The following is a 57,671-nucleotide window of genomic DNA, read 5'->3' as shown; positions in this document are numbered from 1 at the left end:
GGTGATCCAAGGAGGTGCCAACACCCTCGACGAGGGTGCATTTCGAACGGGTGCGCTCCTGGATGTCCCTGCAGACCTCGTGATCCCGCACGATGACCTGGTCTACTTCGACGGCTTCACCCCACCGGCGGGCAGCATCGTCGAGCTCTGGGGAGACGTGCTCGCGCACGGCCCGGGCGGCCTGGTGACGCCGGAGCAGGTGGACCTCACCTCCGCGGAACTGCCCGGGCTGCGCAGTGACCTGCACACCGTGCCGGGCGAGATCTTGGCCGGCGCGCTGACCGCGGTCGCCGCCGAGCCGACGCCGCGCGCGGACCTGATGCCGCTGGAGGTGCCGGGCGAGCACCAGTTGAGGGCCAACGAGGTTCCGGACCTCGTCGGCCTCCCCCTGCTCAGCGTGTCCAAGACGCCGGGCACCGTGGAGCGCAGCGAGTCCACCGCCGTGACGGCGCCGCTGCCGGTGGTGGGTGACCTCAACGCGTTCGGCGGCGGCCAGACCTCGGTGCCGCAGGTCAGCCGGATCACCTCCGCGCTGGACGGCACCGCGCCGCGCTCCGGTGGCGTGGCGCTGCCGGTGCTCGGCGGCGGTGTCCCGGACTTCACGGCCGTGCAGGGCGCGACGCTGCCGACGCCGGGCCTGAACCCGCGGGGCGCGCTGCGCACCCTGGAGAACGCGGACACGGTGGTCTTCAACCGCATCTGACCCGAAAGCCGAAAACCGGGGCGAGCACCATGCTCGCCCCGGTTTTTTAACGAAGAACCCGTGAGCGTTTTTGGGTGCCAGAACACCGAAAAACACTCACGGCTGCCTTTATGGAACCGGGGCGGTGACCGGCGCGTCGGAGGCCGGATCGTCGTTGACCGGCTTGACGGGCTTGACGGGCTTGACGGGCTTGACGGGCTTGACGGGCTTGATCGGCGTTCGGCGGGAGCGCCACCAGCGCACCGCGTTGTAGAGCAGGAACGCCAGTCCGAAGTAGACGTAGGAGTTGCCGATCAGCTGCTCGAAGAAGTTCCAGCGCAGCTCCAAACCGTGGCCCTGGGGCATCTTCCAGTGCGGGCCCATCATGAAGAACCCGGCCGTCAACGTGGTCGCCAGCAGCAGCGCCCAGTCGCGCTTGGCCTGCGCCGCGCCGATCAGCAGCACCAGCCCCGGGATCGCCCAAACCCAGTGGTGCGACCAGGAGATCGGCGACACCAGCAGCCCGAGGATGCCGTTGATCGTCACCGCCATCGGCAGGTCCCGCTGCCGGATCGCGTGCACCATCCCCAGCACCGCGAGCACCAGCACGATCGCCGCGAGCAGGACGAAGACGATGGTCAGGCTCGGCGCCGACATCTTGCTCAGCAGCGACCGCAGCGACTGGTTGCCCGCGTACGTCGACGCGTCGCCGGTGAACTTCGGGCCGAAGGACACGTTGCTGCTGGCCAGCATCTCGTGCAGCCAGAACCGGCGGGCGTTGTCGAAGGTCAGGGCGAACCCCAGCAGCACGGTGCCCAGGAAGGTCAGCAGCGAGGCCACGATCGTGCGGACGTCCCGGCGCAGCAGCGGCAGCAGCAGGAACACCAGCGGCGTGAGCTTGATGCCGGCGGCCAGGCCGATCAGCAGGCCGCGCGGGTACGGCAGCTTCTTCGCGCCGTCCGTCCGCCACAGGAGGTCCACCGCGACCAGCGCCATCAGCACGACGTTGATCTGGGCGTAGGTGATCGTCTCCAGCACCGGTTCGCTGATCGTGGCCAGCGGCAGCACCGCGGCCGTCACCAGCAGCACCTTCTCCCGGTGCGCGCGCAGGAAGGTCGAGGCGCTGAGCACGACGTACAGCGTGACGATGAGCGCGGCGTGGCTGACCAGCATGATCACCGCGGTCGAGGCGGCCTTCGGGATCAGCGCCAGCGGCGCGAACACGATCGCCGCGAACGGCGGGTAGATGAACGGCAGCAGCAGCCCGGACTCGGTGGCCGGGAGGTTGTTGTAAAGATCGCGTCCGCCGAGCAGCGCTTTCGCGCCGAGCCGGTAGACCTCACCGTCGATGTGGTCGTGCGTGTTGACGGTGGAGACCACCATCACCGCGATCAGCTCCGCGACTGCGATCACGATCAGCAGTGATCGCTGGTCACGCAACCGCTCCTGCAACGGCAGTCGACCCGCGGTCCCGTGCACGGGCATGCACCATCCTTTCGCCTGCGGCACCTCGGCCAGCGTAGATATTCGATCGGGTGAAGTGAGCGCCGCGGGGCGATTTTGAGTCCCGGCAAACGGGCGATGTTTCACCTGCCCGATTCATCAAGCCCCGGCCCGAGGTGACCTGAGAGGGAACGCACCGCAAACAGCTGACTCACCGTTATGTGCGGAGCGTGAATACCACCGATACGGGTAGTCGCCGAGACCTTGAATTTCGCCCTGCCCGAAGGGGAGGCTCAAACGGACTGCTCCGTTCGGTGGAGAGGAGGGGGCCGAATGAGTGTCCTCGAAGTGGCCGTACCAGGTCAGCTGGCGCCAGTCTGGGACGAACTCATCAGCGGGCTCACGGTCGGCGTGCTGCTGACCGACGAACGCGGCCAGGTGCTGGCCACCAACGACGTTGCCGCCGAACTGATGCAGCTGGCCAAGTCCGATCTGCTCACCGGCACCCGGCCCGCCGGCTGGCAGGTGCGCGACGATACCGGTGCACCGATGCCGGACTGGGCAGAGCTGGCCGGGCAGGTGCTGCGGGCCGGCTCGCCGCTGTCCATCCCGATGGTGATCGCCCGCAGCGGCCAACCGCTGAGCCGCATCTGGGCGGATTACCACGCGGTGCGGGTGCAGGGCCGCAGCCGGGTGTTGATGCTGCTGCAGTCGGTGCACACCGACGTCTCGCACAGCCGCGGCCTGCTCGACCCGCTGACCGGGCTGCCGGGCCGCGTGCTCCTGCTGGACCGGCTGGAGCAGTCGCTGGTCCGCGCCCGCAGTCGCGGCACGCTGTCCACGCTGGTGCTGATCGACGTGCAGGGCCTGGCGGCCTTCAACGCCGAGCACGGCTTCGACCGCGGCGACGAACTGCTGACCACGCTGGCCAGCCGGCTCCGGGAAGGGCTCAGCGACGAGCACACCGTCGCCCGCTACGGCGGCGACGAGTTCGCGGTGGTCGCGGAGCACCCGAACGGCACCGGCGAGGAGATCGCCGAGCAGGCGCGGGAGGTTGCGGGCTGGCCGGTGCGCATCGGCCGTAAGCGCGTTCGCCCCGGGTTGCGGGTGTCGTGGGTGACCACCGACGGCCAAGCCTCGGTGCACTCGGTCCTGACCCGGGCCGAGCAGCAGCTCCAACATTGAGAGCCTGTTGGTGAATGGTTGCGCGGGTGGGCAAACGGCTTCGCCGCTTGCGACAATTCCGGCGAACACCTCGTCACGTGTCGCGGTGCGCGCAACGTGCGAGTTTCCTTAGAGCCTGTTGGTGGTCTGGGTGGGTGGTCGCTTAGCGGAACCTGAGAGGTTCCCTGGACTGCGGGTGCCCCTCCTGATGTATGTCCGTCCAATACGCGGCGGAGGGGCCGTCCTCGCCAGAAAACCTCTCAGAACCCGCCGATGGTCGTCTTGGCAAGGTGAATGCAAGCGGCTACGCCGCTTCCAAAGGCGCGGACGGCATTCGCCGACAGGCTCTAACTGCCGCTCGTGCCGTTCGGGGTTGCCGGCCTTGCGACAACCCCGAACAGCCGATCAGCGCTCCAGTTTGCCCGCGATGAAGTCTTCGACCGCTTGGTAGGCGGCGGAGTCGGAGTACTGCTCCGGCGGCGACTTCATGAAGTACGACGACGCCGACAGGATCGGCCCGCCGATGCCCCGGTCCTTGGCGATCTTGGCCGCCCGGATGGCGTCGATGATGATCCCCGCCGAGTTCGGCGAGTCCCACACCTCCAGCTTGTACTCCAGGTTCAGCGGCACGTCGCCGAACGCGCGGCCCTCCAGCCGGATGTAGGCCCACTTCCGGTCGTCCAGCCACGGCACGTAGTCCGACGGCCCGATGTGCACGTTGCGCTTGCCGAGGTCGCGGTCCACCTGCGAGGTCACCGACTGCGTCTTGGAGGTCTTCTTCGACTCCAGCCGCTCCAGTTCCTTCATGTTCAGGAAGTCCATGTTGCCGCCGACGTTCAGCTGCATCGTGCGGTCCAGGTGCACGCCGCGGTCCTCGAACAGCTTGGCCAGCACCCGGTGCGTGATGGTCGCCCCGACCTGCGACTTGATGTCGTCGCCGACGATCGGCACGCCCGCGTCGGTGAACTTCTGCGCCCACTCCGGGTCGGAGGCGATGAACACCGGCAGCGCGTTGACGAAGGCCACCCCGGCATCCAGCGCGCTCTGCGCGTAGAACTTGTCCGCCTCCTCGGAACCCACCGGCAGGTAGGCCACCAGGACGTCGACCTCGGCGTCCTTGAGTGCCTGCACGACGTCCACCGGCTGGTCGTCGGATTCCTCGATGGTCTCGCGGTAGAAGCGGCCGAGGCCGTCGAAGGTGTGGCCGCGCTGCACGGTGACGCCCAGCGGGGGCACGTCCGCGATCTTGATGGTGTTGTTCTCGCTGGCGACGATCGCCTCGGAGAGGTCGCGGCCGACCTTCTTCGCGTCCACGTCGAAGGCTGCGACGAACTTCACGTCGCGCACGTGGTAATCACCGAAGTTGACGTGCATCAGGCCGGGCACCCGGGTGCCCGGGTCCGCGTCGGCGTAGTAGTGGACGCCCTGCACCAGCGACGCCGCGCAGTTCCCGACGCCGACGATCGCCACCCGCACCGCTCGACGATCTCCGCCCATGGCAGGGCCCTCCTTCTTACTCATCTGTCGTGTCCTTGCAGTTCTTGCCCGCCGACGCTGGGTCGGCCCGGCGCCGCAGCAGACTGCTCGGCGCGTTCGTGTTCGATGATTTCGTCGAGCCAGCGGACCTCGTGCTCGCTGTGGTCCAGCCGGAGTCGGTGCAGTTCGCGGGTGTAGCGGTCGAACCGTTCCTCGGAGCGCGCCAGCGCGCTGCGCAGGCCGTCCCGGTGCTCTTCGACGCGGCGCCGACGTCCTTCCAGGATCCGCAGCCGGACCTCGGCGGGGGTGCGGGAGAAGAACACCACGTGCACGCCGAATGCATTGTCGTCGCAGGCCTGCGGCCCACAGTCGCCGACCAGCTCGGCGAACCGCTGCTGCCCGGCGGCTGTGATCCGGTACACGCGGCGCGCTCGCCGACCCCACGCGCGCGAACCGGGCGAGTCGGGTTCCTCCTCGATCAACCCGGCGCGCAGCAGCCTCCGCAACGTCGGGTACAACGTTCCGCAGGACAGCGCGCGGAAGGCACCGACCGTGTCATGCAACCGCTTCCGCAGCTCGTAGCCGTGCATCGGGGCCTCGTGCAGTAGCCCCAGCACGGCGAGTTCGAGCATCCGCACCTCCTCCGCCCGGCGAATTCACCGCCGGATGCCAGTGGCGGTGCTGCGGTGAGGCAGACCACCCTATCGATTATATCGCGCCGATATATCGGAGTGCACGATCACGAGGGGCCTGAGGTGGCGGTCGTCACCGCTGGTAGTGATCGGTCGCGTCGCCTGCCCTGATCGGCGCATGGGGCAGACCTGGTCGCCACGTACCCTGTGGTCGTGCGGACCCAACGGCAAGTGGTCGACTACGCGTTGCAGCGCCGAGCGCTGCTCGCGCAAGTCCACGCTGGCCGGGTCGGGGTGATGGAGGTCTGCGACGCCGATCCGTACCTGCTTCGGGCGGCGAAATTTCATGGCGAGCCGAGCGGGGTGACCTGCCCGGTGTGCCGGAAGGAACCGTTGACCCAGGTGTCCTGGGTCTTCGGCGATGCCCTCAAGCACGCGTCCGGAACGGCGCGGGCTCCCGAGGAGCTCGACCGGATGGCGGCCATGTTCGAGGAGTTCAACGTCTACGTCGTAGAGGTATGCCGCACATGTAACTGGAACCACCTCGTGCTGTCGTACGTGACCGGAACCGGTGGGTTGAACGACAACCGGTCCCGGCGCAAGACTGCAGCGGAGTGACAACGGTCGTGCCCCGAACACGGCCGCGCGCCCGGTGCGGCGCATCCCCGACGTGAACGCATCACACGGCGTCCGACGACGCCTGTCCTGGAGGCCCACTCGTGAACGACGAGCGTGACGACCCCACCCGAGGGCGCCACTCAAGGCATCCGCATCCCGACGGTCGAGGCACGCCACCCCCGCCGCGCCCCGGGCCGCCGCGCCCGGGTGACCAGGCACGGCCTCCGCAGCGTCCGATGCCTGGCCCGCCGCAGGGCCCGCCACCGGGACCGCCCGGTGCGGGCGGCCCGGCGTGGCCCGGCGAAGAGCCGCGCCCGGGCTCGCGGTCGGCGCCGCCGAACCAGCCGAACCCCCGGTGGCCGGGCGGGTCGGACCGCAGCGCGGATGAAACGCAGCAGAACACCCCGGTGCCACCGCCTGGCCAGCCCATGAAGTGGCCGGACACGGAGCCGCCGCAGGAGCAGACCGGCGCGTGGACGCCGTCGTTCGACGACGACGATGGCGACGACTCGGCGCTGGGCAAGCGGCTCAGCGGCGACTCGGGCGAACCGGAGAAGAACGGCGGGCGCAAGCTCGACCTACCCACCAGCTACTCGGCGGTTCCCCCGCCGCCGAACGCGGGACGGCAGGGGCCACCCCCAGCACCGCCCGGCGCGCAGCAGACCAGGCAGGGACCGCCGCCCCCGCCGCAAGGACCGCCGCCCGGGCGTCCGCCGCAGCCGCCCGACGGCGAGCAGCCGACGCAGAACATCCCGCAGACCCCGGCCGACGATCGCGACAGCGATCGCTGGCGAGGTGGAGCCGCCGCAGCCGGCGCCGCCGCAGGCGGGATCGCCGGTGCTGCCGCAGGCGCCGGGATGGCGGGAGCCGCAGGCGCCGCCGGAGCGGGCGCGGCCGGCGGAGCCATGGGAGCCGCAGGCGCAGCGGCGGGAGCCGCAGGTGGAGCTGGTGGCGGTGGGGGCGTAGCCCCCGAGCCGCAGTTGCTCACGCATCAGGAACAGGGCAGTTACAACTACTACGCCGACGACTACGACGACGACCCGTACAACAGCGGGTACGACGGGAATGATCGGGATGGCGACGACCTCGACAGCCGCAATGGCCATGACCGGTACCGGGACGACGACTTCGACGACGGCCCGGACGACTTCGCGGATCTGGACGATGACATGAGCGCCGCCCGAGCAAAACGCAGTCGGCTCTGGCAGCGGATCCGCCGGTCCTGCTACGTCGCCGCGGCCTTAGCCGTAGTGGTTCCGGCCGTCGTGTTCATCTACGGCTACATCTTCTGGGATGCGCCGAACGAGGCCAAGGTCATGAGCATGGACCGGCCGGTCGAGCTGCAGTACTCCGACGGCAGCCCGATGGGCCGCATGGACGTGCAGGGCTCGCGGGAGGTCCTGCACAGCATCAACGACGTGTCGTTGGCGATGCAGAACGCCACGATCGCGGCCGAGGACTCTACTTTCCGCACCAACCCGGGCTTCGACTTCCAGGGCATCCTGCGGTCGGTTTACTACCTGGTATCCGGTTCCGGCGTCGGCGGTGGTTCCACGATCACCCAGCAGTTCCTGAAGCTGGACCAGGACCTCAAGAAGGACCCGACGTACATCCGCAAGATCAAGGAAGTCGTGCTGGCGTTCAAGATCACGAACCAGCAGAGCAAGGACGACATCCTGCTCGCCTACATGAACACGGCGGATTACGGGCGCGGCGCCAACGGCATCAGCGCCGCGGCGCGGGCCTACTTCAACAAGAAGCCCAGCGAGCTCAACGCTGCCGAGGCGGCCGTGCTGGCCGGTGTGGTGCAGAGCCCCTACGGCGGCAACGACCCCGGCCAGAACCCGGAGAAGGGAAAGAAGCGCTGGGAGTACGTCGTCGGGCAGATGGACGAGAACGGCTTCCTGCAGCCGGGCGAGCGGGAGACCATGACGCTTCCCCAGACCCTGCCTCGCGGGGAGTGGAAGAAGAACAGCAGGCTCTCCCCCGAGCAGGACGCCATCTGGGAGGCCATCAAGCGGGAGCTGGAAGCCCAGGGCCTGTCCGAGAGTGACCTGTCCCGCGGTGGCTACACGATCAAGACCACCATCGATCCGGACACGCAGCAGAAGGCCGAGGCCGCTGTGAAGAAGGTGATGGCTTCGGAGCCGGAGACGCTGCGCACTTCGCTGGTCGCGGTCGACCCGAACAACGGCGAGATCCGGGCGTACTACGGGTCCAAGAACCAGATCGGCGACCTGGACTGGGCCAGCACCCCGCAGGAGCCGGGTTCGTCGTTCAAGCCGTTCGCGGTGATCGCCGGGCTCGAGAAGGGCAAGGGCATCGGCGAGTTCTACGACGGCACCGGTCCGCAGGTGATCGCCGGGCACGAGTTCAACAACTCGCCCGGTGTGAAATGCGAGGTCCCGACGCACTGCGGTGTCCGAGAGGCGATGACCAACTCGGTCAACACGGTGTTCGTCAACATGGCCGCCGACTTCGGCCCCAAGAAGGTGGCCGAGGCCGCGCACCAGGCCGGCATCCCGGAATCGACGAAGCTGGAAAGCCCCGACGGCAGCGTGGCCGCTGGTATCGCGCTGGGAATGTACCCGGTGCTCCCGGCGGACATGGCCGCCTCGTACTCCTCGTTCGTCAACGGGGGTAACAAGGTTCCGGCGCACTTCGTACAGCAGGCCGTCAGCCCGGAGCAGGGCGTATTCCCGCTCGCGACCGCGAAGCCGGAGCCAGCCTTCGGTGACGCGTCGACCAGCAAGGACATCGCCTACAACGTCTCGCAATCGATGCTGGACGTCGCCGCGCACTCGAAGGTTTCGTTGGCGGGCAACCGGCCAGTGGTGTCCAAGACCGGTACCCACCAGTGGCTCAACACCACGAAGAACAAGAACGCCTGGATGATCGGTGCCGTGCCGCAGATCTCCACCGCGGTGGCGATGCAGAACGACGACGGCGGCCCGAAACCGTTGGAGAACGCGAACGGCCAGAGCTTCTACGGCGGTGGCCTGCCCGCCAAGGTGTGGAAGGAGTTCATGGACTCCTTCCTCCAGGGCAAGAAGGTCGTGCCGTTCCCCGAGGGTGACAAGATCGGGCAGTTCGCGGACACCCCGCCGCCGCCCCCGCCGACGTCGGCGGCCCCGCCCACGTCCCAGACGTCGCCGCCGCCGACGTCGGAGCCGAGCGACACCGGCAAACCGGACAGGCCGACCACCAGCAAGGAGAAGCCGGGCCGCTGCAGCTGGCTGGACCCGAACTGCAACACCGACGGCGGCGGAGGCAGCGACCCCGGCGACGCATCGGCGAACAACGTGGCGCCGACCCCGACGAGGCAACAGTCCGGCTGAGCACCTGTTGAACAACGCCAGGGGCACCCGCGAGTCGGCGGGTGCCCCTCCGCGTTGTTGGGCCCAAGTAGCATCCGGTCGTGTCCACCTCGACCGAGCCCGCCAGCACCGAACCGCCGCCGTCCCCCGGCGGCAGTGTGAGCTCGGCGGTGGACAGCGATTCCCTCGGGCCGGCCGATCGCGTCTCGCCGACCTGGACCGAGCCGCTGGCGCAGAAGCTCAGCCTCCCCTTCGGCGGCCGGCTCGGGCGGCATGCGCAGGTCGGGCGGCAGTGGTTCTGGACGCCGCTGCGGGTGATCCTGCTGCTCGCGGTGCTGGTGCTGGCCGCCGCGTGGCTGTTCAAGGCGCCCTGCCAGGTCACCTACGAGACCGACCGCGGACCGCAGCTGGACTGGCGGAACAGCAAGCAGTACACCGCGATGTGCTACACCGACATCATCCCGCGCTACGGCCTGGGTGATCTCGCGCCGGACACCGCTTTCCCGTACAAGACCTCGTGGTTGGAGAACCCCGGCACGCCGCAGCAGCAGGTCCGGTACATGGAGTACCCGGTGCTGACCGGGTTGTTCCAGTGGATCAATGCGCGGGCCGCGGACGGTTGGGCGACCCTGGCGAGCTTCGGCTGGTTGCCCCCCGCCCTGACGAGCGTGCTGTACTTCAACATCTCGACGTTCTGGCTGGCCGCGGCCTGGTTGGTGACGATCTGGGCGCTGGTGCTGCTGTGCCGGCGACGTGTTTGGGACGCCGCGCTGGCGGCGGTGTCGCCGCTGGTCTTCGTGCACGTATTCACCAACTTCGACGCCCTGGCCACGGCTTTCGGCACTGCTGGGCTGCTCGCGTGGGCGCGGCGCAGGCCAGTGCTGGCCGGGGTGCTGATCGGGATCGGCGGCGCGGCGAAGCTCTACCCGCTGTTCTTCCTAGGCCCGCTGCTGGTGCTGGCCTGGCGGGCCGGGAAGCTGGCGGACGCGCTGCGCTCGGTGCTGGCCGCCGCGGTGGCCTGGCTGGTGATCAATGTGCCGATCCTCGTTCTCTTCCCCGTGGGGTGGCGGGAGTTCTTCCGGCTCAACAACGAACGACAGGCCGATCCGGACTCGCTCTACAACGTGCTGATGCACTTCACCGGCTGGGCTGGCTTCGACGGCCCGCTGCGCGACGGCGCCACGCCGACGGTGCTGAATTCGGTCAGCCTCGCCCTGTTCCTGGTCGCGTGCCTCGGCATCGGGTGGTTGGCGCTGGCCGCGCCGACCCGGCCGCGGCTGGCACAGCTGTGCTTCCTGGTGGTGGCGGCGTTCCTGCTGACCAACAAGGTGTGGAGCCCGCAGTACTCGCTGTGGCTGGTGCCGCTGGCGGTGCTGGCGATCCCGCGCTGGCGGCTGCTGCTGAGCTGGATGATCATCGACGCCGCGGTGTGGGCGCCGCGGATGTACTACTACCTCGGCACCGGCAACAAGGGGCTGCCGGAGGGCTGGTTCCTCGGCGCGGTGGTGATCCGCGACGCGATGGTGGTCGCGCTGTGCGTGCTGATCATCTTCGAGATCGTTCGGCCGGAGCGGGACAAGGTCCGCGCGGCCCTCGCGATGCGGGGCGGGCGCGAACCGGGTGCCTTCGATGACCCGAGCGGCGGCATCCTGGACGGAACACGCGACCGGTTCGTGTTACCCGGCATCGCCCGTTGGGGCAAGGAACGGTCCACATCCGGGGAGCAGAACCTAGCTTCGAGGCGGTGATCTTCTTCCACCCTGGAGGCGCTCCGCCGATGCACTGCGAGGTGCCCGCTCGGTCCCCGGCCGAGCGGGCACCGGCACGTTCGGGGTGCGCCGTGGGACTACGTCTGCGGGATGATCTGGGTCAGGGGAATCTCGGGGTCGCTCCCTGACGCGTCGCGCCGCCGTAGCGGCGAACATGAAGACATGACGACGTACCGAATGCCCCTGTCCCGGCCGAGCGAGAAGGCGATGATCGCGGGCGTGTGCGCCGGTCTGGCCGATCGGTTCGGCACGAAGCCGTTCACCATGCGCCTGCTGTTCCTGCTGTCCTGCCTGCTGCCGGGACCGCAGTTCATCGTCTACATCGTGCTCTGGATCCTGATCCCGAAGCGCTGAACTGGCTGCGTGGGGCCGGAACCGGCCACTTGCCGCTAGGAACGGCGGACGTACCAGGTCGTGACCAGGAGCGTGCTGGCGATCAGGATGCCTGCGGCGACGAGCGCGGAGCGGATGAGCAGCGCCGCGCTCACCGCCCCCGAGCTCAGCGCTTGGAGCAGCGGGAAGGCAAGCGGAACCCACTTCGCCAGCAACGCGATCGCGAACAGCGCCGCCGCCGCGATCACCGTGTAGCCGATGCGCCGGACGACCAGCCCGGAGCACGGCAGGGCGACGGCGATGCCGAACGACGCGCACACGACGTGCGCCAGCAGCCTTACGCCGAGATCACTCGGCGAGTAGCCGAGACCGTACGAGATCTCAGCCCAGGCGACGGTGAGCAAGGCGAGCCCGACCGAGCACAGCAACACCGCGAGCACTGTGCCGAGCAGCATCCGGGTCGTCGAGCCGACGTGAGTTTGAGTGACCGTGCGCTGCACGGCGTCCTCCACGTCGACGAGCGCGATCGTCAACCAACCCGCCAGGATCAGCAGCCCGGCCGCGGTAACCGCGAAACCGGGCAGCGCGGGGCCGTCGTTGTTGCTGTAGAAGATCGCGAGCAGCCCGACGTAGAGCAGCACCGGCGGCAGGTAGCGCTGCGAGTGGCCCAGCACGGCCAGCTGGTAGCGGACCAGCGGGATCATCGGCTGCCCTCCCGCACCCGCGAATCCACCGCGAGCACCGCGCAGCCCTGCTGGATCGCCTCGAGCAGCAAGGATTCCCGCACGGACACGACCACCACCAGTTCGTGCTCCGACCGTCGTGATTGGACTGCCTGCACGCCGGGCCGGATCGAGGAGTTCGAGCCGCCCGTCGGCGAGCCGGTGCGAGCGCGTGGCGAGCGCGTGGACCACTTCCGGCCGGTGATCGGTGAACACGACGACGGCGCCGGCCGCCGAGACCTCGCGGATCACCTCGGTGAGCACGGTGTGGGCATCGGGGTCCAGGCCAGACCACGGTTCGTCCAGCACCAGGAGCTCCGGCTCGCACAGCAGCGCCTGCGCGAGCCCGACCTTCTGCGCGTTGCCCTTCGAGAGCTCGCGCAGCGGCGTACCCGGGCCACCGGCGAGCGCAAACCGTTCGAGCCACCGGTCGGCCCGAGCCGAAGCCTCCGCAGTGGACAGTCCGCCGATCCGGCCGAGGTGGCGGAGGTAGGCGCGGGCGCTCATCCGCTGCCGGGCGGGAAACCGGTCCGGCACGTACCCGGTGCGCGGCCGCCCGGTGACGGTTCCGCCGGACGGCCGGGAAACCCCGGCGAGGATCCGCAGCAGCGTGGACTTCCCGGACCCGTTGGAGCCCAGGATCCCGACGGACTCACCGTCCTGCACGGCAAGATCAACGCCCCGGAGCACCGACCGGGCCCCGTGGTGCTTGGTAACCCCCGAAAGCTCCCGAACGGCCACCCCAACCCCCATCGCAGTCCGATTTCAATGGAAATCAGAGGTTCAATTTCCATTGAAATTGCACGAGTTGTCCACAACCTGCGGCGTGTCGTGATCCGACACGCCGCAGGGGTTCGATTTCAATGGAAATCGAGGGTTCGATTTCCATGGAAATTGCGGCGGTCAGCGGCGGGCGTGGGCGTCGAGGACGTAGGCCACGGCCGAGGTGACCTTTGCCGCGAACGCGAGGTGCAGCGACTCGTCCGGCACGTGCGCGTTGCTGTCCGGCCCGAGCGCCCCGGTCACCAGGAACTGCGCGTCCGGGTAGGCGTTGTGCAGCAGGCCCATGAACGGGATCGAGCCGCCGAGCCCCATCGTCCGCCAGCCGGCGTCGAACACCTCGTCGCTCGCCTGGTCCAGCGCCGCCACCAGCCACGGCGCGGGGTCCGGCGCGTTCCAGCCCAGCCCGGCCTCGGAGTGCCCGAAGGTCACCTTCGCGCCGTACGGCACGTCGGTGGTCAGCCGCTCCTGGACCGCGCGCACCGCCGCCTCCGGGTCGGCCGTCGGCGGCAGCCGGAAGCTCAGCACCAACGTCGTGAAGGGCCGCAGCACGTTGCCCGCGTCCGCAGGCTTGGGCAGTCCGTCGGCGCCGATCACGGACAGCGTCGGCCGCCAGGTGCTGTTCAAGGCGAGCTCGACCTCGTCCTCGTCGACCGGCCGCAAACCCTCCGGCCACGGCACGACGTTGCGCACCAGGCCGGGCGCGGCCTCGATCGCCGCCCGCGCCTCGGCGACCCGGTTCTCCGGGATCTGCACGTTCAGCTCGGGCACCAGGATCTCGCCGGTCGCGGCGTCCTCCAGCCGATCGAGCAGCTGCCGCAGCACCCGGAACGAACTGGGCGCGATGCCGCTGGCGATGCCGGAGTGCAGGCCGCTCTCGAGCACCTGCACCTTGACCTCCAGCGACACCATGCCGCGCAGCGAGTTTGTCAGCCACATCCGCTCGTAGTCGCCCGCGCCGGAGTCCAGGCACACCACCAGCGACACGTTGCCGAGCCGGCCGGACAGGTGCGAAAGGTAGGCGGGCAGGTCGGGGCTGCCGGACTCCTCGCCGGTCTCCAGCAGCACCACGCAGCGCGCGTGCGCGCCGCCGTGCGCTCGGACCGCCTCGATCGCGGTGATCGCCGCATACCCGGCGTAGCCGTCATCGGCGGCGCCGCGCCCGTACAGCCGGCCGTCGCGGACCACCGGGGTCCACGGCCCGAGCCCTTCGGACCAGCCGCCCAGCGGCGGCTGCTTGTCGAGGTGGCCGTAGAGCAGCACCGTCTCGTCCGGGGCGCCCTCGCTGGCTGGGATGTCCACCACCAGCAGCGGGGTGCGTTCCGGCAGCCGCACGATCTCGATGTTCGCGCCGGCGATGTCCCGCGCCGCGATCCACGCCCGCAGGTGCTCGATGGCGGCGTCGAGGTGCCCGGCGGCGGCCCACCCGGCGTCGAAGGCGGGCGAGATCGCCGGGATCTTCACCAGCTCGGAGAGGCTCGGCAGGACGGATTCGTCCCACGCCTTGTCAACGTTCTTCGCTACGGCTGCACGATCCACGCCGCGATCCTATGCCCGCTCCGACCTGGTCGTCGTGGATGGCCGGAACTGCTCAGCAGCCCCCGAGAGGCGTGCAGCTCGCTGGGGTAGCGGGCATGGACACGACCATGAAGGGCATGCCCGCCGCGGCGGACCGGGCTTCGATGTGGACCGCCCCGATCGCCTGCCCGATCGGGTCCCGCTGTCCGAAGCCCGCCAGCGTCGCCCGGTCCGCCGGGAACGGGATCAGGTCGTCGCCGAGCTCGCTGCCGTGCACGATCCCGGCGAGCGCGACGGTGCGCGGATCCTGCTTCGCCCAGCCGTTCAGCAGGTACCAAAGTCGCGAGAGCACCGAATTGCGGACCTTCGGGGCCGGCACGTAGCGCGTGCTGGCGAACGACCCGCTGGCCGCTTCGGGCCGGAGGAGCCCGCCAGCCACGAGGTGGTTCAGCCACATCTCGTACAGGCGAGCCTGCTCCCTCAAGAAGCTGGTCAGCCGGATCGCCGTGCGCCGCTGGACCAGCTCGCCGAACAGCTGGTCCAGGAGCGGGTGCCGCGTCGCGGTCGGATCGGTGACGAAGGCGTAGCTGCCGTCGATCATGATGCGGCGTTGCAGGGCCAGCTCGCCGATCACACCTGCGGCGACGGCGAGTCTGGTCGACGAGCCGCCGTACTCGTGTCCGGCGGCGGTGCGGCCGATCAACATCAGTTCCTCGGGCAGGATCAGTTCCACGATCGAGTCCTCAGCTGCCGGCCGTCGTGGCGGCGGTGGTCGCGGCCGCAGCTCCGGCGGCGATCGCGACCGTCGCGGCGGCGACCACGGCCTCAACGGCCTTGCCGAGCTGCTCGCCCTTGCTGATCTCCCTCAACCGCTTACGCTCGGCCCGCTCCAGGCCGAGCGATCGGACCAGGCCGGTCGCGTGCACCATCGCCGCGAGCAGCGCCTGCCGGTTGTCGAGTTCGACCTCGTCGCGGGCGACCTTGCGGATCTCCCCGATCAACGCCTGCCGCGCCGCGGGGTTCGGGAAGTACTTGTTGTACGGGATGAACAGCGCCGACTTCTGCTCGCAGCGCATCAAGCCCCGCTCAGCCAGCGCGGCGCAGTGCACCTTGCGCACGCCGCGCCGGTGCTGGATGAAGCTCGTCGCGGCCACCGGCTTGTTCGCCGCGCCGGCCTTCCGCGTCAGGAACGCCACGCATTCGTCGAGCCAGCCGATGCCGCTCGGACTGGCGTCGACCACCTGCACCTTCTTGCCGGCGAACTCGACCCGGTGCCGGAGCACGAGCTCGCCGAGCTCCGCCGCCCCGGTGTGATCGGACGTCGAGTAGTGCGAGCCGTTGTCCTTCTGGAGCAGCAGTACGAACTCTTCGGGCAGGGTAAGCGCGGTCATGCGCCCATTCTCCCAGTGAAACCGGCTTCACGTGGCTGAATGCCGCAGTCGTCAGCCCATCGCTGCGAGGAAGCGCGGCGTGGAGCGCCTCATCCGCCGGCAACCACGATCACCGCCGGAACCGCCGTGATGGCCACCAGCGCCGCAGTGACCGCGGTGCCGACGGTGTTGCCCAGGTCCTCGGCCTCGGCGATGGTCTTCAGCCGGGTCCGCTGGGCCCGGTCGAAACCGAGCAGGTAGAGCAGCCCACTGCGGTAGACCAGCGCGCTGAGCAGCGCCAACCGCCCGTCCACCGGCCGCTCGTCGACAGCGACCTCGCGCAGCTCGGTAAGCAGCGCCCCGCGAACGGCACGTTCCGGGTAGTAGCGGTCGTCGGGCAGCACGCCCAGGAACTTCCGGTGCTCGCGCCGCAGCAACCCGTGCTCGACCAGCACCATCCGATGCGTCGCGAACGCGCCGGTGCGGCCCTGCAACCACCCACTCAGCTCGACCGGGCGGTTCGCCCGTCCCGCCCGCTGCTGGAGGTCCGCGAGCGACCGGTCCATCCACGGCAGCCCGCTCGAAGCGGTGTCGACCAGGCGCACCGCCCTGCCCTCCAGCTCGACGCGGTCCCGCAGGGCCAGCTCGCCGATCTCGGCGGCGGCGGTCGCCGTGTTCGGGTTCGCGCTGACGTAGTACGTCCCGTTGTCCTTGCACATCAGCAGGGCCAACTCGTCGGGCAGCGCAAGCGGATTGGCGAACTCGGCCACGAGTCCAGTCTGTCCCATTTCCGCGCGGGCGGCTGCGGAGATCTCGGCTCACCTGCTGGTCGATCTCGCGACCGACGCGGGGTGAAACAGTGCAATCGGGTAAATAGGACTATCGCGGCGGCAGGAGGAACGCCTTCGCAATATCGGTACCGCGATGGTCCACAAAGCATTAGTCGGACCTCCATTACTTCGATGACCTGCGGTTTTCGCTTGATCGACGGCGAACTACGGTGATCTCACGGGAAGACGCCGGCCGTGCCGCGGCCGTGCCGAATCCCGGTGGCAGGGCTCACGGAAGCGGCCGGTTTCGTGCCAGGATGGCGGGGAGCGATCCAATCGCTCCGGCTGGAGCAACAGGTGACCCACCAGGTCACCGGCGCTCCGGTCGGGGCTGTCGGGCCACACCGCCACAAGCGGGTGGACCGGCGCGACACGAGGAGATCACGCATGTCCCCCGAGCAATGGACGCGACCCGAAGCCGAAGGCGCCGACGGCCCCCCTGCCGCTATCGCAGCGAAACCCACACGGGAGCAGGTGATCGCCGGTTTGCGCGCCACGAGCGAAGGTGGAGCTGACCTGGTTCAGCTACTCACCCCGGAAGGCCAACGGGTAACACACCCCGACTTCGACATCGACGTCTCCGACGCGCAGCTGCGCGACCTGTACCGGGACATGGTGCTGGTCCGCCGCGCCGACCGGGAGGGCAACGCCCTGCAGCGGCAGGGCCAGCTGGGCATCTGGGTCCCGCTGCTCGGCCAGGAAGCCGCCCAGATCGGCGCCGGCCGGGCGATGCAGCCGCAGGACATGGCGTTCCCCAGCTACCGGGAGCACGGCGTCGCCTGGTGCCGCGGCATCGACCCGACCGAGCTGCTGGGCATCTTCCGCGGTACCGACCACGGCAGCTGGGACCCGAACAGCACGCGGTTCCACCTCTACACGATCGTCATCGGCAACCAGTGCCTGAACGCCACCGGTTATGCGATGGGCCAGCGCTTCGACGGCAAGGTCGGCGACCCGGACGGCGAGGCCACCATGGTCTTCTTCGGCGACGGCGCCACCAGCCAGGGCGACGTGCACGAGGCCATGGTGTGGTCGGCGGTCTACGACGCCCCGGTGGTGTTCTTTTGCCAGAACAACCAGTGGGCGATCTCCGAGCCGATCGAGCGCCAGACTCGCGTGCCGCTCTACCGCCGCGCCAGCGGGTACGGCTTCCCCGGCATCCGGGTGGACGGCAACGACGTGCTGGCCAGCCTCGCGGTCACCAAGTGGGCGCTGGACGAGTGCCGCCAGGGCAACGGGCCGGTGCTGATCGAGGCGTTCACCTACCGGATGGACGCGCACACCACCTCCGACGACCCGACCCGCTACCGGCTGGCCGACGAGCAGGAGGCCTGGAAGCTCAAGGATCCGATCGAACGACTGCGGGTGCACCTGGTCCGCGAGCAGATCGCCGACCAGGGCTTCTTCGACGGCGTCGACGCCGGAGCCGACGAGCTCGCCGCCCGGCTGCGCGACTTCTGCTTCAACATGCCCGAACCACCACCGGAGCGAATGTTCTCCGAGGTTTACGCGGAGGACACCCCGCAGCTGGCCGCCCAGCGCGAGGATTACCTCAAGTACCTGGCCGGTTTCGCCGACGACGCGATGGCAGGAGGTGTGCGCTGATGGCCGCGCCCGCATTGGAGCGCCCGACCACAACGGCCGGCGCCCAGACCGTCACGATCGCCAAGGCGCTGAACATGGGCCTGCGCGCGTCGCTGGAACGGGACCCGAAGGTCCTGGTGATGGGCGAGGACGTAGGCAAGCTCGGCGGCGTCTTCCGGATCACCGACGGCCTGCAGAAGGACTTCGGCGAGCACCGCGTGCTGGACACCCCCCTGGCGGAGTCCGGCATCATCGGCACCGCGATCGGACTGGCCATCCGCGGCTACCGGCCGGTGTGCGAGATCCAGTTCGACGGGTTCATCTTCCCCGGCTTCGACCAGATCGTCTCCCAGCTGGCCAAGCTGCACTTCCGCAGCCAGGGCAAGCTGAAGATGCCGGTCGTGGTGCGGGTGCCCTTCGGCGGCGGCATCGGCGCCGTGGAGCACCACTCGGAGTCGCCGGAATCGCTGTTCGCGCACGTCGGCGGCCTGAAGGTGGTCTCCTGCTCGAACCCGGTGGACGCCTACTGGATGCTGCAGCAGGCCATCGAGTGCGACGATCCGGTGCTGTTCTTCGAGCCGAAGCGCCGCTACTACGAGAAGGCCGAACTCGACCCGAGCACGCCGCCGGTCCCGCTGTTCACCTCGCGTGTGGTGCGCGCGGGTTCGGCGGTGACCGTCGCCGCGTACGGGCCGATGGTGCGCACCTGCCTCGACGCGGCGACCGCCGCCGCCGAGGACGGCCTGGAGCTGGAGGTCATCGACCTGCGCACGCTGTCCCCGCTGGACCTGGACCCGGTGTTCGACTCGGTGCGCCGCACCGGTCGGCTGGTGCTGGTCAGCGAGGCGCCCGCGGAGGCTTCCGTCACCTCGGAGATCGCCACCCGGGTGCAGCAGGAGTGCTTCTACTCGCTGGAAGCGCCTGTGCTGCGCGCGACGGGCTTCGACACGCCCTACCCGCCCAGCAAGCTGGAGGAGGGCTACCTGCCCGACCTCGACCGGGTGCTGGACGCGGTCGACCGCTCGCTGACGTACTGAATGGCCCGTCTCCGAAACCGTGTTGCATCGCGGTGCGGGTAGCGGCCCCCTGCGGGAATTACAGACGCCGCCTGGACTGCGAAACCCCCGATTCGCGTATGCCCGATACGCGGCTTCGGGGCTGGCCTCGCCAAGGACCCCGACCGGGTTTGGGCACAGTCTGAGAACCCGCGGGGGTGCAGGTTGCGAGGGTGGGCTAAGCGGCTTCGCCGCTTCAAAGACAAAATCGAGACCGAGTTCGCCAACAGGCTCTGAGGGAGTCGTTCGATGGCACTGAAGCATTTCCCGCTGCCCGACGTCGGCGAGGGGCTGACCGAAGCGGAAATCCTCGGCTGGCGCGTCCGGCCCGGTGACACGGTCACCGTCAACCAGGTGATCGTCGAGATCGAGACGGCCAAGGCGTCCGTCGAGCTGCCCTGCCCGTGGGCCGGCACGGTCCGCGAGCTGCTCGCCGAGCCGGGGCAGACCGTCGAGGTCGGGTCGCCGATCATCGCGATCGACCTCGAAGGCTCGGCCGGCGAAGCGGCCCCTGCCGCAGCGTCCGGCAAGATCGGCGAGGAGTCCAACGGCCGCATCGCCACGCTGGTCGGCTACGGCCCGCGAACGGCGAGCGCGAAGCGCCGCCCGCGCAAGGGCCGGGCCGGGGAGCAGCCCGTCGCGGCGCAGGTCGCGAAGGTTCCGGCGCTGGCTCCCGAACCCGTAGCGGCAGCTTCCCAAGCGTCGCAGCAGGGCGGCTACGTGCCGCTGGCGAAGCCGCCGGTGCGCAAGCTGGCCAAGGACCTCGGGGTGGACCTGCACGCGCTGACCGGGTCCGGATCCGGCGGCGTGATCACCCGCGCGGACGTGCAGTCCGCCGCGGGTGGCGCGGCCGTGCTCACCAACGGAGCACCGGCCGGGCGGGAGCGGCGGGTGCCGGTCAAGGGCGTCCGCAAGGCGACCGCGCAGGCCATGGTGGACAGCGCGTTCACCGCGCCGCACGTCACCGAGTTCCTCACTATCGACGTCACGCCGATGATGGAGCTGCGGGAGCGCCTGAAGTCGCACCCGGTGTTCCGCGGCGTCAAGATCACGCCGCTGGCGTTCGCGGCGAAGGCCGTGTGCCTCGCCGCCCGCCGCACCCCGGACGTGAACGCCACCTGGGACGAGGCGGCCGGCGACATCGTCTACAAGGACTACGTGCACCTGGGCATCGCGGCGGCCACGCCGCGCGGCCTGGTGGTGCCCAAGGTCCGCGACGCCGACCAGCTGTGCCTGAAGGAGCTGGCGGAAGCGCTGGAGCGGCTCGCCACGACCGCGCGGGAGGGCAAGACGACCCCGGCGGAGATGGTGGGCGGCACGATCACGATCACCAACGTCGGCGTGTTCGGCGTCGACACGGGGACGCCGATCCTCAACCCGGGCGAGTCGGCGATCCTCGCGCTCGGCGCGATCCGCGACATGCCGTGGGTGGTGGACGGCCAGGTGGTGCCCCGCAAGGTGTGCCAGCTGGCGCTGAGCTTCGACCATCGGGTCGTGGACGGCCAGCAGGGCTCCCAGTTCCTGGCGGACGTCGGCGCCATCCTGTCGGACCCCAGCATGGCCATCACGTACTGACCGAGCCGAAGGGCACCTCCGACCGGCTAAGCCGTCGGAGGGCCCTCGGTCGTTCACCGGCGTTTGAAGGTGCGGGCGCCTTCGGCGGGCGTCCAGTGCTGGATGACCAGATGGGTCTGGTCGTCGGAGACACCCGTCGTCGTCACCTCGGTGATTTCCAGGCGGAAGAGGTGCGAGTCCTCGCTCGGCGGCTTGACCTCTTCGACCCAAGCGCGCAGCTCATCACCGGTGACCTCGACCGCCCGGCCGGCGATCTTCACGTCCGGGCCCGCCATCGAGCCGTCGCCGGGGTTGGCGTGCAGCGCGAACCGGGGGTCGCGGCGCAGGTCCAGGGCCTTCCTGGAGCCCGGCATCGAACCCAGGGTCAGGTCCGGGCCGCGCCAGCCGACCTCAGTGCCGCTGACCCGCGGCGAACCGTCCCGACGCAGGGTGGCCAGCACGTGGTGCTTGGCGGCCTCCAGCTGCGCCCGGGTGGTCTTCGCCAGTTCGGGAGCCTGTTCAGCGAATTCCTGCCACGTCGTCATGCGCGCCATCGTGACAGGCGGCACCGACGGCGCGGGGAATGAAGCGAACAGGCCGTTCGCCTCAAGTACAAGTCGGGTCAGCCGCCCTTGCGCCGCCGCCCGCCGCGTCGGGAACCGCTGCCGGTCGATGCCACGACCGGCTCGGCCGCCTCCGCGGATTCGTCCGCCGCCGACGACTTCTGCTCGTCGTACTCGCGGAGGAAGTCGAACGCGTGCTGGTCGAAGTCGTGGATGTCGAGCTCGGGCAGCTCGCCGAGCTCCTTGTTCAGTTCCCGGAAGATCGGTGTCTCCAGGTCAGGGGTGGTCTTCTTCACCGCTTCGCCCTCCCGTTCACTCTCGAAGCTGTGGCCGGGCCGCCGCGAGCGGCGTCGTCGCCCACCGCGTCACGTTCCGAGCCCTCCCCGCGGATCTCGCCTGGAGTGGCCAGGCACCGCAAGGCGCTAGTCCCACGCTGGCGTGACGCGTGCCGGAGCGGATGATGACTCCGCGCCGACGACGTTCATTCGTTCGGACCAACGTCAATGGTGCACCTGCCGAGTCGTGCTGGTGCAAGGGACCCACGAAATCGTGCACCTTCGAACACCAACCCGAGCGTGGTTTGTGCAATTCCGCACCGTGGCGAGCACCACTGTCGCGAATCCGGGCAAAACATGGTCAACCGCGCATCCCGGACGGTCCGGCGGAGGGTGAATTCGGGACCATCCCGGCGGCTGGGCGGCAGGCACGACGTGCGGAAATCGGCGTCCACGCGGGTGGGCCGGTACCACGGTTCGCCTGGCCTGAACCCTCCGATCGAGTCCCGTTGCGAGGTCCGCGGCCACGGCCCGCGACGGCTGCCACGCGATACGCATCGAGGAACCCTTCGGACATCCCGCGGTGCTGTCACCGGCTGACGGCGCGACTTTCGAAAGATCCCCGGAATCGGGCCGCCGCGGAAACCCGCGACGGCCCGGCTCAGGTCAAGCGATGTGCCGGCCGGAGATGGCCCTGGCTACGACCAATTGCTGGATCTGTTCGGTGCCCTCGAAGATGTCGTAGATCTTGGCGTCCCGGTGCATCCGTTCCACCGGGAACTCCCGGGTGTAGCCGTTGCCGCCGAGGATCTGGATCGCCCGCTCGGTCGCCCAGGTCGCCACCCGGCCCGCCTTGAGCTTCGCCATCGAGCCCTCGCCCGCGGTGAAGCCGCCGTTGCTGCCCAGCCACGCCGCCCGCCACACCAGCAGCCGCGCGGCGTCGATCTCCATCCGCATGTCGGCCAGGGTGAACGCGATCGACTGGTTGTCGATGATCGGCCGCCCGAAGGTCTCCCGCTGCTGCGCGTACTCCAGGGCGGTCTCGTAGGCAGCCCGCGCGATGCCGATGGCCTGCGCGCCGACGGTCGGGCGGGACAGCTCGAAGGTCTTCATCGCCGCCTGCGCGCTGGCCTTGCCGCCCTCGCGGGTGCGGGCCAGCCGCTCGTCCAGCTTCTCCTTGCCGCCCAGCAGGCAGTTGCCGGGCACCCGCACGTCGTCCAGAAACACATCGGCGGTGTGCGAGGCGCGCAGCCCGTGCTTGCGGATCTTGCTCGGCGACTCCAGGCCTTTGGTGTCCGGTGGCACCACGAACGCGGCCTGGCCGCGGGAGCCCAGCACGGGGTCGACGACCGCCTGCACGACGTGCACGTTCGCGATCCCGCCGTTGGTCGCCCACGCCTTCTGGCCGTTGAGCACCCACTCGTCGGTGGCCTCGTCGTACACCGCGCGGGTGCGCATCGCCGCGACGTCGGAACCGGCGCCTGGCTCCGACGAGCAGAACGCCGCGACCTTCGGGTCGTCCGCGTCCCCGTAGCACTGCGGCACCCACTCGGCCAGCTGGTCGGGCGTGCCTGCAGCGAAGATCCCGGCGACGGCGAGTGTGGTGCCGAAGATCGCCATGCCGATGCCGCCGTCGCCCCAGAACAGCTCCTCGTTGGCGATCGGCAGCGACAGACCGGTGTCGTCGGCCCAGAACGTGGCCAGCGTTTCGAAGCCGTAGAGCCCGATCTTCGCCGCCTCTTGGATGATCGGCCAGGGGGTTTCCTCGCGCTCGTCCCATTCGCGCGCGGCGGGGCGGATGGTCTGCTCAGCGAAACCGTGCACCCAGTCGCGCAGCTCCTGCTGCTCCTCGCTCAGTTCCAGGGAGAAAGTCATCGCCGTCCTGTCAGTCGTCTTCGTTGAAGCGCGCCGCCGCGCGAAACCGGTTCGGGGAAAAGCACTCAGGCTTTGGGGATTTGGAACAGTTTGGTCAGCCCGGCTGCGAAACCGAGGTCGCCGGCGACCTTCAGCTTGCCCTTCATGAACAGCATGGGTGCCGAGGCGTTGCCGGCGGCCAGCTTCAGGAATTCGGCCGGGGGCGTCGTGATCGTCACCCTGGGCTCGTGCTGCGGGTCCTTGCTGACGGTGCACTTGCCGCCGGCCAACACGCACTCGTAGCGCAGCAGGTCGTCGTCGCTGCCGATGCGCCACCGCACCACGGCATCGGTCGAGCCCGCCTTCTCGGACTTGTAGTGCTCACCCATCCGCCGGAACACCTCGTCGAGGATGCGTTCGCGCAGTTCGGGGTGGTCCATAACGGCTTCGAGCTGCTCGTCGGAGGCGCGTGTGATCAGCCGCGCGAACTGCTCCGGTCGCAGCGCGCTCAGGTCCACCGGGGCGACGCTGCCTGCGAACTCGGAGGCGGCCGCGAGCAGCGCGACGAACTCCGCCTTGCCGACCTTCTTGGGGTCGACCTCTCCGAGAGCCGCGATCGGGTCGACCTCGGGTTGGGGCATCAATGCAACCTCCATTACCTACTCGTAAGTAAGACTATGTTCGAGTAGGTTCGAAGGCAAGTGGGCGCGACCGATCTGATCTGATCTAGCCTGGCCGGAAAGGACCAGAGTAAGAGGTGAGATGGTCGATCGTCAGGACAATGGCCGCCCCCGGTCGCGGCGCCTGCCGCGGGCGGTTCGCGAGCGGCAGATCCTGGACGCCGCGGTCGAGGTGTTCGCCACGCGCGGTTTCCACACCGCGTCGATGGACGAGATCTCCGAGGTCGCGGGCATCTCCAAGCCAATGCTCTACGCCTACCTGGGGGCCAAGGACGAGCTGTTCGTCGCCTGCATCCGGCGCGAGGCCGCCCGGCTGATCGACGCGATCAGCGTGGCGGTGGAAGCCGGGTTGAGCCCGGCCGAGCAGCTGTGGCGCGGCCTGCGGGTGTTCTTCGAGTACGTCAGCCGCAACCAGGCGGGCTGGGCGGTGCTGCACCGGCAGGTCAACCAGGGCGAACCGTTCGTCTCGGAGCTGGTGGAGTGGCGGGAGCGAGCGACGAGCGTGATCGCCGCGCTGCTGGCGCAGGCGACCGAGGAGTCGGCGCAGCCGATGCAGCCGGAGCAGGCCGAGCCGTTCGCGGTGGCCCTGGTCGGGGCCGGCGAGTCGCTGGTGGGGTGGTGGTTACAGCACCCCGAGCACACCGCCGACGGGATGGCGATGCGCCTGATGAACATGGTCTGGATGGGCTTCAGTGATCTAGTCGAAGGCCGCTCCTGGACACCCGACCAATGACCGTCCGCAATTTCAATGGAAATCAGTGCACTGATTTCCATTGAAATTGCGGAAGTTGTCCACAGCCATCGGCGTGTCGGGGTCCGACACGCCGATGGGCCGCAATTTCCATTGAAATTGCGGTGACCTCGGGTCAGCGCACGGAGCCCAGCAGGTGGGGCTTGCCGGAGTGCCGGAGTGCCGGAGTGCAGGGCGAATCCCCAGCCGGTGTCCTGTCGGCGCATCGTGAAGTCCACTGTGGACGACAGTTGCACCGGCTTGCGGACGTCCACTTCGTACGCGTCCGGCAGCCGCTCGGCGAACGCCGCCAGGCAGCGGGCCTTCGACCACATGCCGTGCGCGATCGCCCGCGGGAAGCCGAACGCCTTGGCCGTCAACGGGTGCAGGTGCGCGGGATGTCGTGAGTGCAGAAACCGGTTCTTATCGGCATTCGCACTCACGACTGTCAGGCGCCCAGCAGGCTCTGCCCGCAGACCCGGACGACGTTGCCGTTCACCCCGGCCGACGCAGGGTCGGCGAACCAGGCGATGGTCTCCGCGACGTCCACCGGCAGGCCGCCCTGGGGCATGCTGTTCATCCGCCGCCCGGCGTCGCGCACGAACAGCGGGATGGCCGCGGTCATCTTGGTCTCGATGAAGCCCGGCGCGACCGCGTTGATGGTGGCCCCGCGACCTGCGGCTGCCCCGGCGGTGGACTGCACGTGCCCGATCACCCCGGCCTTGGACGCCGCGTAGTTGGCCTGCCCGACGTTGCCCGCGATGCCGCTGATCGAGGCGACGCCGATGATCCGCCCACCGGGCCGCAGCGGGGAGTCCGCGACGAGTAGGCGCTCGTTGACCCGCTCCTGCGCGGTCAGGTTCACCGCGAGCACCGCGTCCCACTGTTGCGGCGTCATCCGGCCGATCGTCTTGTCGCGGGTGATCCCGGCGTTGTGCACAACGATGTCGAGGCCGTCGTGGCGCTGCGCGAAGTGTTCGGCGATCCGGTCGCCGGCGTCTCCGGCGGTGATGTCCTGCTGCAGCGTCGAACCGCCGATGCGGTTGGCGACCTCGGCGAGGTCGCCGCCCTGCGCGGGCACGTCGAGGCACACCACGTGGGCGCCGTCGCGCGCGAGGGTCTCCGCGATGGCTTCGCCGATGCCCCGCGAGGCGCCGGTGACCAGCGCGATCTTGTCGCGCAGCGGGCTTTCCCAGTCGAGCTCGGGGACTTCGGCCGGGCCGACCCGGACCACCTGACCGGACACGTACGCGGACTTCGCGGAGAGCAGGAACCGCAGCGTGCCACCCGACCGCAGCGGTCGGTCTGCCGGATCGTCGGTCCGAAGAACTCGTACAGCTGGCGCAGCTGCTCGCTGCTGCCGGCTGCAGGGCGAGCGGCTCGGCGAGTTCGTCGCCGGTGCGGTGCTCGAGCAGGTCGACCTGAAGGTGACCTAAGACACATGTGGATGCGTGTGTAACGAGAAGCCGTGGGACGTCGATATGCAGGATGACCCCGCGGTGCTGTCGGACCCCCGACCTGGCAGCATCGCGGGGCTTTCCAATTCCGGCACGCCTGCCGGTATCGGGCGCTTCGCCCACCCACCACCTGAAAACCCGACGGCCCGGGCGTTATTCCCGGGTGCGCCGATGATCCGTCGATGCGCGAAAGGAGTCTTGGGTGCAAACCGCCATCGTCCTGATCGGAGCCCTGGTCCCTACCCTGGCGGCGACCGCCTACTACGTCCGAGACCGAGCCAGCCGCTGACCACCCGCACCACGGCTCACGGCCGCGGCAACAGCACCGCGACTTGAGCCATGCCCTCCAGCAGTGCCGGATCGGGGTTGCCGCTCACCGGAGCCGCTTCGGCGCGCACGAAAAGCGTCCCCTTCACGCGCGACTCGTAGTGCTCGCCGGTGAACGACACGCCCTGCGCGGCGAGGACGCTGTGCCCGAGCGCGGTGACGTCGCCGGTGCCGTCGCGGTAGTCGAGGCGGTCCAGCTCGCGCGCCGCGCGTGACGTGCGCATTTGCACCCAGGCGATCGAGACGACCGCGGTGTTGCCGTGCTCGTCGGCGAGCGGCACCAGAGTTCTGGTCATGGAGCGGCAAGGCGTCTGGATGAAGAAGTCCCGCACCTGCCCGAAGGAATGCAGGACGCAGTCGACGTAGTGCTCGGGGGCCCGCTGCCTGGTGACCCGCAGCCGCATCTGCTGCCAAGCCTTGTCGGGCTGGCCGTTGCGAGCCGGCTGCTTGGCATTGCTCGTGCGGATGGAGATGCTCTCCCCGGCGATGGAACCGGCGCCGCCCGTGACGGCCCCGCCGCCCGTGTACGCCGCGAGCGCGACCGCAGTCGCGCCGGCTGCGGCAACGACTCCGCCCCGGCCTTTCCTGCCATTGATCGGGTACCTCGTCCCGTCCGGGCGCATGCGAAATTCGACCAATGTGTGAACCCTCCCCAGATCGACGACCAAAGATCTTGGTCGCTGTACGCCGTTGCGACAGCCATCTGAATCGAGTTCACCTGGATGGCGTAGCGGCGATAGGAGCTCCGGCTCGTCGGCTTTCGCGGCAAGGTGCTCGTCCTCGACTTCTGGACGTTGTAGACCACAGAATCAGCTCTTCCGACTGCTACGTCCGACCGGTTGCTAGCGTGCCTTCGCATGCCAGTGACCGGAGGCTCCTCGGTGGACGAGTTGAAGTTCGAGCAGGACCTGGTGCGGTCTCTACTACGGGATCAGCATCCGGATCTCGCGGACCTTGAGCTCCGAGACGTCGACGGAGGCTGGGACAACCAGCAATGGCGCCTCGGGGAGGAGCTGGCCGTGCGCTTGCCGCGCACGGAGCGAGCGCCGGCTCTGCTGCAGGCGGAGCAGACGTGGCTGCCGGTGTTGGCCGAGCGCCTGCCACTACCAACGCCCGCGCCGGTTCGCATCGGCAAGCCTTCGAGCCTGTTCAAGCACACCTGGACGATCGCGCGCTGGGTCGAGGGTGAGCCGGCCGATCACGCGCCGATCACCCGCATCGAGGCGGCCGAGGTCCTCGCCGGGTTCCTTGGGGTGCTGCATCACCAGGCGCCGGCTGACGCCCCGGCCAACCCGACGCGCGGCATCCCGCTGTCCGGTTTGCGGCAGGAGTTCGATGGCTGGCTCGCTGTCATTGCCGACTACCCGGACGCTGACGCCGCGCGGGAAGTTTGGGAGAAGGCCGTCGCGGTGCCCGCCTGGCAGGGCTCGCCGCTCTGGCTGCATGGTGATTTGCATCCGGCCAACGTGGTCGTCCGGGACGGGATGCTCGCTGGGGTGATCGACTTCGGAGATATGTGCGCAGGCGATCCCGCGACCGATCTTTCAGCCGCTTGGATCTTGCTCCCTGCCGGCGCGGCAAGTCGGTTCTTCGACGCCTATGAGCACGCCGACGAAGCTGCCATCGCCCGGGCCCGAGGCTGGGCCGTCGCGCGTGCCCTGAACCTGATCTGGATCGGACAGCGTGGCAGGCTCGGTCTGCCCGGGGGTAAACCGACCTGGGAGCCGGCGGGCTACGCCACACTCGAACGGGTCCTGGCGGCGAACTGATCGCGCGGCTTCGCGTCAAGGACGACGAACTCGCTCGCCGGGTCCCCCGGGAGAACATCACTGCGGCCGATTGGTACGAGCGCGACGGCACGCAGGCACATTCTTGATCGTTGTCGGTGCCTTACGCTGTCCGCGTGACAGCGCCTCAAAATCCTTGGTCACAGCAGCAGTTCCAGCCGGCGGGTAACCAGCAGTTCCCGCCACAGCAGCAGTCTGGCCGACCGAAAGCGCCTGGGACGGTGATGTTCGCGACCTTGATTGGCATCGTGGTGCCGATCCTCTCGGCGGTGCTGACCGTTATCAGCTTCGTGGTCCTCGCGCTGCAAGTCATCAGATATCTCGATGCCTGGTTAGGCCCGCTCATCTTCAACGTGGTCAACACGTTGGGCACCCTCGTGCTTACCGTGCTGTGGGTGATCTTCGCGTTCCGGATGCGCGCTGGCCGGAACTGGGCTCGGACCACACTCGCGATCCTCGCCGTGGTCTGGCTGCTCTACGGCCTTTTCGGCATCATCCAGATGCTCATCACCTTCGATTTCCAGCTGGGGCCTCTCATCAGCCAGCCGGGCGCGATCATGGCCAGCATCGAGTTGTTGATGGTGCTGGTCGCGATGCCGCTGTTCCTCGTCCTGGCGTTCCTCAAACCGTCGAACCAGTACTTCAAGGCCACAAGCAGTCGATGAGCTACCTCCGCTGCAACAGCGCGAGTTACTCGTGATCGACAACGCCGAGCTGGACGCCCCGATCTTGGTCGGTGCCCGATGACGGCCTACGCGGATTCGTTGGCTCGAACTCGCCGCGTGAGGTGGTCGTCCTGCGTGCGTACCCAGGCAACACGTCGTTGAGATGTGTTGTTCACTCAAGACGTGAGTGAACAGCAGCGAGTGTTCACCCGACAGGCGCGCAAAGAGATCACAGGCTCCTCCGGGCGACCAGTGGATGCGTTGCAGGCTGGCGGAGGTCCCCGCCGCGACCAGGAAGCGTCTCCTACGCAGTGACCGCTCGTTGCGGCGGCGCGGATCTGCTCGCGGGGCGACCAACGCTGACCGACGACCGCACCCCTGTTCGTCCGCTTTCGGCGTGAGCGGCTCATGCGGCCAAGGGTGCGGACTGTCGGTGGTCTTCCGCAGGCTGCGCCTCATGATCCTCTGGTCCCTGACCGACGTGGAGCGCGCGATCCGAGCTTCCTGGGTTCTGACACCTGTGCCCCGGAAGACATCCCCGCCTGGCACCCCGGCAATCCGGCCCGCGGCCAATGCGGCACCACCGCCCTCGTCCTCAACGATCTCTTTGGTGGCGACCTTATGCGGGGCGATGTTCATCGCGGCAGTGAATGGGTCGACTACCACTGGTGGAACCGCCTCGGCGGCGGCGTGGAACTCGACCTCACCCGAGGTCAGTTCGCCTCCAACGAGCTCGTCGGCCCTGGTGGTGGTGAACCCGTCTCTCGCCCGGACGGCAAGACCCGCCTCGATACGGAGTACGAAACTTTTCGAAAACGAGTACTGACATATCTCGAGTGCCAGCCCACGCAATGACGTGTGCGTATGACTCGTGTGAACGTGTGGGTGCCTGACGAACTAGCAGAGTGAGCGCGCGAGGCCGAACTCAACATCTCGGCGTTGACGCAGGCTGCCATAGCCGCTGAGTTGGCGCGCACCGCTACCGATGCATGGTTGGCGACGCTTCCTGTGCCGCGTGGGCTCACCCATGAGGCAGCCGCTACCGCGCTCGATGCCGCGCGTGAGGAGTTCGGTGCGTGAGCGCAGCAATGAACGCAGTGGTACTGGATGCCTCCGTGGCGGTTGATCTGCTCGCTGGCACCGACTACGCCCCAGCGGCGATCGACCGCCTGACCAGGACCGAGCTACACGCTCCGGCGCACCTGGACGCTGAGGTCATCTCAGCGCTTGGTCGAATGCAGCGCGCGGGTGACCTCGCTGTCGCCGATGTCGAACTGGCCCTGGACCGCCTCACAGCCATGCCTGTTACTCGTCACCCGTTGCCAGGCCTGCTGACTGGGGCATGGGCACGGCGCGCGGACGTGCGTCTGCTCGGCGCGCTTTATATCGCGCTGGCCGACCATCTCGGACTTCGCGTACTGACCACTGACCACAAACTGGCGAGGGTGTGCCCGAATCTGACCGAAACCCTGTGCCCACCGAACTAACGGTGGACAGTGAGACGTGACTTAGGAGTCCGTGCCTTCAGGAACAGCGGCTGGGCGTGTGCTGTTGACTCCCGGTGTGAGTGAGCAGCAGAAACGTCGCGTCCGTGTCCGCGCTCCCGAACTGGTGGGCCGCCAGTGGCTGAACACCGGCGGGAAGGAACTCCGGCTCAAGGACTTTCGCGGCAAGGTGCTCGTCCTCGACTTCTGGACGTTCTGCTGCATCAACTGCTTGCACGTGCTCGACGAACTCCGGCCCCTGGAGGCCGAGTTCGCCGATGAGGTCGTCACCGTCGGCGTGCACTCGCCGAAGTTCGAGCACGAGGCCGACCCCGATGCGCTGATCGCCGCCGTCGAACGCTACGCCGTGCACCACCCCGTGCTCGACGACCCGGAGCTGACCACCTGGCAGAACTACGCCGTCAAGGCTTGGCCGACGCTGGTCGTGGTCGACCCGGAGGGCTACGTCGTGCACGTCGCCGCAGGTGAGGGGCACGTCGAGGCGCTGCGCAGCGTGATCACCGAGGTCATCGCCGAGCACGAGGCCAAGGGCACGCTGCACCGTGGCGACGGTCCGTACGTGCCGCCGGAGGCGCCCGCGACGACGCTCCGCTTCCCGGGCAAGGTCATCGCCCTGCCCGGCGGCAACCTACTGGTCTCCGACTCCGCGAACCACTCGCTGGCGGAGTTCGCCGCCGACGGCGAGACGGTCGTGCGCCGCATCGGCACCGGTCAGCGCGGTCGCGCCGACGGCGCTGCCGCCGAGTTCGCCGAGCCCGCGGGTCTCGCCCTGCTGCCGCGGCGCGTCGCCGAGCAGGTCGGCTACGACGTGGTGGTCGCTGACACCGTCAACCACCTGCTGCGCGGCGTCCGGCTCGCGGACGGCCAGGTCACCACGCTGGCCGGGACCGGCGAGCAGTGGCGCGACGGCTCGGACAGCGGGCCCGCGCTGGAGACACCGCTGACCAGCCCCTGGGACGTCGTCTGGTGGGAACCGGCCGGCGGAGTCGTGATCGCGATGGCGGGCAACCACACGCTCGGCCTGTTCGACCCGGTCGCCGGCGAGGTCCGGCGGTTCGCCGGGACGACGGTCGAGGGCCTGCGCGACGGCGCGGCGGACGAGGCGTTCTTCGCCCAGACGTCCGGGCTGGCCGACGGCGGTGACCGGCTCTGGCTGGCCGACTCCGAGACGTCGGCGCTGCGCTGGGTCGAGGCCGCCGACGGGGGCTTCGCGGTGCGAACCGCCGTCGGCACCGGGCTGTTCGACTTCGGCCACGCCGACGGCCTCGCCGACAAGGCGTTGTTCCAGCACCCGCTCGGCGTCGCGGTGCTGCCCGACGGTTCGGTCGCGGTCTGCGACACCTACAACGGTGCCGTCCGGCGCTACGAGCCGGCGATCGGTGAGGTTTCCACGCTGGCCATCGATGTCGCGGAGCCGTCTGGCGCGACCGTGGTGGACGGTGAGCTGGTGGTGGTCGCCTCCGCCGCGCACCGCCTCGAGCGGCCGGTGCCGCCCGGCGTCGCGGCCCGTCTCGTCGAGGGGGCGTCGCAGCAGGTCAAGCGGCCGGCCACGGAGATCGGCAGCGGCACGGTCGAGCTCGCGGTGGTGTTCACGCCGCCGCCGGGCACCAAGCTGGACGAGCGCTATGGGCCGTCGACGAGGCTGGAGATCACCTCGTCGCCGGCGGACCTGCTGGTCGAAGGCGCCGGCGTGGGCACCGGCCTGACCCGCCGTCTGGTGCTGGCCGACGGCATCGAGCAGGGCGTGCTGCACGTGGTGGCGCAGGCCGCCAGCTGCGACGAAGACCCGTCGGTCGAGCACCCGGCCTGCCGTTTGACCAGGCAGGACTGGGGCGTGCCGATCAAGATCACCGCAGCCGGGCCGAAGCGGCTGCCGCTGGTGATGGGCGGCCTCGACGCCGAGGAGTGACGTCCCGCCGTGCAGGTAGAGGCCCGTGAGTGGTTTTGGGTGCCATAGCCCCGAAAAATGCTCACGGGCCCTGAGCAGCGGAAACCGGTGGGCCCTCGGGGGGTTTCGCCGTGGTGCGCCGGGAAAGCCGCGCGCCGGACCGGCCCTGGCTGGTTGGTCACCCGGAAGCGGCAAGTAAACTTTTCGGGTGACCGATGCCAAGCTCGAAATCCAGATGCTGCACGACCGGGTCATGGTGCGCATCTCTCCGGAATCCGGGGAACGCCGCAGCAGCGGCGGCATCGTGATTCCGGCGACCGCCCAGGTGGCCAAGCGGCTGCTGTGGGGCGAGGTCTTCGGTGTGGGCAGTCACGTGCGCACGGTGAAGGTCGGCGACCAGGTGCTGTTCAACCCAGACGAGCAGTTCGAGTTCGAGGTCCAGGGCCAGGCGTACCTCGTGATGCGGGAGCGGGACCTGCACGCCGTAGCCAGCGAGCGCACCGAACAGGGCACCGGGCTGTACCTGTAGATCGGCGTGCCCGAGTCGGGCAGCGGGCCCGGCCTACCGGTCGTTCCGCTGTGCGTGCGAGGGTGTTCGCCGCTGGGTCGGTGCCCCACCGGCCACTGACAGTTCCACGTGCCCCACCGCAGGACCGACACGAGAAGGGGAAGCGGTGCCGGAGAACCACGAGCAGCCAAGCGGTGCGGAGCCGTCGACCGAGCGTTTCCGCACCGAGCCTGAGCGCCCCGCCGGCGGAGCCCAGCCGGAGAGCAGCGTCGAGCAGACCACCCGGATCCCCCTGGTGCAGGCCGACCTGGAACCGGGCACTCGGCCCAACCTGCCGACCAACGGCCAGAAGCCAGAACCCCAGAAGCCCGAACCCCCGAAGCCGGAACCCCCAAAGCCGGAACCGGAGTCCGACGCCGAGCGCACCGCCCAGATCGCGGCGCTGCCCGCGGACTTCTCCGCCTTCCCCATCGGCGAGACCCAAGCGATCCCGCGGATCCCCGCCGAACCCAGCGGCTGGAGCGGCGCCCTGCCCTCCGACCCGGAGCCCCCTGAGGCCGACAAGAAGCGGCGCGGCCTGATCCGGGCCGGTATCGCCGCCGGTGCCGCGGTCGGCGCGTTGGCGCTGCTCTACGTCGGCGACCTGGCTTTGACCAGCGGCACCGTGCCGCGTGGCACGGTGGTGGCCGGCGTCGACATCGGCGGCCTGGACGAGGCCGCCGCCGAGACGCAGCTGCGCGAGAAGCTCGGCCCCGGCCTGAACGAGCCCGTCGAGCTGCGGGTCGGCGACCGCGCAACCATGATCAACCCGGAGCAGGCCGGGTTGCAGATGGACTGGACGGCGACCGTTGAGCAGGCGGGCAGCCAGCCGCTGAACCCGTTCACCCGGATCGCCTCGCTGTTCACCACGCACGAGGTCGCGCCGGTCAGCCACGGCGACCGCGAGCAGCTGGTGCAGGCACTGGAGCAGGTCCGGCCGCAGCTGGACCGGGCGCCCGCCGAGGGCACCATCCGGTTCGAGGGCGCCAAGCCGGTCGCGGTCGACCCGGTCACCGGCCAGGCCATCGACATGCAGGCGGCCACCGACGAGGTGCTCGCCCGCTGGGCCGAGGGCGGCGCCGTGCAGCTGCCGTACACCGAGCAGCCGGTGAGCACGACCCGCGAAGGCGTGCAGCGGGCGCTGACCGAGGTCGCGCAGCCGGCGGTGGCCGCGCCGGTGACGGTGCGCGGCGAGGGCAAGAACGCGACCCTCTCGCCGGAGACCATCGGCGCCTCGCTGCGGTTCGAACCGGACGGCGCCGGTGGGCTGAAGTCCAGCGTGGACCTGCCAACCGCGATCGGCGGCGTCGAGCCGCAGCTGGCGAACACGATTAAGCCCAGCAAGGACGCCGAGATCGTCCTGGAGGGCGGCGCCCCCGTGGTCCGGCCATCCACCGACGGCATCGGCGTGGACTGGAACAAGAGCTTCGAGCGGATCGACGAGGTGCTCCGCCGCCCGCAGGACCGCACCGTGCAGGCGATCTACGTGCACGAGCCGGCCAAGTTCACCACCGACCAGGCCAACCAGATGGGCATCCGCGAGGTGGTCGGCGAGTTCACCACCAACGGGTTCGAGGCCGCGTCGGGTGTGAACATCCGGCGGGTCGCCGAGCAGGTCAACGGCGCGATCATCAAGCCGGGCGAGACCTTCAGCCTCAACGGGCACACCGGGCCGCGCGGGATCCCGCAGGGCTACGTCGAGTCCGGGATCATCGAGAACGGCCGGCCGGGCCGGGCCGTCGGCGGCGGCATCTCGCAGTTCGCCACGACGCTCTACAACGCCTCGTACTTCGCGGGCATGCAGAACGTCGAGCACAAGGCGCACAGCTACTACATCAGCCGCTACCCGGCTGGCCGCGAGGCCACCGTGTTCCAGAGCCCCAGCGGCGCGAGCATCATCGACGTCAAGTTCAAGAACGTCGCCAAGAGCGGCATTGTGATCACCACCCGCTGGACGGCGTCGTCGATCACGGTGACGCTGTGGGGCACCAAGCAGTTCGACGTGACGTCGCAGACCGGCGAGCGGACCAATCCCACGGAGCCGCACGAGGAGGTCGTGCCGCCGGGCGAGCCGTGCAGCCCGAGCAAGGGGGCGCCGGGCTTCTCGGTGAACGACACCCGGACCATCAAGGACCTGTCCACCGGGCAGGTGCGAACCGAGACCCAGCACACGGTCTACAAACCGCAGCCGATCATCCACTGCGGGGCTCCGCCACCGCTGCCTGGCTGACCGGCGCTGTTGCCGTCGGGAGCGGTTGTTCCGGTACTGCCGGAACAACCGCTCCCGCGTTTCGAAGTCTCCTAACCGGCGAATATCCGCTCCACCGCCGGATGGCGTAGTGGCGACTTGTCGACAAATTTACCCGTCTGGATCACGTTCCGTGTACGAGCAGTGATCGTCTGGAGGGCGCACGGAACGTCCTCCGGAGCTGTCGGTGGCTCCCTGTTGACCAGTGGCACATGCCACATGAAACTGAGTGCCACTCGGCAACCGCGGGCGACAACCCGCACGAACAGGGGAGGTTCGGCGGAATTCCTTTCGCGTTCCCGGTGCTCGGCTTGCAGTTTTCCGATCGTGAGCCGGATCGCGGCTGGGCCTCCGGCGAAAACTTGATGGGTTCGCAATATTCAGCATTGGGATTACGCCCGGACGAGTGGCACCATTCGAACACTCGCGTTCTCACCTACTAGGAGTGACATCGTGGCGCGTCGCAGAACACTACGAGCGTTGGCTCTGCTGCCCGCTCTGGCCCTGGCCACCGCCGCGGCGGCGGGCTGTGCCGAATCCACCACCGGCGGGGGTGGCACGGGCGACGGCGGCGTGGAGGTGATCAAGCCCGGATTGCTCACGACCTGCACGCACATGGACTACAAGCCCTTCCAGTTCCACGACCAGGGCAAGATCGTCGGCTTCGACGTCGACCTCGTCGACGCGATTGCCAAGGACATGGGCCTGAAGCAGGACATCGTCGACACCCCGTTCGAGGGCATCCAGTCCGGCGAGGACCTCAACACCAGGCGCTGCGACGTCGCGGCCGCGGCCATGAGCATCACGCCGACCCGCCAGCAGAACTTCGACTTCTCCGACCCGTACTTCGAGGCCACCCAGGCGCTGCTGGTCAAGAAGGGCGCGAACATCCGCAGCCTCGCCGACCTGCGGGGCAAGAAGCTCGGCGTCCAGCTGTCCACCACCGGTGAGCAGTACGCCAACGACAACAAGGCGGCCAACGGCTACGACGTCGTGCAGTTCGAGGACCTGCCGCTGTCGGTGACCGCGGTGCAGACCGGCCAGGTCGACGCGGCCGTCAACGACAACAGCGTGCTGGCCGACTTCGTCAAGAACAACCCCGAGGTGGAGATCACCACCGAGTTCACTACCGGGGACCAGTACGGCATCGGCATGGCCAAGGGCAACACGGCGCTGAAAGAGCGGGTCGACGCGGCGCTGAAGAAGCTCAAGGACAACGGCGAGTACGACAAGATCTACGAGAAGTGGTTCGGCAAGAAGCCGCAGTGATGGCGGGTGGTCGATTGCAGGCCGCAGCAGGCATCGCCTTGACCGCGACCGCGGTCAGGCGCGCCGAACTACCGATCCGCGCGGCCGGATCGCCGACCGCGATCCGGCCCGCCAGCAGCGGGGCCGGCGGGTGCTCCACCGCCGGCCCCGAACACTGATCAGGAGACTTCATGACAACGGACACCGAGCGGCCCAAGTCGGGGCTGGGCCGACGACAGCGGGCGCGGCTGAACCGCGGCATTCAGTACGCCGTGCTGATCGTGGTCATCGTGGTCGCGGCCGCGATCGCCGACTGGGGTTCCATCGCGCGCGCGTTCTTCAACGTCGACGTCGCGGTCGCGCAGTTCCCGGGCGTGATCACCACGGCGCTGGTGAACACCATCATCTACACCGCGCTTGGCTTCGGCTTCGGCCTGGGGCTGGGCATCCTGCTGGCGCTGATGAAGATGTCGCCGGTCGGGCCGTACCGGTGGATCGCCACCGGCTACATCGAGCTGTTCCGCGGCCTGCCCGCGCTGCTGGTGTTCATCGCGCTGGGTTTCGGCGTACCGATCGCCTTCCAGCTGCGGTTCGACATCTACTCCACCGCGATGCTCGCGCTCGGCCTGGTCGGCGCGGCCTACATGGCCGAGACCATCCGGGCGGGCGTGCAGGCGGTGCCGCGCGGCCAGATCGAGGCGGCGCGCTCGCTGGGCATGTCGCAGACCCGCACCATGATCACCGTGGTGATGCCGCAGGCGTTCCGGATCATCCTGCCGCCGCTGACCAACGAGCTGATCCTGCTCACCAAGGACTCGTCGCTGATTTACCTGCTCGGCCTGGCCAGCGACCAGTACGAGCTGGCCAAGTTCGGCCGGGCGGCGCTGAACGAGTACGCGTCGCTGACACCGCTGCTGGTGGCGGGCCTGTGTTATCTGATCATCACGATCCCGCTCTCCCGCGTCTCCGTCCTGCTGGAGCGCAAGTACGGCGGGGTGCGGACCAAGGGGGCCACGGTATGAGCGACGTGATGATCGACATCTCCGGGCTGGGCAAGTCGTTCGGCTCGCTGGAGGTGCTGCGCGGCATCGACCTGCAGGTCGAGCGCGGCGAGGTGGTGTGCGTCATCGGCCCGTCCGGGTCCGGCAAGTCCACCCTGCTGCGCTGCGTGAACCTGCTGGAGGAGCCGAGCGCGGGCAAGGTCGTGGTGGACGGCACCGACCTCACCGACCCGGACACCGACCTCGACGGCGCCCGCCGACACGTCGGCATGGTGTTCCAGCAGTTCAACCTGTTCTCGCACCTGCACGTGCTGGACAACCTGACCGTGGCGCAGCGGAAGGTGCTGGGCCGGGACAAGGCGGCGGCGGAGAAGATCGCGCGGGAGAACCTGGCCCGTGTCGGGCTCTTGGAGAAGGCCGACGCCATGCCGGCCCAGCTCTCCGGTGGTCAGCAGCAGCGGGTCGCGATCGCGCGGGCTCTGTCGATGAACCCGAAGGTGATGCTGTTCGACGAGCCGACCTCGGCGCTGGACCCGGAACTGGTCGGCGACGTGCTCGGCGTGATGCGGGAGCTCGCCGACGAGGGCATGACGATGCTCGTGGTCACCCACGAGATGCAGTTCGCCCGCGAGGTGGCCGACCGGGTGCTGTTCATGGACGGCGGCGGGATCGTCGAGCAGGGGCCGCCCGCCGAGGTCATCGGCGCGCCGAAGGAGGAGCGCACCCGCACCTTCCTGGCCCGCGTCCTCTACCCGACCCACGCCCATCCGACCCCGGAGTGATCCGGCGGAACCGCACTGCTGCGAGCCCCCGGCACCGCCCGAACCAGGGCGGATCGCCGGGGGTTTCACGTGGAACCGGCCAGGCCATCCCGGTGCGCTGCGCCGGATGTCGCAACAAGGCGTCGAGGCCGAACGTCCGAGCTCTGTGGAACCCGTTTCCGGGCCCGTTCTGCGCGGCGCGGGTGGGCCGCGTCGGGCGCGGAAGACCAAATCGATTTCCAAACGGGCTAATCCCACAGGTAGTTGATCAGCTACGTTTCGGGTGATCGACACGTCGGGACAAGTTCGGGGGCGAGGGTGCCGGTCGTCAAGCCGTGGGACAACAACGGTCCGCTCACCGCTGCGGAACAGCGGTTCGAGGATCTGCTCCGACAGGGCAGAGCGGATCGCGCGCCCCAGGACGCCGCTCCGCCGCTGGACGTGCACGCCCCGTGGCACCTCCAGGACCAGGAGATCCGCGGCGAATACCTCGCCCGCCGCCTGGTCGAGCCGAGCTGGCGGCCGTTCGCCCGGCGCAGCGGCGGCCAGCAGCAGGTCATCGTGATCGAGGACGCGGTGATCACCGGCAACCTGGACCTGCGCGCCACCGACCTGCCATACCTGCTGGAGTTCGTCCGCTGCCGGTTCGAGCAGGCCCCCGACCTGCGGCAGGCCAACATCGCCGGCCTGGTGCTCTGGCACTGCCGGTTCCCCGGCATCGACGCCCGCAACCTCAACACGAGCAACGACACCGTGCTGCGCAACTGCACGAGCGTCGGCGGCATCGTCGACCTCGCCGACGCCCAGCTCGGCGGTTCCCTGCTGCTCAACGACAGCGAGCTGCGCAACCCCGGCGGCCGCGCCGTCTACGGCGACCGCCTGACGGTCAACGGCGCGCTGCTCGGGTTGCGGCTGCAGACATCCGGCGAGATCCGCATCCCCGGCGCGAAGGTCGGCGGCAACCTGAACTTCTCCGGCGGGGCGCTGCGCAACCGGGGCCGCTACGCGCTGAACGCGAACGGTATCCAGATCGGCGGCAGCCTGCGCTGCGACGTCGACCCGCTCACCCGCCGGCCGTTCACGGTCGCCGGGATCCTGTTCATGCCCAGCGCGCACATCGCCGGCGACCTGCGGTTGCGCGATGCGGTGCTGGAGCCGGGGGTCGCTCCCCCGCGTCGTGGCGAGTCCCAGTACGACGACCCGACCAGCACGCTGGTCGTCGACCGCGGCGACATCCGCGGCGACGTGCAGATCGACCAGGGCTTCCGCAGCGGCGGCACGATCCGGATGGTGAGCGCGAAGGTCGGCGGCGACCTGCGGATGTCCGGCGCGCACATCGACCTGAGCTGGTCGCGCTCGGCGAAGGCTTCGGTCGAGCAGCCGCTGCGCGCGGTGCACATCGACGGCACCGAGATCCTCGGCAACCTGGAGGCGTCGCGGGTCGACCTGCACGGCCAGGTGCGGATGATCGACGTCCGGGTGCACGGCAGCTTCCAGCTGAACCGGGCGAAGCTGCACGGCCCGCGCACCGATGTGCTGCAGGCCAGCCGGATCGTGGTCGGCAGCAACATGGACTGCCGGGAGGCCGACGTCGTCGGCTCGATCCAACTGCAGGGCGCCCAGATCGGCGCCAACGTCGACCTGCGCTCGGCGCACCTGACCAAGCCCGCGTGGCACCGCCACCGGATGGCCTACAAGTCCTCTGTGGACCTGCGCGCGGCCGGCATCGCGCGGGACCTGGTGTGCGCGGCGGGCAGTAGGCCGTTCGTCGCCGAAGGCGAGGTGCAGCTGCGGCGTGCCGAGATCGGGCGGCAGGCGAACTTTTACGGCTGCCGCCTCGGCGACGGCTCCAGCCGCAACGCGATCAACGCCTTCGGCCTGGTCGTCCAGGAACTCACGCTGCTTCCGGAGACCGCGCCGCAGGGCCGGATCATGCTGCGGCAGGCACAGTGCGAGCTGCTCGCGGACAATTCGCAGCTGTGGGCGGCATCCGGCGGCGTCGACGTCGAGGACTTCGCGTACGACAACTTCACCACCACCATCGAGCCGACCGACCGGGCCGCGGTGCGGGAGCGGCTCGGCTGGCTGCGCGCCAACTCCGGCGGCCGCTACCAGCCGGGGCCGTACGACCAGCTGGCGCGGGTGTTCCGCGGCAACGGCAACGAGGAACACGCGGTGGAGGTGCTGATCGAGAAGCAGAAGCGCCGCTATCAGGCGATCGCGGCGGCGACCCGCCCGGCGTTCCGGTTACCGGTGCGGTTGTGGAGCGCGCTGCAGCTGATCACGGTCAGCTACGGCTACCGCCCGCTGCGCGCCCTGATCTGGTTGGTGCTGCTGACCGCAGCGGGCACCACCTGGTTCGGGTTCCACAAGCTGGAGCCGATCAACGAGGAGGACCACCCGGTGTGGAGTCCCCTCCTGTACACAGTGGACCAGCTGTTGCCGATCATCAATCTCGGCCACGACGTGATGTGGCAGGCCCACGGCAATTCGCAGTGGATCACGGTGGTCCTGATCGCCTCGGGCTGGATCCTCGCGACCACGGTCGCAGCGGGCATCACCAGAGCCCTCCACCGAGAGCTGTAGTCCCCACCCCCGGCACGTTGAACGCAATTTCAATGGAAATCGGACCTCCGATTTCCATTGAAATTGCGTCAGTGTGCGGGATTCGGGTGAGTTCGGCTGATCCGATCGGCTCCGTTTCGCTCGACGGTCGGGTGAATTCGCGCGCCGCGAGGGCTTTCGCGTGCTAGATCAAGCTGGCCAATGCTCCAGCTCACGCAGGAGGTCCTGTGGGATCCCAGCCCGGTCGTCTCGCCCTGCTCGGTTCCGCCCTCGTCGCGACCGCGGCGGTGCTCGTGCCCACGGCTCACGCAGCCGACGAGTTCGAGTACGTCGCGATGGGCGATTCGGCGGCCGCCGGGCCGCTCACGCCGCACCCGGACCCGAACCTGCTCTGCTTCCGCTCCAGGGAGAACTACCCGCAGATGGCGGCTCGACTGCTCGGCGCCAAGCTGACCGACGTCTCCTGCTCGGGCGCGAAGATCGCGGACTTCTCCGGGCGGCAGCACGGGATCATGCCGCCGCAGTACGGAGCGCTCAGCGACCAGACCGACCTGGTGACCGTCACCATCGGCGGCAACGACGTCGGCCTGGTGCAAGCGGCGGTGTCCTGCATCAACCTGCTGCCAGAACCGGCCGGATCGTCGTGCGCCGACGAGTTCACCGCGGGCGGCCGGGACGAACTGGCGAAGCGGATCGACGCGCTCGAACCGCGCTTCGACGATGCGCTCGCGCAGATCCGCCACCGGGCCCCGAACGCCGAGATCATGGTCGTCGGCTACGGCACCTACCTCCGGCCGGGCGGCTGCTACCCGAAGGAACCGATGTGGGGGCGCGACGCGGACTACATTCAGTCCAGTGTGGACAAACTGAGCGCGATGCTCGGTTCGCGGGCGGCGGCGCACGGCGCGGAGTTCGTCGACCTCGGCCCGGTCAGCGTGGGCCACGACGTCTGCGCCGCCCCGGCGGACAAGTACTACGAGGGCGTCATCCCGACCTCGGTGGCGGCCCCGCTGCACCCGAACGCAAGGGGCATGCTCGCCTTCGGCCGAGCCGTCGCGGAAGCCGTGCGGCACACCCGGGCCTGACACGACCCAGAAGGCCCCGCAGCCTTGGGTTGGAATGTGACCACTGGAATCCGCCACCAGCTGCGGGGGTCTTCTGCTGCTACGCGATCGAGCTCCCGCGGATTTGCCTGGGGAAGAACGCCTGCACCAGCGTTTCACCCGGCTCGCGGGGGTCGGGCCCGCCGAGGTGGCGGCGGAAGCGGTCCAGGTGCAGCCAAAGCCGGCACGCGCGGCCGCGGCGGCCGCGCGCGGTCGCCAGCGCGAGCGCGTGCTGGATGTTGGCTTCTTCGGCCCGGAACCAGCTCAGCGCCGCCTGCGCCGTCGGCAGGTCGGGCAGCTCGGCGAGCGGGTGCGCGGCGTGCTGCCCGGGCCGCCGCGCCGAACCTTCGACCGCGCGCAGGCCGCTTTCGGCGGCGTGCAGGTAATAGTCGAGCAGCCGGGTGATCGCGGCGTCCCGGTCGGCCGCGGGCTCCGTCGCGGCGAGGGTCGCCGAGTGGAGCCGGACCAGGTCGTGCCGCCCGTACCGGCCGGGGCCGGTCACGTGCAGCAGGTTGACCGCCACCAGGCTCTCCAGCCTGGCTTGGTTGTCCCGGAGCGTGGTGCCCGCGAGCGCGGCGGCCGCGAAGTAGTCGACCTCGGCGCCAGGGTGCTCGCCCAGCAGCCGGAACAGCCGCGCCGACGCGGCGTCGAGCAGCCGGTAGCTGGTGGTCAGGGCGGCGCGGATGCTCCCGCCGGAATCCGGCAGCGACAGCCTGGTCAGCCGGTAGCGCTCGTCGGAGAAGCTGTCGACCACCGAGCGGATCGTGAAGTGCGGATGGCTGGAGCCGCGGGTGGCGACGATCCGCAGCGCCAGCGGGAGCCGGTCGCACAGCTCCGCCAGCTCGGCAGTGGCGGCGGGTTCGGCGGCGACCCGCTCGGCGCCGAGCAGCAGCCGCAGAACGGCGACCGCCGCCTCCCGGTCGAGCACCGGCAGCGACAGCCGGACCGCTCCTTCGGTGGCCACTAGGTCGTCCAAGCGGCTCCGGCTGGACACCAGCACCACACAACCCGAGTTGCCCGGCAGCAGCGGGCGGATCTGCGCGGCCGAACGCGCGTTGTCGAGGACCACCAGCAGCCGCCGGTCCGCCAGCACCGAGCGGTATAGCGCGGCGCGTTCGTCGAGGTCGTCGGGGATCCGCGCGGCAGGCACCCCGAGCGCGCGGAGGAAACCGCTGAGCGCCTGCTCCGGCGCCACCGGATCCGCGTCGTCGAACCCGCGGAGGTCGACGAACAGGCAGCCGTCCTCGAAGTCCGCGGTCACCTGGTGCGCCCAGCGCAGCGCGAGCGCGGTCTTGCCGACGCCCGCGGGACCGGTGAGGATCCGGATTGGGCCGTCGTCGTCCAGCGCCGCGTCCAGCTGCGCGAGTTCGGCGCCGCGGCCCACGAAACCCCTGTTCTCCCTTGGCAATTGCGACGGAACGCGAGCCGGCGGCCGTTCGTCGTCGGCGCCGAGCAGGGTGCGGAAGGCCTCCTGCAGGCCGGCTCCGGGTGCGACGCCGAGCTCGTCGGCGAGGCGGATCCGCGTGTCGTGGAAGACATCGAGCGCCTCGGCCTGCCGACCGGCCTGGTGCAGGCTCAGCACCAGCAGCTCAACCAGGGGCTCGCGCAGCGGCCGCATCGCGACGGCCTCCCGGAGCTGGTCGATCGCCTCGACGGCGCGACCGAGCCGGTTCAGCCGCCGGGCAAGCTCGTGCACCGCGGTGACCACCGACTCGTCCAGCCGATCCGAGGCGTCGCGACGCAGGCCCTCCGCCTCGACGTCGGCCAGGACCGGGCCGCGGCGCAGGGCCAGCGCGGCGCGCAGCAGGTCGACGGCCTCGTCGTCGGACGCGTCCCTGGCGTCCGCGATCAGGTCCTCGAACCGCGTCAGGTCGAGCAGCGAGCGGGGCGCGAGCAGCAGGTAGCCGGGGAAACGGGTGACGAGTTTCACGCCGTCGCCGAGTTCCTTGCGCAGCTGGGCGATGTGGCCTTGCAGCGAGGCCCTGGCCGTCGGCGGTGGATTGCCGTTCCAGGCGATGTCCACCAGCCGGTCGACGGAGACGACGCGGTTGAGGTCGATTGCCAGTGCTGCGAGGACATTGCGCCGTTTGGCGGCACCGATGGTCGCCGTCCTGCCGTCCGACCGCAGCAATTCCACCGGGCCCAGCAAGCGAATCTGCAGTTGTGGCCGGGTTCTCGGAGAAGACATCCGCCCCCGATCGAGAGGTTCGTCGGCGAGTGCACCGGCCAACGCGGGCGTTGGTCCGGCGTTGGTCCGGCGTTGGTCCGGCGTTGGCGGCCTGTGCGATCATAGCCAGGTGATGTCTTGTCTGGGGGATTCATGAGCGAAGACGTCGAAGAATCGGCAAAGCTTGCGCTCGCTCGGTCCGTCGCCAGCGTCAGGCACTTGCGCCGGGCGGTGAAATCGCAAGGTTTGCGCCTGGATCCGGTGGCGGGTGCGGAAATCCGCGCCGCACTGGAGGATCAGTTGTCCGCAGTGGACGACTGGTTGGCCAGGTCCGCTTCGCTCAACCAGCACGCGCCGTTGGGGAAGAACCCGGTCGGCGAGGCCATGGCGGCGAAGTTCGCGACCCGTGCCGACGGCCACGAGAACTCCTTCAACGCAGTGCTCAAGCGCTACCGGCAGGTCCTGGAGGGAGCCCTCGACGCCATCGTCTCCGCGATCCGCGAGTACCGGGAGATCGAGGAGCGCGTGTCGGACTCCTTCCGGAAGCTCGTTTGATGGGACCGGTTTCGGCCGGGCGCACCGATCCGTAGTCGAGGGGGAAAGACCGGACATGACTCAGGAAACCACTGGGCCGGACGCCGACTTCGCGTTGACCGAGACACAGAACTGGGCCTCGCGCAGCCACCGCGAGCTCTACGAGGCGGTGCACGCCGGCAACGATCCCGGCCGCGTCGGCCAGCTGGCCGACGAGTGGAACCGGCTGAGCCGCGAGCTCGCCGAATCCGCTACGCGCATGGGCGAGCGGCTGCAGGCCACCGAAGCGGGCTGGGAGGGCGAGGCCGCCGACGCGGCGCGGTCGGCGATCCAGCAGCTGGCCGACTGGAACCACGACGCGGGCACGACCGCGGGCGCGCTGGCGGAGCGGATCGCGGTGCAGGGGCGGATCATGGAAACCGCCAGGGCCGAGATGCCCGAGCCGGTCGGGGGCGGCGAGGCGCTCAACGCGATGGCGCTCGTGAGCTACAGCACCGGCGACATGGCGGCCTTCAAGCAGGCCTGCGTCGACTTGAAGGCACACCGCGACCGATCCGACTCCGCGCACCAGCAGGCGGTCCAGGTGATGACCTGGATGGAGGACCAGTCCCGCAACATCGACGTCGACACCCCGAAGTTCACTCCCCCGCCGGACCCGATCGAGAACGACGAGCCGGTGCACCGGACGAAGCAGATCCTGGGCGAGCGGGCCAGGCTGGAGCCCCAGGCCAAGCTGGAGCCCCTGAACGTGGGGAGGGATCCGGAAGCGCCGGGCTCAACCCTTCCGAACTCGATTCCGGGCGACGTCTTGGCAACGCAGCGCCTGACCGCGCAGGTGCCGGTCGACCCGACGCCGGGCGGCCAGCCCGGTGGTGTCCCGACGCCGTTCCAGGCGCCGAACCCCGGCGGTACCGCGCCGATGGATGCGCCGACGAAGTCCTTCCCGGCCCTGCCGCAGGGCGGCCCCGCATCGTTTGATGGCCCGACGCAGTCGTTGCGGCCACCGGCCATTGCGCCCCTCGGGGACTACCAGCCCAAGACCACGACCCCCCAAGGCGTTAACGGCTTCCACCCGCCGGGCAACCTGCCGCCGGTCGGCGACGATCGGCAGTACCAGCCGCGGCCGTTCCAGGCGCCGGACGGCCCCTACCTGACCGGGCCGCGCGCAAACCCCGGACCCGGCGATCCGCGCGGCGGGTGGCGCGGGCCGATCCCGCCGATCCCCCGCCCCGGCGGTGGGGGCGGGCCCGTGCTGCCCAGCACAGGCCCCGGCGGGGGTTCCGGCGGGGGTTCCGGCCCCGGCGGCGGTTCCGGCCCCGGCGGCTCGGGCTTTCGTGGCGGACCGGGCGGCCTGCCGGGTGCGGGCGGCGGTTCCGGTGTGGGCCCGGGCGGAACGTCTGGCGTGGGCCCCGGCGGCGGGTCGGGCACCGGCCGCGGTCCCGACGCCGGGTTCGGCGGTCGCGGAGCCTCAGCCGTGCCCGGTCAGTCCGGCATGGCGGGTGCCCCCGGGATGGGGTCGATGGGCGGCCGGCGCGGCCAGAACGAAGGTCAGGAGAAGGAACGCACCAGCAAGTACGTCGAGGGCGGCCCGGTGGTCGAGGTGCCTGGCGCCGACCTGCCGCCGCCGGTGATCGGCGAGGGCAAGCGGAAGAAGCAGCAGGACCAGCGATGACCGCGACAACAGCGCCGGACTTCGTGTTGTCCGCCGCCGAATTCGACCTCGTCCACGGCGCGCTCGGGCTGGGCCGCGTCCCGTTCCCGCTGGACGTGCCGAGCCTCGGCGCGACGATGGAGGAGCGCGCCGGGCTCGCCGCCGATGCGTTCCGGTCGCTGTCCGGCCGCGGGTACGCGACGGGCGACCAACTAGACCCGCGGCTGGCGGACCTGCTGCGGTTGCTCGGCGAGAACGACACCTCGGTCGACGTGTTGGGCCACATCGGGGGCCCGGTGCAGGCACTGGCCGCCGCCGCCGGGCGCACCGGCGTGCTCGCGCAGTTGGTCGCGAACGAGCTGCGGTTGACTGAGATCCGCCCGACCTCGTTGGCGATGTCGGCCGTGAGCGTGCTGCCGCCCGCCGAACCCGGACCGATGCGGTCGCTGTCCCTGCGCCAGGAGCAGCTGACCAGCGCGCTCGAAGAGGACGAGGACGACCCGTTCGGCGGGGACTACGACGACGAGACAGCGCTGGCCAGGGCCGGTCTGTCCGCGCAGGACGCCGCGACGCTGGCCGAGCTGGCGAACACCCGCTGCGCCGGTGGGCAGTTCGGCGTCACGCACCGGTCGGCGCGGGCGTCGACGCTGGTCACCTGGTTCGACACGCCCCAGGGCCGTTACCTGATGGTCAGCCAGGATTCCTGGCTCAGCATCAGCCCGGCCGACAACCGGCGCATCGAGCGCCGACTGGCCGAAGTCCTGTCCACGCTGGACTGAAGTACCGAGGGGAAGCGCCATGACGTTCGAGGTCGTCGCCGAGGAGCTGACCGCGCACGCCAGCCACCTGGATGGCTTGACCGACCGAATGGACACCGCGATCTCGGCTGCCGAGGCCGTGAGCATGTCCGACGAAGCGTACGGACTCCTGTGCTCGTTCCTGCCGCCCATCATCAACCCGATGGAGCAGGAGGGCATGGACGCGTTGAAGGCCGCGAAGGAAGGCATCAGCGTTACGGCGGACAACGTGCGCCAGACGTCCAAGGCGTACCAGGAAACCGACGAGGCGGGTGCGGACAACTTCTCGCAGTTCGACGAGGCCGTCCGGGTGAAAGAATCGGCAGTCGCGCTGCGCGAGCCGGTTGGTGAGACCACGGGGTTCAGCCGCGCGTCGTCGCCTGTGGAGGCAACGGCGGCCTATCGCCCGATGGAGCGAGGTGAGCCGGCGTCGTATCGCCAGGCGGAGCGGGGTGAGCCGGCGTCGTATCGCCAGGCGGAGCGGGGTGAGCCGGCGTCGTATCGCCAGGCGGAGCGGGGTGAGCCGGCGTCGTACACGGCGTCGTACACCCCGGCGGAGCGGGGTGAGCCGGCGTCGTATCGCCAGGCGGAGCGGGGTGAGCCGGCGTCGTACACGGCGTCGTACACCCCGGCGGAGCGGGGTGAGCCGGCGTCGTACACGGCGTCCTACACGGCGGCCGAGCAGGGTGAGCCGGCGTCGTATCGCCAGGCGGAGCGGGGTGAGCCGGCGTCGTACACGGCGTCGTACACCCCGGCGGAGCGGGGTGAGCCGGCGTCGTACACGGCGTCCTACACGGCGGCCGAGCAGGGTGAGCCGGCGTCGTATCGCCAGGCGGAGCAGGTCGAGCCGTTCGCGACATACCGTAGGTCGTTCGAATCCGGTTGAGCCCGTGCAGCGTCAGGCAGCGGAACCCATGGGGTTAAGCCTTGGTGAGGTGCCTTCGGCGCCGTTCCAGGGCAGCAGGCAGATCGCGGAGTAGAAGCTTTTTGGAGGTTGTGCGATGCCGGGCGAGAGCCGGGGTGGGTTCGCTGCGATCGGGGCCGACCCCGACGATGCCGAGCAGCGGATCCAGGAGTGGGCGCAGGGTTTTGCCGACAAGGCCCGGCGCTACCAGGAAATGCAGGCGGAGACCGAGCAGTTGCGGCTGACCGCGGCCAGCCCGGACGGCCGCATCAAGGTGACGGTCCGCGCCGACGGGAGCGTCACGGACCTGGAGTTCACCGACAAGGTCCGCACGATGGCGCCGTCCGAGCTCGCCGCGCAAATCCTGTCCACGATGCACCGCGCGCAGTCCGACATCGCGAGCCGGGTCGGCGAGACGATGTCCGCGCATCTCGGGGACGAGGACCCGCAGACGCGCTCGATGATGTTAGACAACCTGCGCGAGCGGTTCCCCGAGCAGCCCGAGGACCAGGAGCCAGAGCAGCCGGAAACCCCGTCGAAGTGGCAACTTCCGGCCGACGAGGAAACCCCGAAGCCGCCGCCCGCGCCCCCGGCTGCCGGGCCGACGCCGCCTGCGGCACCGCCGAAGCGGCCCCGCTTCGAAGACGAGGACGACGACTTCGGCCCCGACTTCGACCCGCTGCGGGACTGACGTCACCTGACCTTGCCCGTTCTTCCAACCCCGGAGTGATGCAGTGACGAATCCGTTGGTCGCTGAGCGACAGGACTCGACGCAGGCGTTCAGCGGTGTGCCGATCCTGGAGTCGGTGAACGACACGAAGCAGGCCATCGAGAGCGGTGACTGGGCTTCCGGTGTGCTCGGCGTGGCGGGCACAGCGATGGACGCGGTCAGCATGGCGATGGACCCCTTCGGCTCGATCCTCGCCGCCGGGGTCGGCTGGCTCATGGAGCACATCGGCCCGTTGTCCGACGCGCTTGACGCCCTGACCGGCGACGCCGATGAGATCAAGGCCCACTCGGAAACCTGGCAGAACATCGCCACCGAACTGGGCGAGATCAACATCGAGATGGCCAACCTGGTCAACAGCGACACCGCCGGTTGGACCGGCGAGGCCGCGGATGCTTACCGGGCGCGCAGCGAGGACACGGCGAAGCTCATCGAAGCCGCCCAGAAAGCGGCCGAAGGCGCCTCGGGCGGGATCAGCACCGCGGGCGAGGTCGTCGCGACGGTTCGAACCCTCGTCCGCGACATCATCGCCGAACTCGTCGGCCGCCTGATCTCCTGGGCGCTGCAGGTCCTGGCCACGCTGGGCATCGCGATGGCCTGGGTGGTGCCGCAGGTGGTCGCGGCGGTGGCGAAGACCGTGGCCAAGATCGCCGATATCACCACCAAACTGATCAAGGCGATGAAGGCGCTGTCGCCGTTGCTGAAGAAGCTCGGCACCTCCTTCGGCGACGCCAAGAAGGCCCTGAACAAGATCAAGTCCAATGACGGGAAGGCCGAAGGCCCGAATAGCCCGGCCCCGACCAAGCCGTCGTCCGCCGACGGTCCGAGGACGAGGTCATCCCCGGACAACGGTCCGGCCTCGACCAAGCCGTCGTCCGACGACGGTTCGACGTCGAAGCCCACGCCCGAGGGCGGTCCGGCGCCGACCAAGCCATCCGGCGCCGGACCGGGCAGCGGCGCGCCCGATACGCCGACGAAGCCGAGCGATCCCGATGGCGGCAGCTCCCCGACGACGCCGTCGAACAGCAAACCGAACGGCTCCGGCAACAAGCCGGGCAATCCCAGGGACCGTTCGATTCCGGGGGAGGACATCTGCACCGGCGGCTCCGAACCGGTCGACCTGGCCACCGGTCACGTGGTGATGACCGAGATCGACCTGGAAATCCAAGGCCCGCTGAGCCTGGTGCTGAAGCGGATGTACATCTCGTCGTACCGCGCGGGGCGGTGGTTCGGTCCGTCGTGGACCTCGACGCTGGACCAGCGGTTGGAGGTCGACTCGGAGAACGTCTGCTACTTCTCCCCGGACGGCATGATCCTGGTCTACCCACTGCCGCCAGCGGATTCCGAGGTGCTGCCGATCGAAGGACCGCGGTGGCCGTTGAGCGTGCGGGACGGCGGCGGTTACAGCCTGGAAAAGCCGCAGCAGGAGGAGATCCTGCACTTCGGTCCGCTGGGCGAGCGCGACCGGGTCCTGCCGTTGCTGGCGGTCGAGGACGCCGGCGGTCGCCGGATCGACATCGAGCACCACCGGTTCGGGCCGCCCAAGGCGATTCGGCATTCCGACGGGTACCGGGTGGAGATCGACAGCGCCCGGGAACGGGTCACGGCCGTTCGCGTGGTCGACCGCGAAAACGATCTCAACGTGCTGGTGATGCGGTACGGCTATGACGACCGGGGACGCCTGAGCGAGGTGGTCAACTCCTCGGGCAAGGCGCTGTTGTTCCAGTACGACAGCGCGGGCAGGCTGACGGAGTGGCAGGACCGCAACGGGTTCTGGTTCCGCTACATCTACGACGAGCACGGCCGCTGCGTCCGGACGGTGGGCGACAAGGGCTTCTTCGACTCCACCTTCGCTTACGACGGGTCGATCACCCGGTACACCGATTCCCTGGGCGGTATCAAAGAGTTCGAGTTCAATGACGCGAAGCAGCTCGTGCGGGAGTCCGATGCGCTCGGCAACACCACGCTGTCGACGTGGGATCGCTACGACCGGTTGCTCTACCGGACCGATCCGCTGGGCCGGACCACGTACTACCAGTACGACAGCCTGGGCAAGCCGAGGTGGATCGCGCGCCCGGACGGAAGCACCGTCCAGCTGTACCTCGCCGACGACGGCACCGTCGAATCGATCGAGGTGAAGGGTGATGAACGCGCCTGGACCCGTGCCTACGACGACGAGGCGCTGGACCCGTTCAGCGGAAAGGTGGGCGTAGCACCGCAACTCAGCGTCGAAAGCATCCGATCTGGACGTGCCGAGACCGCCGAACCGGAACTCAACGAGCCCGACCCCCGGCTGCTGGACCTGTTCGGACGCCCCCGGGAGACGACGACGCCGGCTGGCGGGCGGATCCAGCTCGGCTGGACCGTGGAAGGCCGTCGTTCCTGGCGCGTCGACTCGCTGGGCAACAGGGTGCAATGGGGCTACGACCCCGAGGGCAACCAGATCGCGCAGACCGACGAGATGGGCGGAGTGACCGCCACCGAGTACGGCCCGTTCGAGGTCGAGCTGGCCAGCGTCGACCAGACCGGGGCACGCACCACGCGAACCTACGACACCGAGCGGAGGCTGACCTCCGTCACGAATCCGCAGGGCCAGACCTGGCGCTACGTCTACGACCTCGCGGGCCGGGTGATCGAGGAACACGATTTCGACGGCCGGGTGCTGCGCTACGTCTACGACCTGGCGGGACAGCTCGTGCGCTCGGTCAACGGTGTGGGCGAGGAGACCGAATACGTCTACGACGCGCTCGGCAACCTGATCGAGTGGCGGGCTCCCTCGGGCGTCACCAAGTACGCCTTTTCACCCGTCGGCCACCTGATCCGGGCGACCAACGACGACGCCGTCGTCGAGTTCGAGCGGGACGACCAGGGGCGGATCACCGCGGAGACCATCAACGGCCGGTCGGTCACGTTCGACTACGACAGCCAACATGGCGTGATCCGGCGGCAGACGCCGTCCGGGGTGACCAGTTCCTGGAACTACGACGCCGCGGGCCGGCCGACCGGCCTGTCCTTCGCCGGGCATTCGCTGAACTTCGGCTACGACGCCGCCGGTCAGCAGATCAACCGTTCGGTCGACGGCGCGGTGACCCTGGTGCAGTCGTACGACGGCGAGCAGCGGCTCACCTCGCAGGTGGTTGCGGGACGCTCGGGCCAGCACGTGCTGCGGCGACGGTTCCGCTACCGACCCGACGGCAAGCTGATCGGTACCGACGACGGGCTCTCCGGGAGCATTCGCTACCAGATCGACCCGTCCGGCCGGGTGGTCGAAGTCATTGCACCGGACCGGCGGGAGAGCTACCGGTACGACGGTTCGGGGAACGTCGTCGCGTCGAACGGCCTCAACGATGCTGAGACCGGTCCACGGCGCTATGCGGGCAACAGGCTGATCGCCGCCGGGGCGGTCGCCTTCCAGCACGACGCGCAGGGCAGGCTGGTCGTCCGCGCCGACAACGCTGGCCGGAATTGGCGTTATGCGTGGGATTCCTACGACCGGCTGGTCGCTGTGACGACCCCGGAGGGCGTCGTCTGGCGGTACCGGTACGACCCGGTCGGCCGGCGGATCGCCAAGCAGCGACTCACTCCCGACATGTCCGCGGTGGCCGAGCAGACCGACTTCACCTGGGACGGCGGGACGCTGATCGAGCAGGTGCACACCGATGCCAACGGCCGCCGCACGGTGACGACCTGGGCGCATCATCCGGACGATGACGCACCCGTCGCCCAGCTCGAGCGCGGCGCGGGTGCGCCGGAGCGGTTCCACTCGGTCATCACCGACCCGGTGGGGACGACGACCGATCTGGTCGATCCCAGCGGAATGCTCACCTGGCACGGCCGAAACAGCCTGTGGGGCAGGGAACTGCCCGCGCAGCCGACCGCCGCCGGCACGCCGCTGCGGTTCCCCGGCCAGTACGCCGACCTCGAAACCGGTCTGAACTACAACGTCTACCGCTACTACAACCCGGCCACCGGTCGTTACCTCAGCCAGGACCCGCTGGGACTCGCCCCGGCCCCGAACCCCGTCGCCTACGTCAGCAACCCGCACAGCGCCAAGGACCCGCTGGGGCTGATGCCGAAGCCTAAGAAGGGCGGCGGGAAGAACACGCAGGGCCAGCAGGGGCAGGACGCCACCGCGGGGTCGAAGGACAAGACCGGGCGCAAGCACGGGGCACCGAACACGCCGGAGACCGGGAACAACGGGCAAGGCCCTTCGAACCAGGGCGGCAGCAACACGGACCAGCCGGAGCCTAAGGCGCTCAAGCAGAAGCCCGTGGGGACGTACGACGTGAACGGCAAGAAATACAACGTCGAGGTCGAAGCCCACCAGAACAAGCACCAGACCACGAACATCACCGGGATGGACAACAAGGACGTCAAGTCCGCGGGTGCCAACAAGTTCCCGGAGAACATCGGCGATCAGGCGCACAAGGACTACTTCGGCAAGAACGCCGCGGAGATCGCGGACCTCAAACGCCAGGAGAAGTTGGAGGCTTACAAGGACGGGGGCACCGCCGACGCTCGCTTCGAGGCGAAGCGGGAGCGGGATCAGGCCTGGCACGACCTCCGGTCGGGCGAGAAGTCCTACGCCGAGTACAAGGCTGCGAACGACCGCTACCAGGAAGCCGCGAAGAAGGACGACGCGGCGTACAAGAATCTTGAGAAAATCAGCCACGACGGCTTCAGGCGCCCGGACGGATCGATCTACGAGGGCGCCAATCCGGCGCAGAGCGTCGATGGTGTCCGCTACCAGGTGTCGGGCGACTTCAGCGGCGGTTCCAACGACGTGGCCTACCACTGCTACCCGGGCACCAAAAAGCAGTCGGTTTGGGACGACCAGTACGGTGACATGTTCAAGAAGTTCTAGTCGTCCGCTGCTGAGCCCGGGGGCCGATCAGGAGCCGAGGAGCGTGGCCAGGCGGGGCGAGTAGGCGTGGTCGAGCACCAGCGACGCCGCGCCTACCGCTCCGGCGTCTTCGCCGATCAGCGCAGTCTCCACCCGCACCGGGCGCACCTCCGGCGCCCACACCTGCGCCTCGACGACCTTCGCCACCCGCGCCCGCACCAGCTCCGCCACGTGCCGCAGCGCGGGTCCGCCGAGCACCACGCGGTCGACGTCCAACACGCTCACCACCGACGCCAACGCCTGGCCCAACCGGGTCGCCGCCACGCGCAGCACCCGACCGGCCGTGGCATCGCCCTCCGCCGCCAGTCGGCACAGCCGCTCGTACGCCGCCGCGGCCGGTTCCCCGTCGGGCTCCGCCCGGCTCGCAGCCCGCCAGTCGGCGACGATCGCGCGCATCGAGCAGTACGCCTCCAGGCATCCTCTTCTGCCGCAATGGCATTCGCGCCCGCCGCCGCTGTGCACGTGGCCGATCTCGCCGGCGTTGTTGCTGATCCCGCGATGCACCTGATCGTCCAGCACCACGCCGACGCCCACCCCGGAACCCAGGTAGACGTACACGAACGACCCAGCGCGGTCCGCCCGCCCGGCCCATCGCTCGCCGATCGCCGCCGCCGTCGCGTCGTTGTCCATCACCACCGGCTGCCCGGCCCGCTCCTCGACGATGTCGGCCAGCGGAACCTCCGCCCAGCCGGCCAGGTTCGGTGGCGCCAGGACCCGGCGGTTCGCCGCGTCCAGCGGGCCGGGCACCGCGAGCCCGACGCCGAGCACCCGGCCGTCGGCGATGCCGGAACGTCGCACCAGCTGGTGGAAGGTGCGGGCCAGTGCGGCCCCGACCGCCGCGGGCGAGGCGTCGGCGGGCACGCGGCGGCGGCTGCGCATCCGCACCCCGCCGGCCATGTCCAGCAGGACACCGGTGATCCGTTCCGGATCGAGGTGCAGGCCCACCGCCGAGTACGCGTCCGGCACCACCTTCAGCAGCACCCGGCGTTTGCCGCCCGTGGAAGGCGCGTGCCCGTTCTCGGTGACCAGCCCGTCGTCGATCAGCGCGCGCACGATGTTGGACATCGTCTGCGCGGTCAGCCCGGTGCGCTGCGCTAGTTCGACGCGGCTGACTTCACCTTGCTGGCGGATCGCGTCGAGCACCACCGCGCGGTTGAATCCACCCACCCGCGGCAGATTCGTGCCCTGCCAGGACGCTTTCGCCATCGGCGCTCCTCACCCGGGGACGGCAAGATCGTTGACTTGTTCCATCGAATGGAATTATCTTGCCCAGAGTGTGATCCGGATCTCAGGTCGGGCGCAACCACCGCCGGCTGGGCACCACGCACTACCGGCCCGCGCTGCCGGAGTACCCGAAGGTGTCCGAGCAGATCCAGCAGTCGGTGCTCGACGTGCGGTGATGGTGCCGGTGTACAGCATGTTCGTGCGGCTGGAGCTGATCGACTCGATGTTCTAGGCCGGCCGCGATTTCCGCATTGCTCGAACCCCGGGCAACCGCCACCGCCACCTCACGTTCCCGGGCGGTCAGCTGGTCCACTTTGGACTTCGCGGCGTGCGCGGCGGTGCCACCTGCGAGGGTGTGCACCGCGGCGACCAGTTCGTGCGGCCGGGTGTCCTTGAGCAGGAACCCGGCCGCGCCGCTCTGCAACGCCTCGTGCACGTACTCGTCCACGTCGAACGTGGTTAGCACGGCCACGGCAGGCGGATCGGGGAGAGTGGTAACGCGCTTGGTGACTTCCAGGCCGCCGACGCCCGGCATCTGGATGTCGGTGAGCACGACGTGCGGGCGGTACCGGGAGACGAGATCCACGACGTTCGAACCGTCTTCGGCCTCGGCCACGACCTCGATGCCCGGGTCCGACTCGAGGATCATCCGGATCCCGCTGCGCACCAGATCTTCATCGTCGAACAGGGCCACTTTGACGCTCACCGGTCACCACCGTCCGCAGATAGGGGAAATCCACCGGGACAACGGTAGACCGGCCGCCGCACGGGCGGGACCCTGCAGCCACCACTCGAAACGACCGCACCTCCGCTCGATGGCCTCCGACGCCAAGTGCCGGAAGAGCGCCGGCCCAAACGCCGTTGTTACGAGCGGCTTCCGAGATCGTAGAGATTCTCCAAGTGCAGCGTGGGGCGCCCCATCGCGGGTGCTGTAGGCCAACTGGAGGAGCGCGATTCCAACGGGCTTGTCGTGGCCGGTTGCAACCACGGCTTCGGGAAACATCGAGCGTCTCAACGGAAATTCCGGACAACGGATCAATGCTTGATGGCTCCCGCCAGGTTGAAGGCGCCGCCGAGAGTTCGGCCGGCGATCAGGTACAGGGCGGTCACCGCGGCCGTGTAGAGGCTCGAGTACGCCGCCAGCTGGCCGTAGGCGATCACACTGCCATGCCGGGCACGATCAGCGGCAGCACGACCGAGCGCAGCGCCTGCATCGCCGACGCGCCGTCCACCCACGCCGCCTCTTCGAGGCTGATCGGGACACCGTCCATGAAGTTCTTGGTCATCCAGATCGCGATCGGCAACGAGGTCGCGGCCAGGAACAGGGTGGTGCCAACCCAACGGCGCGGGCAAGTCGACGACGATGCGGCTCATGCTCGGGCTCGACCGTGGCGAAGGCAGCGTCACGTTCGGCGGCCGGACCTACCAGGAGCTGCCGAATCCGGTGCGCACCGTGGGTGTGCTGCTCGACGCACGGGCCGTCCACCCGGGCCGGTCGGCGCAGCAGCACCTGCGGGTGATCGCGTCCGGGGCCGGGATTCCCGAGCAGCGCGTCCGGGAGGTGCTGTCCGCGGTCGGGCTCGACGAGGTGCGTTCCCGCCGGGTCGGCGGGTTCAGCCTCGGAATGCAGCAGCGCCTCGGCATCGCCGCGGCGCTGCTCGGCGACCCGGAGTACGTGATCCTCGACGAGCCGACCAACGGGCTCGACCCCGAGGGCGTGCGCTGGATACGCCGGCTGCTGCGCGGCCTGGCCGACGAGGGCCGGACCGTATTCGTTTCCTCGCACTTGCTGTCCGAGATGGCGCAGCTCGCCGACGATCTCGTGGTCATTGGCGAGGGCAGGTTGATCGCGGCCGAACCGGTGCGGAACTTCATCGACGCGCACACCCGCACCCATGTGGTCGTCCGCACCACGCAGGCCGAGCGGTTCCGGGAGTGGCTGCACCAGGCGGGTTTGCGGATGCTGCACGAGGAAGCCGACGCGCTCGTCGTCGACAGCGCCGACGCGGACGCGGTCAGCGCGGCTGCCCGGCGCGCGAACGTGCCGATCCGGGAGCTGCACACCCGCCGCAGCAGTCTCGAAGACGCGTTCCTGCACGCCACCGCAAACGCCACGACTTACCGGGGAGAAGCAGCATGAGTAGCCCAGGCTTCCACTCAACCGCACCTCAGGGGACCGTGACGCAAACCAGCCACAAGAAACCCCGAAACGCGAGATCTGCGCTGGACGCAACCACCACTGTGAATCGCGGAGAGGCGTTCGACAAGGTGCTCTCGGTCGCCTGGGTCTTCGGCGCGTTCATCGCGGCGCTGGGGGTCAACGCCTTCGGAACGGAGTACCGGTACGGCACGATCACCACGACCTTGCTCACAGTGCGCCCCCGGGCGAGCGTGCTGCTCGCGAAGATGATCACGGTCGCGGTGGCCGCGATCGTCACCGAAGCTGTGGTGCTCGCGGCGTCCTGGCTGGCGAACGTCCGGCTCACCATGCCCGATCCCGTTCCGGACGTGCCGCCCGTCGTGGGGCGCACCGCGTACCGCGTGGTGCAGGAAGCCCTCACCAACGCCGCCAAACACGCCCCGCACGCTGCGGTGCAGGTCACGGTGAGCGAGGACGGGGACGACCTCACCTTGACCGTGACGAACCGGCGCAGCCCTCGCGCGCCCGCCGTCGCGCTGCCGAGCTCCGGGTTCGGCCTGATCGGCATGCGCG

At 69.4% G+C, this 57,671-nt stretch carries 48 protein-coding genes and 2 pseudogenes (2 of these 50 cut by a window edge); 31 read left to right on the top strand and 19 right to left on the bottom strand.

Features of this window, described 5'->3' with window-relative positions; all coding sequences use genetic code 11:
- Positions 1–703 carry the 3' portion of a hypothetical protein gene (locus tag FDZ84_RS11665; RefSeq protein WP_168584090.1) on the top strand. The gene continues 536 nt to the left of window position 1, outside the view, so the window shows 703 of its 1,239 coding nt (coding positions 537–1,239); its start codon lies off the left edge, out of view; its stop codon occupies positions 701–703.
- A 108-nt stretch (positions 704–811) separates the two neighbouring features.
- On the opposite strand, the gene FDZ84_RS11660 is transcribed toward FDZ84_RS11665, so the two are convergent.
- Positions 812–2,167, bottom strand: coding sequence for a glycosyltransferase 87 family protein (locus FDZ84_RS11660; protein WP_168585901.1), 1,356 nt, complete (start codon positions 2,165–2,167; stop codon positions 812–814).
- Positions 2,168–2,458: 291 nt separating this feature from the next.
- Here FDZ84_RS11660 and FDZ84_RS11655 point away from each other — a divergent pair, with 291 nt between their 5' ends.
- Complete coding sequence (locus FDZ84_RS11655) at positions 2,459–3,310, top strand: GGDEF domain-containing protein (RefSeq protein WP_168585900.1); 852 nt, start codon at positions 2,459–2,461, stop codon at positions 3,308–3,310.
- 384 nt (positions 3,311–3,694) lie between these two features.
- On the opposite strand, the gene FDZ84_RS11650 is transcribed toward FDZ84_RS11655, so the two are convergent.
- Both FDZ84_RS11650 and FDZ84_RS11645 read right to left on the bottom strand, forming a co-directional pair.
- Complete coding sequence (locus FDZ84_RS11650; protein WP_168589988.1) at positions 3,695–4,786, bottom strand: inositol-3-phosphate synthase; 1,092 nt, start codon at positions 4,784–4,786, stop codon at positions 3,695–3,697.
- A gap of 20 nt (positions 4,787–4,806) precedes the next feature.
- Positions 4,807–5,397: a PadR family transcriptional regulator gene (locus FDZ84_RS11645; RefSeq protein ID WP_168585899.1), complete on the bottom strand. Its 591-nt coding sequence runs from the start codon at positions 5,395–5,397 to the stop codon at positions 4,807–4,809.
- A 213-nt stretch (positions 5,398–5,610) separates the two neighbouring features.
- Between FDZ84_RS11645 and FDZ84_RS11640 the strand changes: the two genes are divergently transcribed.
- The 4 genes from FDZ84_RS11640 (at position 5,611) to FDZ84_RS11625 (ending at position 11,455) form a co-directional block, all read left to right on the top strand.
- The gene (locus FDZ84_RS11640) at positions 5,611–6,015 is read left to right on the top strand and encodes a DUF5318 domain-containing protein (protein WP_190819912.1); all 405 of its coding nucleotides are present in this window, start codon (positions 5,611–5,613) and stop codon (positions 6,013–6,015) included.
- A gap of 236 nt (positions 6,016–6,251) precedes the next feature.
- Complete coding sequence (locus FDZ84_RS11635; RefSeq protein ID WP_168585897.1) at positions 6,252–9,353, top strand: transglycosylase domain-containing protein; 3,102 nt, start codon at positions 6,252–6,254, stop codon at positions 9,351–9,353.
- An 80-nt stretch (positions 9,354–9,433) separates the two neighbouring features.
- Positions 9,434–11,080 (top strand): glycosyltransferase family 87 protein, encoded by a 1,647-nt coding sequence (locus FDZ84_RS11630; protein ID WP_371812836.1) that lies wholly within the window; start codon positions 9,434–9,436, stop codon positions 11,078–11,080.
- Positions 11,081–11,278: 198 nt separating this feature from the next.
- Entirely contained in the window at positions 11,279–11,455 is a 177-nt protein-coding gene (locus tag FDZ84_RS11625) for a PspC domain-containing protein (RefSeq protein ID WP_168589986.1), read from the top strand.
- 35 nt (positions 11,456–11,490) lie between these two features.
- On the opposite strand, the gene FDZ84_RS38795 is transcribed toward FDZ84_RS11625, so the two are convergent.
- The 5 genes from FDZ84_RS38795 to FDZ84_RS11595 all read right to left on the bottom strand — a co-directional run bounded on the left by FDZ84_RS38795 (position 11,491) and on the right by FDZ84_RS11595 (position 16,612).
- Positions 11,491–12,897 carry an ABC transporter ATP-binding protein gene (locus FDZ84_RS38795; RefSeq protein ID WP_246868950.1) on the bottom strand — a complete coding sequence of 469 codons (1,407 nt, stop codon included), beginning with the start codon at positions 12,895–12,897 and terminating at the stop codon, positions 11,491–11,493.
- Between the two features lie 162 nt (positions 12,898–13,059).
- Positions 13,060–14,475 (bottom strand): M20/M25/M40 family metallo-hydrolase, encoded by a 1,416-nt coding sequence (locus tag FDZ84_RS11610; RefSeq protein WP_168585895.1) that lies wholly within the window; start codon positions 14,473–14,475, stop codon positions 13,060–13,062.
- 52 nt (positions 14,476–14,527) lie between these two features.
- Positions 14,528–15,187, bottom strand: coding sequence for a GPP34 family phosphoprotein (locus FDZ84_RS11605; RefSeq protein ID WP_168585894.1), 660 nt, complete (start codon positions 15,185–15,187; stop codon positions 14,528–14,530).
- A 10-nt stretch (positions 15,188–15,197) separates the two neighbouring features.
- The gene (locus tag FDZ84_RS11600; protein WP_168585893.1) at positions 15,198–15,845 is read right to left on the bottom strand and encodes a GPP34 family phosphoprotein; all 648 of its coding nucleotides are present in this window, start codon (positions 15,843–15,845) and stop codon (positions 15,198–15,200) included.
- Positions 15,846–15,934: 89 nt separating this feature from the next.
- Entirely contained in the window at positions 15,935–16,612 is a 678-nt protein-coding gene (locus tag FDZ84_RS11595; protein WP_168585892.1) for a GPP34 family phosphoprotein, read from the bottom strand.
- A gap of 429 nt (positions 16,613–17,041) precedes the next feature.
- Here FDZ84_RS11595 and pdhA point away from each other — a divergent pair, with 429 nt between their 5' ends.
- From pdhA to FDZ84_RS11580, 3 genes are all read left to right on the top strand, one after another.
- On the top strand, positions 17,042–18,259 hold the full coding sequence (gene pdhA, locus FDZ84_RS11590) for a pyruvate dehydrogenase (acetyl-transferring) E1 component subunit alpha (protein WP_168585891.1): 1,218 nt from the start codon (positions 17,042–17,044) through the stop codon (positions 18,257–18,259).
- Positions 18,259–19,275, top strand: coding sequence for an alpha-ketoacid dehydrogenase subunit beta (locus FDZ84_RS11585; RefSeq protein ID WP_168585890.1), 1,017 nt, complete (start codon positions 18,259–18,261; stop codon positions 19,273–19,275). The genes pdhA and FDZ84_RS11585 overlap by 1 nt, the downstream gene beginning before the upstream one ends.
- A 267-nt stretch (positions 19,276–19,542) precedes the next feature.
- On the top strand, positions 19,543–20,868 hold the full coding sequence (locus tag FDZ84_RS11580; protein ID WP_168585889.1) for a dihydrolipoamide acetyltransferase family protein: 1,326 nt from the start codon (positions 19,543–19,545) through the stop codon (positions 20,866–20,868).
- Between the two features lie 53 nt (positions 20,869–20,921).
- On the opposite strand, the gene FDZ84_RS11575 is transcribed toward FDZ84_RS11580, so the two are convergent.
- From FDZ84_RS11575 to FDZ84_RS11560, 4 genes are all read right to left on the bottom strand, one after another.
- A complete protein-coding gene (locus FDZ84_RS11575) occupies positions 20,922–21,392 on the bottom strand; it encodes a pyridoxamine 5'-phosphate oxidase family protein (protein ID WP_168585888.1) in 471 nt (156 codons plus the stop codon).
- Between the two features lie 77 nt (positions 21,393–21,469).
- On the bottom strand, positions 21,470–21,706 hold the full coding sequence (locus FDZ84_RS11570; protein ID WP_168585887.1) for a hypothetical protein: 237 nt from the start codon (positions 21,704–21,706) through the stop codon (positions 21,470–21,472).
- Positions 21,707–22,351: 645 nt separating this feature from the next.
- A complete protein-coding gene (locus tag FDZ84_RS11565; RefSeq protein ID WP_168585886.1) occupies positions 22,352–23,560 on the bottom strand; it encodes an acyl-CoA dehydrogenase family protein in 1,209 nt (402 codons plus the stop codon).
- A 65-nt stretch (positions 23,561–23,625) separates the two neighbouring features.
- Positions 23,626–24,180, bottom strand: coding sequence for an SCP2 sterol-binding domain-containing protein (locus FDZ84_RS11560; protein WP_246868949.1), 555 nt, complete (start codon positions 24,178–24,180; stop codon positions 23,626–23,628).
- Between the two features lie 121 nt (positions 24,181–24,301).
- On the opposite strand from FDZ84_RS11560, the gene FDZ84_RS11555 reads away from it, so the two are divergent.
- Positions 24,302–24,952: a TetR/AcrR family transcriptional regulator gene (locus tag FDZ84_RS11555; protein WP_168585884.1), complete on the top strand. Its 651-nt coding sequence runs from the start codon at positions 24,302–24,304 to the stop codon at positions 24,950–24,952.
- Between the two features lie 445 nt (positions 24,953–25,397).
- Here FDZ84_RS11555 and FDZ84_RS11545 read toward each other — a convergent pair.
- Together FDZ84_RS11545 and FDZ84_RS11540 are read right to left on the bottom strand one after the other, a co-directional pair.
- Positions 25,398–26,231: pseudogene (locus FDZ84_RS11545) on the bottom strand (3-oxoacyl-ACP reductase); the annotation flags it as partial.
- A 480-nt stretch (positions 26,232–26,711) separates the two neighbouring features.
- Entirely contained in the window at positions 26,712–27,371 is a 660-nt protein-coding gene (locus FDZ84_RS11540; RefSeq protein WP_168585883.1) for a hypothetical protein, read from the bottom strand.
- Positions 27,372–27,590: 219 nt separating this feature from the next.
- Here FDZ84_RS11540 and FDZ84_RS11535 point away from each other — a divergent pair, with 219 nt between their 5' ends.
- The 13 genes from FDZ84_RS11535 to FDZ84_RS11475 all read left to right on the top strand — a co-directional run bounded on the left by FDZ84_RS11535 (position 27,591) and on the right by FDZ84_RS11475 (position 42,033).
- Positions 27,591–28,502, top strand: coding sequence for an aminoglycoside phosphotransferase family protein (locus tag FDZ84_RS11535; protein WP_168585882.1), 912 nt, complete (start codon positions 27,591–27,593; stop codon positions 28,500–28,502).
- A 242-nt stretch (positions 28,503–28,744) separates the two neighbouring features.
- A complete protein-coding gene (locus tag FDZ84_RS11530; protein ID WP_168585881.1) occupies positions 28,745–29,185 on the top strand; it encodes a hypothetical protein in 441 nt (146 codons plus the stop codon).
- A 420-nt stretch (positions 29,186–29,605) separates the two neighbouring features.
- Complete coding sequence (locus tag FDZ84_RS11525; RefSeq protein WP_246868948.1) at positions 29,606–30,040, top strand: hypothetical protein; 435 nt, start codon at positions 29,606–29,608, stop codon at positions 30,038–30,040.
- A 221-nt stretch (positions 30,041–30,261) separates the two neighbouring features.
- Positions 30,262–30,672 carry a type II toxin-antitoxin system VapC family toxin gene (locus tag FDZ84_RS11520; RefSeq protein WP_246868947.1) on the top strand — a complete coding sequence of 137 codons (411 nt, stop codon included), beginning with the start codon at positions 30,262–30,264 and terminating at the stop codon, positions 30,670–30,672.
- Between the two features lie 76 nt (positions 30,673–30,748).
- Entirely contained in the window at positions 30,749–32,599 is a 1,851-nt protein-coding gene (locus FDZ84_RS11515) for an NHL domain-containing thioredoxin family protein (protein WP_246868946.1), read from the top strand.
- A 187-nt stretch (positions 32,600–32,786) separates the two neighbouring features.
- Positions 32,787–33,107 (top strand): co-chaperone GroES, encoded by a 321-nt coding sequence (locus tag FDZ84_RS11510; RefSeq protein WP_010313054.1) that lies wholly within the window; start codon positions 32,787–32,789, stop codon positions 33,105–33,107.
- Between the two features lie 145 nt (positions 33,108–33,252).
- Positions 33,253–35,355: a VanW family protein gene (locus FDZ84_RS11505; protein ID WP_168585880.1), complete on the top strand. Its 2,103-nt coding sequence runs from the start codon at positions 33,253–33,255 to the stop codon at positions 35,353–35,355.
- Positions 35,356–35,826: 471 nt separating this feature from the next.
- Complete coding sequence (locus FDZ84_RS11500; protein WP_246868945.1) at positions 35,827–36,642, top strand: basic amino acid ABC transporter substrate-binding protein; 816 nt, start codon at positions 35,827–35,829, stop codon at positions 36,640–36,642.
- Entirely contained in the window at positions 36,642–36,800 is a 159-nt protein-coding gene (locus tag FDZ84_RS11495) for a hypothetical protein (protein WP_168585879.1), read from the top strand. Before FDZ84_RS11500 ends, FDZ84_RS11495 begins: the two co-directional genes overlap by 1 nt.
- 12 nt (positions 36,801–36,812) lie before the next feature.
- Entirely contained in the window at positions 36,813–37,643 is an 831-nt protein-coding gene (locus FDZ84_RS11490) for an amino acid ABC transporter permease (RefSeq protein ID WP_168585878.1), read from the top strand.
- Entirely contained in the window at positions 37,640–38,404 is a 765-nt protein-coding gene (locus FDZ84_RS11485) for an amino acid ABC transporter ATP-binding protein (protein ID WP_305852031.1), read from the top strand. The genes FDZ84_RS11490 and FDZ84_RS11485 overlap by 4 nt, the downstream gene beginning before the upstream one ends.
- A 297-nt stretch (positions 38,405–38,701) precedes the next feature.
- Positions 38,702–40,969 (top strand): oxidoreductase, encoded by a 2,268-nt coding sequence (locus FDZ84_RS11480; protein ID WP_168585877.1) that lies wholly within the window; start codon positions 38,702–38,704, stop codon positions 40,967–40,969.
- Positions 40,970–41,175: 206 nt separating this feature from the next.
- On the top strand, positions 41,176–42,033 hold the full coding sequence (locus tag FDZ84_RS11475; RefSeq protein WP_246868944.1) for an SGNH/GDSL hydrolase family protein: 858 nt from the start codon (positions 41,176–41,178) through the stop codon (positions 42,031–42,033).
- A gap of 79 nt (positions 42,034–42,112) precedes the next feature.
- On the opposite strand, the gene FDZ84_RS11470 is transcribed toward FDZ84_RS11475, so the two are convergent.
- On the bottom strand, positions 42,113–44,188 hold the full coding sequence (locus FDZ84_RS11470) for a BTAD domain-containing putative transcriptional regulator (protein WP_246868943.1): 2,076 nt from the start codon (positions 44,186–44,188) through the stop codon (positions 42,113–42,115).
- A gap of 183 nt (positions 44,189–44,371) precedes the next feature.
- Between FDZ84_RS11470 and FDZ84_RS11465 the strand changes: the two genes are divergently transcribed.
- From FDZ84_RS11465 to FDZ84_RS11440, 6 genes are all read left to right on the top strand, one after another.
- The gene (locus FDZ84_RS11465) at positions 44,372–44,773 is read left to right on the top strand and encodes a hypothetical protein (RefSeq protein ID WP_168585876.1); all 402 of its coding nucleotides are present in this window, start codon (positions 44,372–44,374) and stop codon (positions 44,771–44,773) included.
- Between the two features lie 55 nt (positions 44,774–44,828).
- Positions 44,829–46,424 carry a WXG100 family type VII secretion target gene (locus FDZ84_RS11460; protein WP_168585875.1) on the top strand — a complete coding sequence of 532 codons (1,596 nt, stop codon included), beginning with the start codon at positions 44,829–44,831 and terminating at the stop codon, positions 46,422–46,424.
- A complete protein-coding gene (locus tag FDZ84_RS11455; RefSeq protein WP_168585874.1) occupies positions 46,421–47,182 on the top strand; it encodes an ESX secretion-associated protein EspG in 762 nt (253 codons plus the stop codon). Before FDZ84_RS11460 ends, FDZ84_RS11455 begins: the two co-directional genes overlap by 4 nt.
- Positions 47,183–47,201: 19 nt before the next feature.
- Positions 47,202–48,086, top strand: coding sequence for a type VII secretion target (locus tag FDZ84_RS38790; RefSeq protein WP_246868942.1), 885 nt, complete (start codon positions 47,202–47,204; stop codon positions 48,084–48,086).
- 115 nt (positions 48,087–48,201) lie between these two features.
- Entirely contained in the window at positions 48,202–48,795 is a 594-nt protein-coding gene (locus FDZ84_RS11445; RefSeq protein WP_168585873.1) for a YbaB/EbfC family nucleoid-associated protein, read from the top strand.
- Positions 48,796–48,838: 43 nt separating this feature from the next.
- Positions 48,839–53,695: a DUF6531 domain-containing protein gene (locus tag FDZ84_RS11440; RefSeq protein ID WP_210435520.1), complete on the top strand. Its 4,857-nt coding sequence runs from the start codon at positions 48,839–48,841 to the stop codon at positions 53,693–53,695.
- A 27-nt stretch (positions 53,696–53,722) separates the two neighbouring features.
- Here the strand turns inward: FDZ84_RS11440 and FDZ84_RS11435 are convergent, their stop codons facing one another.
- The 4 genes from FDZ84_RS11435 to FDZ84_RS38785 all read right to left on the bottom strand — a co-directional run bounded on the left by FDZ84_RS11435 (position 53,723) and on the right by FDZ84_RS38785 (position 56,244).
- Entirely contained in the window at positions 53,723–54,940 is a 1,218-nt protein-coding gene (locus FDZ84_RS11435) for an ROK family transcriptional regulator (protein WP_168585872.1), read from the bottom strand.
- Between the two features lie 121 nt (positions 54,941–55,061).
- Positions 55,062–55,664 carry a response regulator transcription factor gene (locus FDZ84_RS11430; RefSeq protein ID WP_168585871.1) on the bottom strand — a complete coding sequence of 201 codons (603 nt, stop codon included), beginning with the start codon at positions 55,662–55,664 and terminating at the stop codon, positions 55,062–55,064.
- A gap of 329 nt (positions 55,665–55,993) precedes the next feature.
- Positions 55,994–56,119 carry a hypothetical protein gene (locus tag FDZ84_RS39975; RefSeq protein ID WP_256413679.1) on the bottom strand — a complete coding sequence of 42 codons (126 nt, stop codon included), beginning with the start codon at positions 56,117–56,119 and terminating at the stop codon, positions 55,994–55,996.
- Positions 56,116–56,244, bottom strand: a complete 129-nt coding sequence (locus tag FDZ84_RS38785) for an ABC transporter permease subunit (RefSeq protein WP_246868941.1) — start codon at positions 56,242–56,244, stop codon at positions 56,116–56,118. The genes FDZ84_RS39975 and FDZ84_RS38785 overlap by 4 nt, the downstream gene beginning before the upstream one ends.
- A gap of 62 nt (positions 56,245–56,306) precedes the next feature.
- Here FDZ84_RS38785 and FDZ84_RS11420 point away from each other — a divergent pair.
- Positions 56,307–57,098, top strand: a pseudogene (locus FDZ84_RS11420) (ATP-binding cassette domain-containing protein); the annotation flags it as partial.
- Positions 57,099–57,199: 101 nt separating this feature from the next.
- Positions 57,200–57,671, top strand: the 5' portion of a protein-coding gene (locus FDZ84_RS11415; protein WP_168585869.1) for an ATP-binding protein. Its footprint extends 119 nt past the window's final position; the window shows 472 of its 591 coding nt (coding positions 1–472); it begins with the start codon at positions 57,200–57,202; the stop codon falls past the right edge of the window.

It is taken from the genome of Saccharopolyspora sp. ASAGF58 (assembly GCF_012277335.1).
Lineage (GTDB): Bacteria > Actinomycetota > Actinomycetes > Mycobacteriales > Pseudonocardiaceae > Saccharopolyspora > Saccharopolyspora hattusasensis.
Note: the sequence above shows the minus strand (reverse complement) of the source record. Positions and strands in the feature narration are given on the sequence as shown.

What these genes read in the sequence shown, in the direction of transcription:
- FDZ84_RS38785 (WP_246868941.1), bottom strand. Translation starts at nt 56,244, where the DNA reads ATGACCAAGAACTTCATGGACGGTGTCCCGATCAGCCTCGAAGAGGCG.
- FDZ84_RS11490 (WP_168585878.1), top strand. Translation starts at nt 36,813, where the DNA reads ATGACAACGGACACCGAGCGGCCCAAGTCGGGGCTGGGCCGACGACAG.
- FDZ84_RS11595 (WP_168585892.1), bottom strand. Translation starts at nt 16,612, where the DNA reads ATGGGACAGACTGGACTCGTGGCCGAGTTCGCCAATCCGCTTGCGCTG.
- FDZ84_RS11660 (WP_168585901.1), bottom strand. Translation starts at nt 2,167, where the DNA reads ATGCCCGTGCACGGGACCGCGGGTCGACTGCCGTTGCAGGAGCGGTTG.
- FDZ84_RS11530 (WP_168585881.1), top strand. Translation starts at nt 28,745, where the DNA reads ATGTTCGCGACCTTGATTGGCATCGTGGTGCCGATCCTCTCGGCGGTG.
- FDZ84_RS11565 (WP_168585886.1), bottom strand. Translation starts at nt 23,560, where the DNA reads ATGACTTTCTCCCTGGAACTGAGCGAGGAGCAGCAGGAGCTGCGCGAC.
- FDZ84_RS11435 (WP_168585872.1), bottom strand. Translation starts at nt 54,940, where the DNA reads ATGGCGAAAGCGTCCTGGCAGGGCACGAATCTGCCGCGGGTGGGTGGA.
- FDZ84_RS11585 (WP_168585890.1), top strand. Translation starts at nt 18,259, where the DNA reads ATGGCCGCGCCCGCATTGGAGCGCCCGACCACAACGGCCGGCGCCCAG.
- FDZ84_RS11465 (WP_168585876.1), top strand. Translation starts at nt 44,372, where the DNA reads ATGAGCGAAGACGTCGAAGAATCGGCAAAGCTTGCGCTCGCTCGGTCC.
- FDZ84_RS38790 (WP_246868942.1), top strand. Translation starts at nt 47,202, where the DNA reads ATGACGTTCGAGGTCGTCGCCGAGGAGCTGACCGCGCACGCCAGCCAC.
- FDZ84_RS11655 (WP_168585900.1), top strand. Translation starts at nt 2,459, where the DNA reads ATGAGTGTCCTCGAAGTGGCCGTACCAGGTCAGCTGGCGCCAGTCTGG.
- FDZ84_RS11555 (WP_168585884.1), top strand. Translation starts at nt 24,302, where the DNA reads ATGGTCGATCGTCAGGACAATGGCCGCCCCCGGTCGCGGCGCCTGCCG.
- FDZ84_RS11625 (WP_168589986.1), top strand. Translation starts at nt 11,279, where the DNA reads ATGCCCCTGTCCCGGCCGAGCGAGAAGGCGATGATCGCGGGCGTGTGC.
- FDZ84_RS11645 (WP_168585899.1), bottom strand. Translation starts at nt 5,397, where the DNA reads ATGCTCGAACTCGCCGTGCTGGGGCTACTGCACGAGGCCCCGATGCAC.
- FDZ84_RS11650 (WP_168589988.1), bottom strand. Translation starts at nt 4,786, where the DNA reads ATGGGCGGAGATCGTCGAGCGGTGCGGGTGGCGATCGTCGGCGTCGGG.
- FDZ84_RS11580 (WP_168585889.1), top strand. Translation starts at nt 19,543, where the DNA reads ATGGCACTGAAGCATTTCCCGCTGCCCGACGTCGGCGAGGGGCTGACC.
- FDZ84_RS11445 (WP_168585873.1), top strand. Translation starts at nt 48,202, where the DNA reads ATGCCGGGCGAGAGCCGGGGTGGGTTCGCTGCGATCGGGGCCGACCCC.
- FDZ84_RS11575 (WP_168585888.1), bottom strand. Translation starts at nt 21,392, where the DNA reads ATGACGACGTGGCAGGAATTCGCTGAACAGGCTCCCGAACTGGCGAAG.
- FDZ84_RS11495 (WP_168585879.1), top strand. Translation starts at nt 36,642, where the DNA reads ATGGCGGGTGGTCGATTGCAGGCCGCAGCAGGCATCGCCTTGACCGCG.
- FDZ84_RS11560 (WP_246868949.1), bottom strand. Translation starts at nt 24,180, where the DNA reads ATGCCCCAACCCGAGGTCGACCCGATCGCGGCTCTCGGAGAGGTCGAC.
- FDZ84_RS11600 (WP_168585893.1), bottom strand. Translation starts at nt 15,845, where the DNA reads ATGACCGCGCTTACCCTGCCCGAAGAGTTCGTACTGCTGCTCCAGAAG.
- FDZ84_RS11635 (WP_168585897.1), top strand. Translation starts at nt 6,252, where the DNA reads ATGCCTGGCCCGCCGCAGGGCCCGCCACCGGGACCGCCCGGTGCGGGC.
- pdhA (WP_168585891.1), top strand. Translation starts at nt 17,042, where the DNA reads ATGTCCCCCGAGCAATGGACGCGACCCGAAGCCGAAGGCGCCGACGGC.
- FDZ84_RS11485 (WP_305852031.1), top strand. Translation starts at nt 37,640, where the DNA reads ATGAGCGACGTGATGATCGACATCTCCGGGCTGGGCAAGTCGTTCGGC.
- FDZ84_RS11535 (WP_168585882.1), top strand. Translation starts at nt 27,591, where the DNA reads ATGCCAGTGACCGGAGGCTCCTCGGTGGACGAGTTGAAGTTCGAGCAG.
- FDZ84_RS11455 (WP_168585874.1), top strand. Translation starts at nt 46,421, where the DNA reads ATGACCGCGACAACAGCGCCGGACTTCGTGTTGTCCGCCGCCGAATTC.
- FDZ84_RS11460 (WP_168585875.1), top strand. Translation starts at nt 44,829, where the DNA reads ATGACTCAGGAAACCACTGGGCCGGACGCCGACTTCGCGTTGACCGAG.